This is a genomic window from Suttonella sp., assembly GCF_056855035.1.
In genome coordinates, this window is record NZ_JBXGGR010000038.1 from 1 (window position 1) to 41,676 (window position 41,676).

Below are 41,676 nucleotides of genomic sequence, written 5' to 3' on the forward strand. Positions count from 1 at the left end.
TGTTAAATGCCGGTGAGAAATGGACAAGACCTATCAACAATTGGGGACAAACTATGATGCAGTTGTCTATCCATTTCCCCGGGCGCTTAGATAAGGTGATGAGCCTTTGATTGAACTGACACAGATTTCTGAACGCCCTCGCACATAATGCCATTTTTCTTAAAAACCCCAAAACAACCTAAATGCTTTGGGGTTTTGCAAAGATTTCAGTCTGTATGGATTAGTCTTTTGGGGATAATGCGGTAGATTAAGTTGCTTTTATTTTTGGAGGTTTTTCATTTTTGGGCTAGGATATGCTTTATTTGAAAGCGGGTTTTCTGCTTAAATTTCGGACGTTTTTTCATTTTCTCGGGGAACATTGGAGATCATCATGGCGGCAATTACTGTCAATATTCGCACGGGCTCATCAGTAGTCAATTCATTATCTATCACAATAAAAGTGGCTGCAGCTTCTGTGGTTCAGGCACAAAAAGGTATGCAATATGAATTGTTGGATCAAACGACAGGTTTGGCGCCAAAACATATCGTAACCATGCGTTCGGGTAATGATTTGCTGATTACATTTGAAGGTAGCGATGTGTCTCAGCCTGATTTGATTATCCGTGATTATTACGACCCTGCCGTATATTCATCGGAGAGCGCTATCATCGGACGCTTAGAAGACGGCAATTTTTATCCGTTTACGCCGGAAAGCGGACAGGTTAATGATTCTGTAAACTTATTAGCAGAACAAGTGGCAAAAACCCAGCAATTGACAACTATACAAAATCCTATGGTCGCTGCGAGTTTTAATCCTGCTTGGATTGCCGCGCCACTATTGGCTGGCGGCATTGCTCTTACCGTGAAAGATAAAAATGACAATGATAATGCAGTGTCAGATAGTCTACAAACACAAATTGCCACCGCTAAGGCGGCGGTTCAAGCTGCGCAAGCGGCACAAAATACGGCAGAAAAAGTGCTTTTAGATGCTCAGGCAGACGGATTAATCACAATGGCGGAAAGACAAGCCATTGAAAATGCAAATAAGGCACTTGTCGATGCAAGGCAAATAGCGGCAGATGCGGTGCGTAAATTGCCAAATGATGCAATAAACGGTGCGGACAGCAAAGACAGTTTGAGCGCACAAATTAATAAAATTGCTCCTGTCGCTTTGCCTGCGGTCAATGACGCTAACGATAATGGCATTAAGGATGCGGACGAAAGCGAAGCGGAAAAAATCCAAACAGCGCAAGAAGCGGTATTAGCCGTCGAACAAGCAGCAAAAGAAGCACAAGCAAAACTGACTGAAGTCAGTGCCGACAATCTGATTAATCCAAATGAAAAAGCGGCGGTAGAAGCAGCGAATGTCAAAGTTACAGAAGCCAAAGATAAAGCCCAAGCTGCGATAAATCTTCTAGCGGATAGCGCAGAGAAAACCGCCTTGCAAGAACGTGCAAATGCAGTCAAAACAGTAACTGTTCCTGCGGTCAATGACCAAGACGGCAACGGCAAAGACGACGCAGCAGAAGCGGCGGAAAAACTGCTGCAAACAGCAGAAACAGCAGTAGCTGCTGCCGAACAAGCGGCAAAAGAAGCACAAGCAAAACTGACTGAAGTCAGTACCGACAATCTGATTAATCCAAATGAAAAAGCGGCGGTAGAAGCAGCGAACGCTAAAGTTGCAACAGCTAAAGCGGAAGCACAAAAAGCAATAGATGCTCTAGCGGATAGCGCAGATAAAGCCATCTTGCAAGGACGTGCAAATGCAGTCGAAGCGGTAACTGTTCCTGCGGTCAATGATGCTAACAATAATGGTATTAAAGACAGTGAAGAGACCACCGCATCAACTAGAGTGGTCGGTGACAGTACTGGAGATGGGCAGGCTGATGAAGCTGGCAAACCAGTGATAGAGATTCTAGACAGCAAAGATGGAAGAATTCATAAAGAACATTTAGTGTCAGGGACTGAAGATCAAGCGCAGGTGAAGATTAGCTTCCCTGAGAATGCAGGTTATGCCGCCGGGCAAACAATTATAGTGACACGAGATACTACGGAAATTGTCAATCGCGCTTTAACTAAAGAAGAGGTAGAGAAAGGATTTTCTATTCCTTTCGAGCTGAGAGGTAAAGCTGAGGAAGGCATGATTAATAAGATTACTGTAAAAGTAATTGATGCCGATGGTAATGAATCACTGAAAAGCGAAGCCAAGACGACCGTGGATATTCATGTGCCGGGCGATAGCACAGGAGACGGTCAGCCTGATGAAGTCGGTAAGCCGAAAATTGAAATTCTGGATGGCGGTGATGGCTTAATTGAAAAATCAGATGTTACAAATGGAAAAGTGACTATTAGAATTAGATTGCCGAAAAATGCCGGTTATTCAGTCAGTGATAAGATTAAATTGACTGATGAAAATGGCAATCCATGGAAGGGAAAAGATGAATATGGCAGAAATAGACCTGTTCTTAATAAAAGCTTAACTTCTGAGGATTTAAAGAAAGATGTTATTGAAGTGCAATATGAAGCCTCAAAGGCTGATACAAAATATGTTTTTAAAGTAGAAGTTACTGATAGAGAAGGTAATAGTACCTATGCTCAAAGTGAGTCCGTGCGTTACACGCAAACATTAGATCCGAAGAATAGCGGTTTGCCTATTGTCGTTATTCAAGATGATATAGGCGAAACGAATAAAACGAGTATGGAAGGTAAGATTAGATCAACAGATCTGGAGAACGGCAAAGCTATTGCTAAGATCAGTTTCTCGCATATTGAAAAGTTGACAGACTATGATTATAAGGTGGGAGATAAAATAGTTGTCAAACATCATGGTGGTGCTGTTTTACTTGAAAAACAACTAAGCGAAGAAGATTTCAGAGACGGGCTTAAAGTTGAATTTACTCCGCATGAGAAAGGAGAAATCAATACGATAATTGCTGAAGTGACTGTTGATGATATTTCAGGCATGGGGTCATATGTCAGAATTGGGGTTGATAAATCCATGACTGATTATGGCCCTTCTAGCTTAAGCGACCCCGGTATGGGAAATCGTTTATCTGGGAAAGCCGTTTATCTGTCATATAGCGCCGATAAAAATAATGCTCTAGAAGATGATGCGCTAAGTATCGGCGAAAATTTTGATAATGCTGCTATTGATATGGGCAATAAACAGCATATGACCAGTTTTGAAGGCAATATCCTTGGCGGCTCACCGATTGACTCTAATTCAAAAAATCACAACGCAATGAGCTTAAATACATACGACAAGGCTGTTGATACTATTTTGCTTGGTGCAAAAGCGTTAAACGGCGAAACCCTTATAGGTAATGAAACTTCATTTAGCCGTTTGACCTCAGATAAAGCCTTAGCAGCTAATTCGGTTAATATAGATAAAGCAAAAATGATTGATTTGGCAGAGATGAGCGATAAGGATTTATCAGCTGAAGCAGATGATATGAATGCCATATCTTATACGGCATTGTTGAATAAAGGCAATGATGCGTTTGCTTTAGCTGAGTTTAAAGATAATTCCGGAGAAAATATCGCAAATTACCATGCTTACTCAAATAATGCAGATGGTAATATTTTGGATATTCAAACAGGTATTAATATTATATAAATCTATTAAAAGCTTAAAAAATAATCCGCCTCTAAGTAGGCGGATTTTTATAGGCGAGATAATCATGTATTTGCTTATGATATAGTCCAAGAGTTCAAAAAGAATCACAGTTTTGATTCACTTTACCGTACTCTCTATAGTCGAAGAATTGAAAAAGTATGACGGACTTGGCTCGTTTTGCAGTACGCTTTGTATTGTCTGCGGCTCGCCGTCTTGTATTATTGTCAATTCATGACAAAATTGCACGCCTAAAAATATCAAGCTTTACTATTGTGTGGATTATAGTCAAGGAATCCAAAAAAGGTTACACTAAAACTTATGGCATACTCAAAAGATTACAGACAAATGATATTAGATAAGCTGGCATCAGGTCATAGCTACAGAAAGCTTGTTGAAGAATATCGACTCAGCGCAACAAGCATTCAACGTTGGAAAAAAAGCATAGAACGCAAGAAGTACGAACGCAAACCGGCAAAAACCGATAATGAAGCTTTAATGGCTGACGTCCAAGCTTATCCTGATGACTATTGCTATGAACGGGCAAGACGCTTTAACTGTAGCGACAGAGCTATTGCCATAGCATTAAAACGTGTCGGCATTACTCGAAAAAAAAGACCTTAATTCTATCGTACCTCAACGTCAGAATGAGATTCTTCCTGTGTAGCGACGGTTTGACAGACGGTATTTCGGCAGCAGATTTGCCGCTTCTCTGGCAGGAGCATGAGACGCTGTTGGATAAACTGGAGGCATTGCGTCTAGCGGTAAGAAACAGCAGATTGAATCCGCATTTTGACGATTGTTCGGTGGTCTGCGTGATGCTGTCTTAGATTGTCGCACGGCGGCATAAGGCGGTAGAATGGCGGCTCATTTCAAATAGGAGGACAGCGATGAAAAAATGTGTTTTAACAGGTGCATTATTGGCGGGATTGGCGGCGCAGGCGGAAAGCGTCATGCCTACTGCCATGCTGCGCGAAGATATTATCGTGCCGATGGCTTTATTGGACGTGGAAAACGGCAATAAGATCGTCGGCGAAGTGCGCATCAGCTACAACAGTTACGGCGCACTTTTCCATGCCGAGATTGAAGGGCTGCCGCAGGGGATTTACGGTTTCCATGTGCATGAAAATCCTAGTTGCGAAGCGGCGGAGAAAGACGGCAAGATGGTGGCGGGTTTGGCTGCCGGCGGCCATTGGGACCCCCAAAATACCGGCGCGCATTTAGGCCCTTGGAATAATGGCGGACATTTGGGCGATTTGCCGGCTTTGGCGGTGGATGCCGAGGGCAAGGCGCAGCCTGTGCTTGCGCCGCGCATTGAGGATATTGCGGATTTATACGGACATTCTTTGATGATTTATGCCGGCGGCGATAATTACAGCGATCATCCTGAGCCTTTAGGCGGCGGCGGTGCACGCAAATATTGCGGCGTGATTGCAGAGCCGACAGATAAGTCTGAATAAAACTCAGCAATTAAGAGGGCATAAAAAAACGGGCGTATTGCCCGTTTTTTGTTTGACCAGAATTTTCCGATTACAGCGGAAGTGCCTGTCCATTAAGCATGGCTTTGCCGTTTTTGAGGCTAAAGTCCAGCACATAATGTCCGTCTTCTTTTTTCACGAAGTCTCCGACTTGTGCTTCCATCATTGCTGCCATGCCGGTGGCTTGCGGAATGGTTTCAGGCACGCGTACAAGGGCTTCGATGTCGAAATGTTGCAAAAATGCTTCGTCGCTCATGCTGCTGCGGTTTTTATGACCACCGTTATCGGCGGCAGCGGCAACGGCTTTGATGTCGATTTTCACGGTTGCTGTGCCGGCTTCCGTCTCCACGGCGGCATTGAGGTGCAGTTCGGTTTTGTTTTGCGCGGCATTGTCTATCAGGCTTTGCAGGAAGGCTTCGTTAATGATGCTGTCGTCATAGCCGGCGGCTTGCAGTTTCTCTAAGGCATCGGCGCTGATGTTGTTGAAGTCCATCGTCAGGGTGCTTTTATTGATTTTCACGCCTGAGATACCGGCGAGGTCTTTCAGGAAATCGGTAATCGGTTCAATGCCGGTGCGGATTTGCACATTGTACAAATCGCTGTTTTTCACGGTATTGGTGCCGAGATAAGCCTGTTTGAATTCAAAAGTGTGCGTCTCGTCGGAGGTGATTTTGATGTCGTTCAAACGATAGTCGATTTTGCCGAGATATTGGGAGAATTGCGGGTCGAAGCTGAGTTTTTCGCCGAGTATTTCCGTATTGCCGATGTGCAGCGTGACGCCGTCAGGTGCCGTAAAATGAATGGCGCCGCTTTTGAAGTTCATATCGCCGTTGGCGCTGATGTTGCCGCTGCCGCTAATCGGCTCCAGTTTAATCTGCTCGACGCCGTTTTCTACAAAGCGCAATACGCCGGATTGCAGTTGGATGTCCGCAGGGTAAACAGGATTGTCTTTCAAATCTTCCTGCAGGAAGGTGATGGTGTAGTTCAGACCTTCATAATGGAATTCTTTGCCGTCTTTCACAAGCTCAACCGGCTTGATGCCGATTTTTTGTTCGACTTTATTGTCGGCAAATAAAACGGTATCGAGTTCCAGATAGTCTAGGATTTTTGCTATACGTGCACTTTCTTCATCGCCGAGTTCGAGGCGGGCTTTTAAGGCGTCATCCACAATGAATGTGCTGGTGATTTTCGCCACAATGCCTTGCTCGGCGAGCGCATCCGAGTGGTCGATGCTGTTTTTAGCGCTAATTGTTATCGGCGTGCTCAGGCTTTCTTCTTCCGCAATGATGGCATCGCCGAATTCAATCGTGATGCTTGAGTCGGCGCTGGAGCTTTGTTCGCCGCGTTGGTAGTTGAGAAATTCGCTTTTCAAGCTTTTGAAGACAGGGTTGGCTTTACCGAGGTTGGTTGCCAGTATTTGATTAGTGCGGGCATTGAGGTCTTTGAAGCGGCTTTCTGCGGCTTCGGCTTGGGCGGCGCCGGTTAAGGCTTTAACGGCGGCTTTTTGTTCTTGCTGTACGGCAGGCGTGTTGCTGCCGCTGTTGTTACTGTCGTTTTTGCTGCTGTTGTCGCAGGCGCTGAGGGCGGCGATGAGCGCGGCGCAAAGTAGGGTTTTTTTCATTGGTTTTCCTTAATAAAAAATGCCGCAAGCGGCGAAAATGTTTCTCAATGTCTGTGCTCTTGAGAAAAACAATAACTCGCGCTTAGCTTAGCAGATTGTTTTGCTAAGGCAAGCGGATTTGATTGCTGTTTGCCAAATATTCACGCAGGAGGTAGAGCAGTTCGTGGGCGGCTTTGGGGCTGAGGTTGTCGGGGTTGGTGGCTTGCAGTTTGTCGATGACGCATTGTACGGCTTCGGGGATTTCGGCAGGTTCGGGCGTTTCAGGGCTGCTAAAGAGTTGTCCCTGCATTAAGCTGCGCTTGGCGCGTTCGCGCTCGCCTTCCAATTGTCTGAGTTTGCTGCGCGCTTGGTGCAAAACGCTGCTGGGTACGCCCGCCAGCCGTGCCACTTGTATGCCGTAGCTTTTGCTTGCCGCGCCGTTTTGCACTTGATGTAAAAAGGCGATGTTGTCTTGTTCTTCAATCGCGCTGAGGTGGATGTTGTGGATGTTGCGGTGTTCTTCGGCTAATGCGGTGAGCTCGAAATAGTGGGTGGCAAAGAGGCAGAGGGCGTGATTGTGGCAGGCAAGATGCAGGGCGCTTGCCCATGCCAGCGAGAGTCCGTCGAATGTGCCGGTGCCGCGCCCGATTTCGTCCATGATGACGAGACTGTAGGCATCGGCATTGTTGAGGATATTGGCGGTTTCGCTCATTTCGACCATGAAGGTGGAACGTCCGCCGGCCAAATCGTCGCTGGCGCCGATGCGGCTGAAGATGCGTTCGATGCGTCCGATGACGGCGGATTGCGCCGGAACGAATGCACCTGCGCAGGCAAGCAGCGTAATCAGTGCGGTTTGGCGCATGTAGGTGCTTTTACCGCCCATGTTAGGACCGGTCAGCATGAGTAATTGGCGGCGTGCGTTGAGCGCGGTGTCATTGGCGATAAAGGGCGCGTCGCTGAGGATTTCCACCACGGGATGTCGTCCTGCTTTAATCGTTAGGGCGGCTTCTTCGACAAATTCCGGACGGCAATAGTGTTGTTCGGCGGCAATTTCGGCAAAGCCGCCGAGGCAGTCGATTTCGGCTAGGGCTTGGGCGAGGCGGTAGTGCGCTTCACGTTGTCGGTCGAGTTCGGCAAGCAGGGCGGCGTATAGGGTTTTTTCCAATTGCAGGGCTTGTTCGCGGGCGTTTAAGACGCGGTCTTCCAAGGTTTTGAGTTCGTCTGTGATGTAGCGTTCGCTGTTTTTCAGGGTTTGGCGGCGAATCCAGTGGGCGGGAGCAAGGGCGGCTTGGCTGCGCGGAATGTCGATGTAAAAGCCGTGGACGCGGTTAAAACCGAGTTTGAGCGTGTTGATGCCGCTTTTTTCCCGTTCGGCGATTTCCATGTCCGCCAAAATGCTTTCGCTGTGGGTGGTGAGATGATTGAGTTCGTCTAATTCGGCACTGAAGCCGGGGGCGAAGATGCCGCCGTCTTTAAGCGTCAGCGGCGGTGTTTCGACCAATGCCTGTTGCAGTTTTGCGGCGCTGTCTGCGTGTTGCAGCAGTTGCTGATGATGGGCTTGCAATAGGGCGCTGCTGCTTAGGGCAGGCTGGATGTGCTCGGCGATGGCAGGCAGTTGCAGGAGGGTGTCGCGCAGATGGGCGAGTTCGCGCGGTCTTGCACTGCCCATGGCGATACGCGTGGTGATGCGTTCGATGTCGGCGCTGTGTTTGAGTTGTTTGCGCAGGTTTTCGCGTGATTGCTGCATCAGGGCTTCGACGGCGTCGTGGCGGGCGATAAGCGGTGCGCGTTCGGTTAAGGGCTGATTCAGCCAGCGTTTGAAGGTGCGGATGCCGGCGGCGCTTTGGCAGCGGTTGAGTACGCCGATAAGGCTGCGTTTGCTGTCGCCGCTTAAGGTGTATTCGATTTCCAGATTGCGTCTGGTGGTGGCATCAATCAGGATATGGCGGCGGTCTTGCTGTTTTTGTGGCGGATTGAGCGGCGGCAGGCTTTGTTTGTGGGTGTCGTGCAAATATTGCAGCAGACAACCGGCGGCAGGCAGGGCGGGGTCGCTCGCCTGTAAACCGAAGCCGTCCAGATTTTGCAGCTGATAATGCGCGAGCATAAGACGCAGGGCGCTGTCGGCGTCAAAATACCAGTCGGGCTGGCGTTGCAGGCGCGCCAAATGCGCCTGCTGCGGCAGGCGGCTGCGTTCTTCAATCAGGATTTCCGCAGGGCGCAGACGTTCCAGTTCGCTCAACAGCGCGGCTTCGTCCAGTGTGTCGCTGAGGTAAAAATCGCCGCGCGTAATATCGGCGGCGGCATAGTAATAAGCACCGCTTTTAGGCTCTTGAACGATGGCAAGCAGGGTATTGTCGCGACTGTCGTCCAACAGAGCTTCGTCGGTTAAAGTGCCGGGGGTAATGATGCGGGTTACGGCGCGTTCTACCGGCCCATTGCTCTGCGCAGGGTCGCCGATTTGCTCGCAAATCACCGCCGATACGCCGAGTTTGACCAATTTGGCGAGATAGTTTTCCAAGGCATGCACCGGCACGCCCGCCATGGGAATCGGTTCGCCGCCGCTTTTGCCGCGTGCGGTCAGCGTGATGCCGAGCAGGCGGCTGGCTTCTTTGGCGTCTTCGTAAAACAGTTCGTAAAAATCGCCCATGCGATAAAGCAGCAGGGTATGCGGAAAGTCTTTTTTAATGCCAAGATATTGCTGCATCATCGGGGTGTGGTCGCTCATGACAGTCCTTAAAAACGCTGAAGGGATAAGCGCGGCATTGTATAAGAATGCCGGCGTATGAGGCAAAGGCGCTTTTTAGCGCGGCTTGAGATGTTCGGGCAGAGAGAGAATGCGGATGTGCCCGCCGATCCAGCTGTTACTGCGGGTTTCTAATACATACAGCGCTTTGCCGAAAGAGGGATAGGTGGGACAGGGCTGATGCAGGCAGGGTTGGGCATGGGGATAGCGGACGAGCAAGACGCCTTGAGCATCGTAAAAGCGGATGTCGAGCGCGGTAATGGTGTTTTTCATCCAAAATGAGGTGTCATTAGGTCGCGGAAACAGAAAGAGCATACCTTGCCAAGGCGCCAGCCAAGGGCGGTGCATCAGACCGCGGTTGCGGGAGGGGGTGTCGGCGGCAATGGCGACCTGCCATATACGCTCGGCTTCATCAATGATGAGTGCTTGAGGCGGTTGCGCAATCAGGCTTCGGAAACAGCCGAGCAGTATCGTCAGCAGTATGACGGCGCCTCGGTATGGTAGGAAAGTTGGCATAAATGAACCTGTCAAATGTGGGGACGGCATTATAGTGCAATGCCTGCGGATTAGTTGTGCTGCATGATGTGGCGGGCGGTGTGTTCGTCGCTGACCAGTCGGTTGGCGTAGCCGTATTTGAGGGTGGTGTGTATGGCGGCGGCTTTGTGGCTGCCGCCGGCAATGAGCAGGCGTTCTTCTTTGTGGCGTAGGTCGGGCAGTCGGATGCCGATGGTGCGGTTATTGAGGTCGGGGAGACAGATTTGTCCTTCGCGATTGACAAAGCGGGCGCAGATGCTGCCGACGGCATGTTGCATCAGGTGGGCGATTTCCGTATCGCTGAAGAGTCCCGAGCTGAAGAGGGGACTGTCGGCTTCGGCGGCGCCGACGGTAAAGACGGCGATGCGGCATTGTTTGCCGCTTTCCAGCACACGGCGGATCGGGTTTTCTTTTTCCATCAGGTTTTTGGTGTGCAATTGGTCGAATACGCAGGGCAGATTGAGGGTTTCGCCTTCGGCTTGAAAGGCTTGGCAGATGTGGTGGATGCTTTGGGCTTCGTTGAGGTTTTGCTGCATTTGGGTGTCGCTGCCGCGCAGTTGCACGACTTTGACCTGTTTGCGGTTTTGTCTGACGAGGGCTTTTGCCATGGCTTGTATGGTGTTGCTCCATTCAATGCCGATGCAGTCGCCGTCGCGCACCAGTTTTTCCAGCATGCGGGCGGCGGCTTTGCCGAGTTCTTGGCGCAGGCGGTCGAGGTCGTGTTCCGGCGGGCTGGGAATTAGGCAGACTTCGTCTAATCGGTAGCGTTCTTGAAGGCGTTCGGCGAGTTCGTCCGTGTGTTCGCGCGGGTCGCAGATGCGGATTTGCACGAAGCCGAGGTCTTGCGCATGTTGCAGGAGTTTGGCGATGGTGGGGCGCGACAGCCCCATAATGGCGGCAATCTCCTGCTGCGATTTGCCGCTTTGGTAGTAGAGTTTGGCGACATCCAAGGATTGGATGTCGCGTTTGCTGAGAGAATGCTCTTTAGCCATGCTCAGACGATGGTGGCTAATGCGGGATAGTCGGCAACAAAGGCGGCGCGCTCGTGGTAGGAGCTTTGCGTGCCTAGGCGGGTGACGGAGTCCGCAGCATAGTGGTTGGCGGCTTCGATGGCTTGCGCAATATCGCCCGTTTTCACATAAACATGGGAAAAGCAGCCGATAAAGGCGTCGCCTGCGCCGGTGCTGTCCTGCGCTTTGACCGTGACGGCGGCAAAGCGCCGTTCTTGACCTTGTTCATTCAACCATAAAGCGCCTTTTGAACCTAAGGTAACAATGACGTTTTTCACCCCTGCCTGTTGCAAGGCATGAGCGGCGTTTTTAATGTCGTCTTCATTATCGACTGGCATGCCTGTGAGCAAAGAAAGTTCGGTTTCATTCGGCACAATAAATTCGCAGCTTTTCACTTTTTCTAGCACCAAATCGGGTTGTGCAGGCGCAGGATTAAGCAGCACAGGAATATTATGCTGTTTGCCGAATTCAATGGCGTAATACACCGTTTCTGTGGGGATTTCTAATTGCAAAACAATCAGTTTGCATTTGAGAATGTCTTGTTTCGCCGCTTCAATATCGGCAGGGCTTAATAAATTATTCGCCCCTTTGACGATAATGATGGAATTATGCGATTCAGGGTCGACAAAAATAGGTGCCACACCGCTGGAGGCTTCGCTTTTTAAGATATAGCGGCTGTCGATGCCGTGTTTGCGAAAATTTTCAATGGTATTGTCGGCAAAAACGTCATTGCCGACGCGGGTCAGCATCAAGACTTTCGCGCCTAATTTGGCGGCGGCAATAGCCTGATTGGCGCCTTTCCCACCGCAGCCCATTTTAAAATCAGGGGCTTCAATGGTTTCCCCTTCCGCTGGCATACGGGTGATGTAGGAAATCAAATCCACCATATTTGAACCAATAACAGCAATATCCATTCTTTTACTCCTTAATTCCAGTATTGACGGTGAAGCGGCGGCTTTCGCCTGCGGCTAACCATTGCAAGGTGCCTGCCGCTTCAGCGGCTTTGTAGCCTTCAGGTCGTGCCGTTGCAGGTAGCACAAATGCCGCGACTTTTTGGTCAGGATTGTGCAAAATCCAGCGTGTGGCGTGTGGGAATTCCCGGCTGGAAAAGCGCGTGCTAAAGGCAGCGCCATTGTCGGGATGCTGCAATTCAAATTCCATCATCTCGCCGTATTGCGGCAGATTGTCGGCGAAATAGACGATTTCCGGATCGTAGCATTGCGTTTTGTCCAGCACATTGGCATCAATGCCGCCTTGCAAAATGGCTTCGTTGAAGGCTTGCCATTCAGGGGTCGGATGCACGTGCGCCGGAATGCTGCGGCGCAATTGCAGGGCGGTGTCGGGAATGTTTTGTCGCATGACGGCCTTATCGATATAGGCGTAGTTCATATGGCACATATAAATCAGAGGCATTTTTTGATAGGCAGAGAGGTTTTCTACCTGCATATTGATGTCAAAGCGCGCGCAGTCGGCGGCAAGACTGACGGAGGGACTGGCGCGATAGTGGTGTCCGAAACCGCGTACATATTCATATTCGCTGACAAGCTCGATGCGCTCGCCGTCGATACATAAATAGGCGCAGTCCATTGTCGCGCAAGGAAATTCTCCATGCAGCGGATGGCTGTCTTCGGGGGCAGGGCAGCCGCCGCTTAACAAGCCGGAATGGAAGGCGAAACAGCCGTAAGTATCGACGATTTCCTGAGCGTGCTGCGGTTTATCAAACATATTGCCCATGCGCAGAGAATGTCCGTCAAAGACCGCATCCCAAATCATTTGTCCCATAAAGGGCAGGATTTCGATGTGGCCGCGTGAATTGCGAATGGTTAAGCTGGCAATGTCTTGCGGGTAACGTTTTGTGCTGACAGAAAATTTTTCCGATTGCACAATGATTTGTTCTTGTGTTTTGAAGAGTTCCGGATACAGGTGCAAACGATACATGATTCACTCCTTTTAATTCAAAGCAGAACGGCTGAGGCGGTATTCTTGGTAAAAATATAGCCCTACCGCGATAAAACACAGCAAAGATACGGCAAATGCCAATTGCATTGAGCCTAAGCTGTCGGAAACAAAACCTTGAACCACCGGCACGACCGCACCGCCGATAATCGACATCACGATAACCGCGCCGCCGGTTTCCGTATGGCGTTTGTCGCTGATGGCATCCAAAGAGCGGGCGTAAATGGTTGCCCAGCAAGGTCCGAACATAGCGGAGACAAAAATCGCTGCCCATACGGCGCTCATATTAGGCACGCAAATCACATAGAGCAAAGCCAAAGAACCTAAGAGAGAATAGCTCATTAAGACTTTGTCTTCGTTGAATTTGGTCATCAGAATATTGGCGAGGAATTTGCCGAGGAAAAAGCCGACAAAAGCCCACACCATATAATTGGACGCCACACGTTCATTCAGGCTGCTGTCGATTTGCAATGCCAATCGAATGGTAAAGGACCATACCGCCGTCTGCATGCCCACATAAAGGAATTGCGTCAGAATGCCGCGTTTAAAGCGGCGGTTGCCGGCGAGATAGCTTAAGGTTTCGCTGATGCTGGCTTTGGATTCATGCGCTTCATGATCCAAGGGTTTGCAACGCGGAAACTGCGTAATCGCCACCACCACCAACAACAGCAGCAAGACCATGATGATAAATTGATAAGGCTGCAAAGTGCGTTGCAACATCTCGGCGGCAAATTGGCGCTGCGCCTCGCCTTCTAAAGCCTCCATTTGTTTGTGCAGGGCATCGCCGTCAGTGAAGATCAGATATTTGCCGAGCAAAATGCCGCAGATAGAGCCGATGGGATAGAAGGTTTGCGAGATATTGAGGCGCAAAGTGGCTTTTTCTTTGGGGCCGATCATGGAAGAGTAGGTGTTGCAAGAGGTTTCCAAGAAAGACAAGCCCACCGCGATGGCAAATAAAGCCGCTAAGAAAACGGAATAAGTCGCCATATGCGAGGCGGGGAAAAAGAGCATGCAACCGCCGATATAGCAACTTAAGCCGATTAAAATGCTGAGTTTATAGCTCCATTTGCGAATTACCCGACTGGCGGGAATGGCGAGCAAGAAATATCCGCCGTAAAAAGCGCTTTGCACAAAAGCGGAAGCAAAATCCGATAGGGTAAAAATCGATTTGAACTGCGTAATCAAAATATCGTTCAAACTCGCGGCAATACCCCACATCGGAAAACAAATTGATAATAAAATATATTGAAACAATGGGGTGCGATTGAGATAGCCGTCCGGCAATTGCTCAACATTAGCTCTAATAATCATGACCTGTTCCTCCTTCTCCGCCTAATAATGCGACGCCGGCAGATGCGCCGATGCGGTTTGCGCCCGCTGCAACCATTGCCGCGAAATCTTCTGCGCTGCGAATGCCGCCGGAGGCTTTAACGCCGATGTCCGCGCCCACGCATTCACGCATCAATTTCACTGCTTCGACAGTGGCGCCGCCGCTGGAAAAGCCTGTGGAGGTTTTGACGAAATCGACTTTCGCCGCCACTGCCGCTTGGCAGGCGAGACGGATTTCTTCTTCGCTGAGCAGGCAGGTTTCTAAAATGACTTTTACCAATGCGCCTTTGGCGGCTTGCACGACGGCTTTCATATCCGCTTCTACGCCCGCCCAATCGCCGGCTTTTGCCAAGCCGATATTCATGACCATATCGACTTCGTCCGCGCCGTTTTTGACGGCTTCTTCCGTTTCAAAGGCTTTGAGGCTGCTGGTGTTCGCGCCCAAAGGAAAGCCGATGACCGTGCAGACTTTCACATCGCTGCCTTGCAGGCATTGTTTGGCAAAGCTGACCCAAAAGGGATTGACGCAGACGGAACAAAAATCATGTTGCAGGGCTTCTTGGCATAATTGCTCGATTTGGGCTTGAGTGGCTTTGGCTGCCAGCAGGGTGTGGTCGATAAATTTGCTTTTGCTCATAATTTTCTCCAGATAAAACGTGTGCTTAGGGTTGATTTTTACATATGTAAAAGAGTAGTCTTAAACATATGTAAAAAATATAAACCGCCGCAGGATTTTTCGCAAGCGCTTTGATAAAAATTTGTGCGTTTCAGAATAGAAATTGCCGCGCGATAAACCCTGCTTTATTGCGGCGAATGCGCTAAGATGCCCTTTTCCACCATCCATGGAGAGCCAATGAAAACCTTAGCAGAACTACGGGCGCAGATTGATGCGCTAGACCAAGAGATTCTTGCCAAATTATCGCAACGCGCCCAATGCGCGCAGGCGGTGGGCGAGGTAAAAAAAGCCGAAGAGGGCGATAATATTGTCTTTTACCGCCCCGAGCGCGAGCGGCAGGTGCTCAATCGTTTGCAAGCTTTGAATCAGGGGCCTTTGCCCGATGCGGAGGTGGCGCGCCTGTTCCGCGAGATTATGTCGGCGTGTTTGGCTTTGGAATTGCCGCTAAATATTGCCTATCTTGGGCCGGAAGGCACTTTCACCCAAGCGGCGGCTTTAAAACAATTCGGGCATTCCGTGACGACCAATGCCAAGCGCAGCATTGAGGAAGTGTTTAAGGCGGTGGAGACGGGCGATTGCCAATACGGCGTGGTGCCGGTGGAAAATTCTACCGAAGGCATGGTAACCCATACCTTAGACACGCTGGCGCTTTCGCCGCTCAATATCTGTGGGGAGGTGCTGCTGCGCATCGAGCAGAATCTGCTCACGCATGAGGAGCATTTGGAGGCGGTGAAAGTGGTGTATTCCCACAGCCAATCTTTGGCGCAATGCCGCGTATGGCTGGCGGAGAATCTGCCGAATGTGGAAACCGTGATGGTGGGCAGCAATGCGGAGGCGGCGAAACGTGCGGCAAAAGAGCGCCATAGCGCGGCGATTGCAGGAAAAATGGCGGCGGAATTGTATGAATTGCCTGTCCGCTATACCCATATTGAAGACAATAGCAGCAATACCACGCGCTTTTTGGTCATCGGGCGGCAATTTATCGAGAGCAGCGGCAATGATAAAACCTCAATTTTGGTTTCTTCGCATAACCGCCCCGGTCTGCTGTATAAACTGCTCGAGCCGATTGGGCGGCACAATGTCAATATGACGCGCATCGAATCCCGCCCTAGCAAGCAGGGCATGTGGGAATATGTGTTTTTCATCGATTTGGAAGGGCATCAGAATGCGCCCGAGATGCAGGCATTGTTTGCCGAAATCCGCGATCAGGCGAGTCTGTTTCGGATTTTGGGCAGTTATCCGAAGGCGGGGTAAATGGACAGACAAAAGAAATTGGCGGTATTGATTGATGCGGATAATGCTTCGGCGGCGGTAGCGGCGGAGATGTTCGCGGAAATTGCCAAATACGGCATTGCAAGTGTGAAACGCATTTACGGCGACTGGAGTAGTCAAAGTTTATCAGCGTGGCAGAAAATTTTATTGAAATATGCGCTTGTCCCCATTCAGCAATTTGCTTATACCAAAGGTAAAGATGCGACTGATATGGGTTTAATTATTGATGCAATGGATTTGCTTTATAGCGGCACTTTTGATGGTTTTTGTCTGATTTCCAGCGACAGCGATTTTACGCCTTTGGCTTCTCGTATTCGTGCTTCCGGTTTAACGGTTTACGGCTTTGGCAAAAAAAATACGCCTGAGGCTTTCCGTAGTGCCTGCGATAAATTTATTTACGTAGAAAATTTGGAATTGCTTGATGAAGCTTTGCAATCAACAGAAACAGAGAAAAATTCTAGGAATAATGAAGCTCAAGTAAAATCAACAATGCCTATGCATCGCCAAAATATTTCTGGAGCACTGGAAAATTTATTACGTAAAGCTGTCAAAGATAATATTGATGAGGAAACGGGTTGGGCATTTGTTGGACAAATCGGCAGTTATTTAAGCCAAACCAATCCTGATTTTGATCCGCGCAGTTATGGTTATTCAAAGCTATCTAGTATGCTTAAAGCGTTAGGCGGATTGGAATTTCGGCTCGATGGAAATAGTCGTATGTTTTGCCGCAAAATACCGTGGTCAGAAATTGTTCTTAAAGTTAATGAAGCACATCAAAAATTCAAAGATAAAAATGGTAGTGCAAGTATTAAAGTCATGGAAAAATATCTTCAGCCGCGTCTGGATATTGCCGCCTACGGCTTTGCGGATTTAAACGAATTGCTTGAAAAAATGCATCGCGCCAAAGTAGAAAACGGCAGAGTCAGTATATCGTCAGAAGAGAAAAAAGATGAGCAATAATGGTAATTTAGGCACGGTCGCCTTTATCGGTATCGGCTTAATCGGCGGTTCATTGGCTTTGGCATTGCGTCAGGCGCAGGCGGCGGAGCGGATTATCGCTCTGGATAATGATGCGCGAGCCTTGGTGGCGGCGCAGAATTTGGGCGTGATTGATGCGCCGGCGCAGTGGACGGATTTGGCGGCGGCGGATGTGATTGTCTTGGCAACGCCGGTCGATGCTTTATTTGCCGTCTGTAAGCAATTGGCGGCATTGCCGCTGAAAGAAACCGTCGTGATGACCGATGTGGGCAGCACCAAGGCTTCTGTCTTGAGCGCGGTGGAACAGGCATTCGGCACTGTGCCGCCCTTTTTCGTGCCGGCACACCCGATTGCCGGACGGGAAAAAAGCGGCGTTGCGGCGGCAAGCGGCGATTTGTTTCTGCGCCGCAAAGTGATTTTAACGACCTTGGCGCAGACGGACGACCGCGCTTTGGGCGTGGTCAGCCGTTTATGGCATAGCGCAGGGGCTTTGATTAGCCAAATGTCGGTGGCGGAACATGATGCGATTTTGGGCGCGACCAGCCATTTGCCGCATGTTCTGGCGTATCTGTTGGTCGATATGCTCGATCAGGATTTGCAGCATGAGGCGATTTTTTCCTATGCGGCGGGCGGTTTTCGCGATTTTACCCGCATCGCTTCCAGCAGTCCCGTGATGTGGCGCGATATCTGCCTGCACAATCTGCAGGAAATCGCCGCCTTATTGCAGCAATACCGCCAACGCTTGCAGCAATTCGAGCAACTCTTGGCGGCAGGCGATGGCGAGGCAATCGAGCGGATATTCAGCCGCGCCAAAGCCGCGCGCGATGCGCATTATTTGTCGGAAATATAAGAAAATGTTTTTGGCAATAATGCTTTTCGGCAAAGCGCTTTGCTGTGGTGGATGTTGCCAAATTGCTGAACAGCAAAGCGCAACATGAAACAAAATGATGGAGAAAAAAGTACAAAAATTGATGTTTGAAGTGCGGCAGACACGGCTTTTACGCTTGCGGCGGCAGTAAAGAATTGGCTGCAAGCACATCTTTACCTGCGGTACCACGCCGCGTTATATTTTCATCCCGTTCGATAAAGAATTTATCTACTTGCTGCTCTACATGCTAAGCAATCACCTATCGAATTTTACGGTAGAACAGCAGAGTAGAATTAGGCTGAATACCGACTATACCAGCGGCTGCATGAGCTGGTACTTCTAATACAAAAATTGCCGTCATTTTTTCTGTGTGGCGTTACCTAATTTGCAATGACTTATCTGCATTTTTTTTGAGTGTAAACTGATTGATGATCGGCGTCAGATTCTATAGTCAATTCATGGCAGAGTTGCACACCTAAAAATATCAAGCTTTACTATTGTGCGGACTAACATATAAAAACTGTGTCTTTATTTGAGCTGAATTGACTATAAATCATTCTGCTGGTTTAGTGCCTTTAATCATACCGGCCACTTCATCAAGCTTGAGACCTTTGTAAAACCCATAAAATTTAACGTTTTAACATTTTACTTATTTGAATTTTAATAATTTTTTCTTAAAAAGTTCAAAAAATGGGATTTTGCAAAGGTTTCAGCTTGCAATATGCCACAAACATCATAATGTTTGTGGCATGATAGCGCATGATGTTAATAATTTAAGGTATAACTTATCCCGTAACTTCTCCCCTGTGCAGGTAAGCTGGATAATTCACCATAAGTTGCTTTGGCAGCTTGACTAAATACACTTTTATATTTTTTATTTGTCAAGTTATAAATCCCAAAGTTTAACTGACCTTTAGGTAGTTTGATCTCACCCAATAAATCCGCCACGACATAGCCTGAAATTCTAGCCTCCGGGGTTTTGCGGACATTTTGATTGGTTTTGGCAATCAGGCTGTCCTTGTAAGCTCTTTGTGTACCATCAATGGCAAGTAGTTGTAAGCGTAACTTATGTTCGTTTGGCGTAGTATATTGAGCAAAAGCGGTGGCTTTGGTAGGGCTGATACGAAACGCCCCAAGTTCTCGATATTGACCGCTTGCATCTTTGTATTGCCCCCGTGTATAGGCAATGCTACCACCGACAGCCCAGTTATCATTAATCTTGTGATTTAATTCAAACTCCGCTCCATAGATACGTTCGTCAGTATCGGCAACAACCACGCTATAATCTTTTAAAAACTGAGTGACTTTGTCTGATGTATTATAAAATGCTGTCAGTTTAGCATGACTATCGCCAAATGTTCCCACCCAACCCACATCATAACTATTGACTGAAATTGGCTCAACATTATCAGAATTAACCGCAAAACCCGTCCCAACATCTCTTAGCACCCTTTGTAAATCAGGCAAACTATATCCTTGCCCAAAATTGGCAAAAATACTGTGATTTGGCGTTAATTGATAATTTGCTCCAAGATTAAATAAGGTTTTGTGATGCTTCACTTTGCCAGAATTGACAGTTCCTGCTTGATACGGCACTTTATTCTGGTTTAATAAATCGGCTAATAGCGACTCACTGGGTGGCACAAAACCATCTGTTTTACTGTCTATAATTTGATGCCGTACACCTGCCGATATTTTTAAATCATCTGTCAAAGCAACATTAGCATTGGCAAATATGCCGTAGGTTTTTAAGGTGGTGTCAGGTCCATAAGTGTAACGGTTGCCAGTGTCTTTAAATGCCAAGCCGTTGCTTTGCATAAAGGTAGTCAAATCATAGCCTGTCGCCCCTTGGCGGTTTTTTTCTTGTTCGTAGTCAATGCCATAACTAAGCAGTACAGGTTTTTGAGCAAGGTCAAATTTTCTTTGTAAAGCCAATCTCGCTCCTAATACATCTGCCTTGGATTCGGATTGTAGCACGCCATAGGCACGAGATTGCAGAGCTTTGGTATAAGCATCAAAAGTGGCGGGTGGCAAGCCCATGCTCTGTAAAACAGGCAATGCTTTATCAACCGAAAATGGAGCAACAAAGGGATAAAATCGCCCTTCTTCTTTACGATAATAAGCATTCGCATTGATGGAATTGCCCCACAAATCATCATGATGATAGTTGATATTAAAGGTGCTTTTAGTGGTTTTAGGCTGTTCTGATAAAGACAGTCCCTCAACTGCATTTAAAGATGGTGCTGCCCCAAATAGTACAGAAAGACCATTGCCATAATCGGGAGCATATTTGGTATCTTGCTTATCCGAATAATGTGTCAATGCTAAATTGATGTTTTGTTTATCATCGATTTGCCAATCAACATTTGCATTAACACTTAGGCTTTTGCTGTCTTGTTTGTCAGTTTGGGCAGGCTCAGGAGCGATGCGTTTACCACTAGTATCAAATGCCCCTCCTGTGGTGCGATAGTCGACATCAAGTCGTGTAAGAACATTGCCGTTTTCGCTGACACCTGCCACACTCTGACCTACCTGATAACCGATGCCTTCACTGGATAATTTACTACCATGTACACCGATGCGGGTTTCAAATTGACCCTCTTCCAAATCCGACTTAGTAACGATATTAATCAAACCGCCTGTTGCCCCAGACCCATAAATACTGGTTGCTCCTGATAAAACTTCAATTCTAGCCACTTGACCGGGGTTGATACTATTAAGCTGTCGAGAGATGTCTCGCGAACCCGTCAAAGGCACACCATTTAACAAAAATTGCACTTGACGACCGTGCATGGTTTGCCCAAAGTTACTGGTGGTGCCACTGCTTACCCCCAAACTTGGAATGAGCTGTGTCATCACGTCGGCAAGTTGGCGAGAGCCTGTTGCTTGCTCTTGAATTTGCTCTTCATCTATAATTTTAGTGGTATGAGGCATTTGCGTGATACGATTGGCAAGTGCCATACCGCTTTTGTCAATGGTAACAACCACAGGCTCTAATTCAATCGTTGGTAATGACTCACTGGTTTGAGCATGCAACTGCTGAGTTACTGCCAAACTCAACAAAGGTAAAGATAGCCAGTGGAAATGGTGAAAATAGCACATAAATTGCTCCTTTAGAAAAAATAACACTCTTTAAGAGTCTGCCATAGAAAGTTTTTTTATCAATGCCGGCAAAACAAGCATTGACACCCCAGAGCCAATCGCAAGCCATAAAAATAGCTTGTCATAGCCAAACTGATGTACTAAAAATCCACTCATCGCCCCGCCGATAAAATACACAAGCAACTCCACGCACACAAACAAAGTAAAGTCCGTGCCAGCTTGGTCGGGATTGGCGACATGCATAAACAGAGCATATAAGGCAGTCATTGTTAAATAGCGAACAGCTAAAATTAGCAAAACACTAATTGCTATCAAACTCATAAACCCTGTTTTTAATAAACCTACCGCAGGTAAAAAATCACCCAATAAAGGATGTAGCAATCCTAGACACAACAAAGCATAAACTGCCGTTCTTAGCCATCCGAATAATATAAGACAACGTACCGTGCCGATATGTTTGGTTAATATCCCTGCCAAAAGTGCCGAACCAATCCCAACAATCGCTCCAAATACCGAAAACAAAAGCCCAATCTGAGACAGTGAAAAACCAAAATCCACAAGCATTGGATTTAGCATTGCCATCATCGGAGCTTCCACAAAGCGAAACACCACAATCAAAGCCAGCAACCATTTCGTTTGCGGGCGTTTGATAAGCCTAATAAGACTTGCTTTGGAAAGATTGGTAGCATGTTTGGGATTGTTTTGGTCTTTTAAGAACCATAGTGAACACGAAATAAGCACAACAGTCGTTGCCAAACTTATTGTCGCCATTTGCCAACCAAATCTCTGATATAGCCACAGCGTGCCAGCACCGCCTACCATACTACCAAACGCCACCCCAAAACTTTGCATGGCACTTGCCAGTCCAAAGGATGACTTATCAAATTGTTCCACTGTATAGCCATCAATGGCGATGTCTTGAGTGGCACTTGCTAAAGACACCAAAAAACTTATGCTAAGAAATAATACAATCTCAGAAAACTGTAAAAAGCCAAGCCCAAATAGCCCGACCACCACAATAATTTGAGTAAAAAATAGCCAAGTCTTGCGTTTGCCGATTTTGGCACAATAATAATTGTCCACATAGCTTGCCCACAGAAATTTAAACGCCCACGGCAAATATAAGAGTGAAAGCATACCAATCACCCTAATATCAACGCCTTGATGTCTTAAAATGGCAGGCAATGCCACATTAAAAAAATACAAAGGCAAGGCATGGGCAATATACAACAGTGCCACCATCATCAAAAGATGGCGATTTTTTTGTTGTGAGACAATCATCAGACCGCCCCTATCTTAGTGTTTATCCATGCTTTGGCTTCAGTCAGTGATAATACCACCGCATAAGGCACTCGCCATGCTTTATGAAAAGCAGGACTATCTAAGGCTCGTCTTTGAGTCTCATTATCGACAATTCTGACTAATCCTTTGCAATATTTAAAGAACGATTCTTTGTGCGTCTTGTACCAAACCGCTTCAGCTCGACGGTAGTTATCAGGTAGTACAAGTCCTGTCTGACTATGGTAAATCAAGGCAAAACTCTGCTCATTGGCTAACAAACCACTCATAGCAATCAGCCAATCATCAAATGCATCTTGACTAATCTCGCCTGAAAAATCGAGTAAAAATATGGGTAAGGAGCTATTTGGGTTCTGAATAGTATTTAGAAAAATAGGCATAACATCACTCTTTAATGCTGGTATTTAAATAATGGGCAAACTTACAATAAAACCCTTCTTTGTCACAAAAATATAACATTGCAGTTTTTTCAGGCATTACAATTTGATATTGGGGCATATAGTTTAATTCCTGAGCGACTACCTCATAGGGTTTTACACTTGCATCAGGTTCGCCCACAATTTTTTTAGCAGGCGAATATTCGAAAATAAAAAGCTTATTAGGCTCATTATAGCACATAAATACCCTTTACCAAAAAGCTATATTTCTGCTGACAACAGAAAATGCCAGCTCAATAATATTTAATATCATTGATTTAAGATTGTAGATATAATGATAATCATTGTCAATATATTTTATATGGCTCTAGGCTGGCAGAATCGCTCCCTTAGAATAGAAAAATGAGATGCGACAGTAAATTAAGCACACGTTCGCTCAAAAAATGAGTTGACACTTTTATGCCGATGCTCAAGTTTTAAAAACAGCTTTGCCGGCGGGTTTGAATCGCCATACCATCAATTATCAGACTGTCTTTCTTGTTGAAAAAAGCAGAATGATTAAACCAAACGGCATAGGTTAGCTTGGCGGCAATCCGCAAATTTTGCAGCGCTTGCATTCGCAGTTGCCGACAGCATAAGATGCCGCTTCTATTTCCCACAGGAGCACATATGAACCCTTCGACTATTCTGCAATACATCAAAAAAGAACTCTGCGACGGCTGGAAACCCTTTGAACTGTTTTGGTTAGCCGCCTTTCTCATCGCGCAAATTGTCGCCTTTATCCTGCAGCCCGACTCATGGCTTGCCATGATTTCAGGCATTGCCGGCATATTGTGCGTCGTATTTGTGAGTAAAGGAAAAATCAGCAATTACTTCTTTGGGCTTATCTTTGCCTACACCTATTTCTATGTGGCGTGGAAAGCCAACTATTTGGGCGAAATGAACACTGTGCTTTATGTTTATATCCCCTCGCAATTTATCGGCTATTTTGTCTGGAAAGCCAATATGCAGAAAGACGGCACGGGCGAAGCGGTTATCGCCAAAAAACTTGATGTCAAAGGCTGGCTTATCCTGATTGCTGCTCTTGCCGTCAGCACCTTCTTATTCGTGCTGGCGCTGCGTGCGGCGGGCGGCAGCTCCACAGGACTGGACGGCATGACTACCATGATTACCGTCGCCGCCCAGCTGCTGATGATACTGCGCTACCGCGAACAATGGATTTTATGGATTACGCTCAATATTTTATCCATCATTCTCTGGGCGGAAAATCCGGCTATGTATTTAATGTACATCGCCTATCTGCTGAACTCCGCCTACGGCTACTATAATTGGACGAAACTGCAAAAAGCCTAAATCAACAAGCGGAATTTCTACGGTGTAAACCGTATTAAGAAGAAATCCCTGCTAAAACGGCTTAAGCCGATGCTGCATTCAGATTGCCTGAACAGCCGCGATAAATGCGGCATCGGCGGCGCAATTTTTTTCGTGATGCGTTATGCTGCACTTTTTTCAGCAATAGAGGTAGGAAGAAATGGCTTTAACATGGAAAAGTTCGCCGGTGGCGGCGCTTGAGGGTGCTTTGCGTGTGCCGGGGGATAAATCGATTTCGCATCGCGCGATTATGCTCGGCGCTTTGGCGGAGGGGCGTACGGAGGTCAGCGGTTTTTTGGAGGGCGAGGATTGTTTGGCAACGATGCGCGCTTTTCAAGCGATGGGCGTACCGATTGTGCATCATGGTCAGGGGCGCGTGAGTATTGACGGACAGGGTTTGCATGGTTTGAAAGCGCCGGCTCAGGTCTTGGATGTGGGCAATAGCGGCACGAGTATGCGTTTAATGGCGGGCGTTTTGGCGGGACAGGCTTTTGACAGCGTTTTGGTCGGCGACAGCTCTTTGATGAAGCGTCCGATGCGCCGCGTGACCGAGCCTTTGGCTTTGATGGGGGCGTCGATTGAAACGACGGAGAGCGGTACGGCGCCTTTGCGGATTCAAGGTCGTCCTTTGCAGGGTATTGATTACACTTTGCCTGTGGCAAGTGCGCAATTGAAATCTTGTCTGTTGCTCGCCGGTTTGTATGCGGAGGGCGAAACGCGGATTACGGAAATCGGTATCAGCCGCGATCATAGCGAGCGGATGTTGGGCGGTTTTGGTGTGCAGATTGCCCAATCGGGCGCAACCTTGAGTATTCGCGGCGGGCAGACTTTGCGCGGCTGCGAGGTGGTGGTACCGGGCGATGTGTCTTCGGCGGCGTTTTTTATTGTTGCTGCTTTGATTGCCGAGCGCGGCGAGGTCTTAATTGAAAATGTGGGCATGAATCCGACGCGTTCAGCGGTTGTAGAGATTCTGCAAATGATGGGCGGTAAGATTTTGATTGAAAATGCACGCGAGGCAGGCGGCGAGCCGGTGGCGGATTTGCGGGTCTGTACTTCTGCTTTGCAAGGCATTGAGATTCCTAAGCATCTCGTGCCGATTGCGATTGATGAGTTTCCGATTTTATTTGTCGCTGCCGCTTGTGCGGAGGGTGAAACCTTTGCCGGCGATTTGGCGGAATTGCGCGTGAAAGAGAGCGATCGTTTGACGGCGATGGAGACAGGGCTGAAAATTTTGGGTGTGGATTGTCAAGCAGGACAAGACAGTATGCGCATTCGCGGCAAAGGGGGCACGGCGTTTTCAGGCGGCGTGATTGACAGTTTGGGCGATCACCGCATTGCCATGAGCTTTGCTGTGGCGGCTTTGCGCAGCGCGGCGGCGATAGAAATTCAGGATTGCGATAATGTGGCGACTTCTTTTCCGAATTTCTGCGATTTGGCGCAGGGTATCGGTATGCAGATTGAGGTAAGCGATGCGTAAGATTGTAACGATTGACGGTCCGAGCGGAGTCGGCAAAGGCACGATTTGCCAGCGTTTGGCGCAAACTCATGATTTGGCGTATTTGGATAGCGGCGCTTTGTATCGTCTAAGCGCTTTGTTTGTGCAAGCGGCGGGTTTGAGCGCGGCAGGCGAAGCGGAGCAAGCGGCTTTGCTGGCGCAGATGAAGGTGCATTTTGAAGTGCAGGCTGACGGCGTGGCAGCTTTTTTAGACGGGCAAGCTGTGGGGAGTGAATTGCGTTTGGAAAGCACGGGGCAATTGGCTTCGCAATTGGCGGCAAAACCGGCGATTCGCGCCGCTTTGCTGGGTTTTCAGCGCCAATTTGCCGCCGATAAAGATTTGGTGGCGGACGGTCGCGATATGGGTACGGTCGTCTTTCCACAGGCGGCTTTGAAGATTGTTTTGGAGGCGAGCGCGGAAGCGCGTGCAAATCGTCGTTATAAGCAGTTGATAGCGAAAGGAGAAAGTGTTACTCTAGCCGCCCTCAAAAATGAGATTGCCGAGCGCGATGCGCGCGATCGCAATCGTGAGGTGGCGCCGTATGTGCCAGCTGCTGATGCGGTGCTGATTGATACTACTGATTTATCAGTAGATGCGGTGTTTGAACAGGTCAATGCCCTGTTTCAGGCGCGTTTTTTTTAATTTAACATTGATACACAGGTCCAGATTACATGGCAGAATCATTTGCAGAACTTTTTGAAAAAAGTATTGAAACAACCGAGCTCAAGCCCGGTGCGATTATTAAGGCGGAAGTCATCGAAATCGGTAAAGAATTCGTGGTACTGAATGCCGGTTTGAAATCGGAAGGTTTCATTCCCGTCGCGCAATTCACAAACGACAAAGGGGAAATCACCATCAATATCGGTGATGAAGTCGAAGTCGCTTTAGAGGCATTGGAAAATGGCCACGGCGAAACCCAAATTTCTCACGAAAAAGCGCAACGTATCCGTACTTGGGAAATCCTTGAGCAGAAATTCCGCGATGAAGAAACCATTACTGGCGTGGTATCCAGCCGCGTGAAAGGCGGCTTTACCGTTGATGTGGAAAGCGTTAAAGCCTTCCTGCCGGGGTCATTAGTCGATGTACGTCCGGTCAAAGACCCCGGCATCATCGAAGGCAAGGAAATTGAGTTCAAGATCATCAAACTGGATCAAAAACGCAACAATATCGTGATTTCTCGCCGCGCAGTACTGGAAAAAGAGTACAAAGAAGAGCGCGAAGAAGTCTTGAAAAATCTGCAAGAAGGCGATGTGGTCAAAGCAGTGGTTAAAAACCTCACTGACTACGGTGCATTCTTGGATTTGGGCGGCGTTGACGGCTTGCTGCATATCACGGATATGGCATGGAAACGTGTGAAATATCCTTCCGAAGTGGTAGAAATCGGTCAAGAAGTGGAAGTTAAAGTCCTGAAATTTGACCGTGAGCGCGGTCGCGTTTCTTTAGGTATGAAGCAATTGGGCGATGATCCTTGGGCAGATATTGCACAGCGTTACCCGGCCAACTTTACTTTGAGCGGCAAAATTACCAATATTGCCGATTACGGTGCTTTCGTTGAAATCGAAGACGGCGTAGAAGGCTTGGTACACGTTTCTGAAATGGATTGGACGAACAAAAACGTTAACCCGCGTAAATTCGTTTCTGTTGGTCAGGAAGTGGAAGTGATGATTTTAGAAATCGACGGCGAACGCCGCCGCATCTCTTTAGGCATGAAACAATGCCAGCCGAACCCATGGGAAGAATTCGGCAAGCATCATAACCAAGGCGAGCATGTCAAAGGTCAGATTAAATCGATTACCGATTTCGGTATCTTTATCGGCTTAGACGGCGGCATTGACGGTTTGGTGCATTTGTCTGATTTGTCATGGGACGAAAGCGGCGAAGAAGCCGTGCGTGCTTACCAAAAAGGTCAGGAAGTCGAAGCGATTATTCTCGGCATCGATGCTGAGCGCGAGCGCATTTCTTTAGGCGTTAAGCAATTGAAACAAGACACTTTCTCTCAATTTACTTCAGCCAATGGTCGCGGTGCGATTGTCAAAGGCAAAGTTATTGAAGTCGATGAGCGTCAAGCGGTAATCGAATTGGCAGAAGGCATTAACGGCATTCTCAAAGCATCTGAAGCCTCGATTGAGCGTGTAGAAGATTTAAGCAAGCTCTTAAGCGTTGGCGATGAAGTAGAAGCCAAAGTGCTGAATGTCGATCGCAAACATAAAAACTTGAGCCTCTCTGTGCGTGCGAAAGACGTTGCAGAAGAAAAAGCCGTTATTCAAGACTATACGCGCAAAGAAAGCCAAGCCGGCACTTCTTTGGGCGATATCTTCAAAGAATTGGAAGGCTCCGACAATTAATCTTATCGCGGCAAAGCATCTTGGCGATGCTTTGCCCGCAATAATAAAGGAAATAGAATGACCAAATCCGAGTTGATTGAACGCTTGAGTCTGAAACGTCCGCATCTGAAAGCGCAAGACGTGGAAGAAACCGTCAAGCTGATTATTGAAAAAGTGTCTCAAAGCCTTGAAAAGGGCGACCGTGTAGAAATCCGCGGTTTCGGGAGCTTTTCTTTGCATTATCGTGAAGCACGTACTGGTCGTAACCCAAAAACGGGCGATTCAGTAAAAGTGCCTGCAAAATCCATTCCTTACTTCCGCGCAGGCAAAGAACTGCGTGAGCGTGTGGATGAGCACTAAACAGCTGCTTAATGAAGCCTGTTTCTTTATGGCAACGCCTTTTTAAGGCGTTGTTTTTATTTTGGCGGCGGCAAAATCGGCAAGCCGCCAAACAAGGTGGCAATCTGCCGATTTTCCTCATCAGCGGCGCAGGGATATTACTGATTCATCTCTTCTTTCCTGCCGCAAAATCCTATGATCAAGCCTTTGATGCGTCGCCGCAGAGTATCCACTGCCGCTTAGAACGGGTACTGGATGGCGATACTATTACTGCCTATTGTGAAAACCGCTATTTATCTATCCGTTTGCTTGGTATTGATGCGCCTGAAAGCGGGCAAGAGCCTTGGGGCGAGCGTTCGCGGCAAGCCTTGCAAAAGCTGATGGCAAGAGAATTTAGCCTTTTGCCGCAGGGAAAAGACATTTATGAACGCCAGTTAGGCATTATTGTTGTGCAGGGGCAAGAGATTAATTTAGCGATGCTGGCGCAGGGGCAGGCGGTTCTTTATCGCAGCAAAGAGGCTCCAGCAGCTTATGCGGCGGCGGAAAAATCCGCGCGAGCGCAGAAAATCGGCGTATGGGCGCAAAAAGGCGCGCAGCAAAATCCTAGCCGTTGGCGGAGAGAACATCAGTAGCATAGGTTTTAAGCGTTTTTGTATATTGACTATACTTTTTCACTTCTCCGCTTTTCCGACCATATCGTCTAGCCATACGGCAAGACGGGCGTAAACCGGCGCCGTATCGCTCTCATGAAAAATCTCATGATAATAGCCCTCAAAGCAATGCGCCTGTACCAGCGGAGGACTCTTGCGGGCAAATTCCGCACTGCCTTTGGCATCGACCAAGAAATCCGCGCCGGCATAAAGTAGCAAAGTCGGCACTTGCCAATTTTGAGCATGCGCTCTTGCCGCCTCGCCGGCAGCCAAAATAAAACCCGACAGACTGCCGCTGATTTTTTTATGGCACAAAGGATCATTTTTCAATTGAGCATTGATCTCGTCGCGATGGCTGACCTTCATCGACAAATGATGCGTAATCACCAAATGCGGCGCCAGCGCCTGCAAAGCGCGGCTACTCAGCTTCGACAACACCGTCATATGCGTTTTTAAAGCCGGCGAGGATAAGACGGCATAATCTGGCGCCTCTTCGCCGCCCTGATATTGCACCAGATAATCCGCCACCACCGCACCGCCCATACTGTGTCCGAACAAAATCAGCGGCAAATCGGGTGCTAAGCGGCGCAGCTCTTGCCGCATACTGCGCAAATCTTCCACCAGCCGTTGAGGACTGTCGAGATCGCCGCGCCTGCCCTCGCTTCTGCCATGCCCGTATTGGTCATAAGCAAAAACATTCAGCCCCATGCGCAGAAAATGCGGAATAATATCCTCATACCGCCCGCTATGCTCGCCGATACCGTGCACCAGCAAAAGCTGCGCGCGCGGCTGCGCCGCCTGAAACCGCCGCCAATACAGACGATGCCCCGCCGCTTGCGGCAAATAGCCGCTATCTGAATCATGATTCATAAACTATCCTTGCAATCTCACGACAAACGCCGCACTATAAGCCCAGACAATTATTGTATAGGAGAAATCATGGCGGATTTGCGCATTTTGCTTAATCTATTATGGGTTATTTTGGGTGGCTTAATTATGGCGCTCGGCTGGGCATTCGCAGGCGTATTGATGGCAATCACCATCATCGGGCTGCCTTGGGCGCCCGCCTGCTTTCGCATCGCACGCTTCACACTCTGGCCTTTCGGCTATCAAGCCGTAGCGCGCGAACAGCATATTGCGGCGGAAGCCGTAGGCTGCTTGGGCAATATCATCTGGCTGATATTGGCAGGCTGGTGGCTGGCATTAGGACATCTGACACTGGCAATCGGCTATTTCATCAGCATCATCGGCATACCCTTCGGCTGGCAGCACGTCAAAATGCTGCGCATCTCCCTCGCCCCCATCGGTATGAAAATCGAAGCCATACCCGAGCAAAATTAGGAAAACAGCATAATGCGACAGCTCTTGTTCGACACAGAGACTAATTAAAAATTCTCTCAATATGAGTTGAAAACAACCATAACACCAAAACAAAACCATTTAAATGATTGTTTTTACTACAAAAAAAGGATGGTGCGAGGCAAAAAAACTAATACCCTAAATCATCTTGAATTTCGGTTGGTAAATGCGCTAAAATAAATCTCCTTTTGATTTAGACTCTGATAATCAAGATAAGCAAATCAAAATACAGTATCATGAATCATCTTTTCCTTATAATTAATGATGGAAGGGGGTTCATAAAAAAATAAAGATTTATATTAGAGAGTGCTTTTTTATTATAGTCTTTGTACATAGCATAAAACTTAGATTTAGGTAAATGGATGCATAATCTACAATAAAAATGCTATATTTAAGCATTTTCAGCTTATATGCATAAGCTGAAAATAAAAATATAATCATCATAAATTAAACCAAGTTAATTTTATTTACCTTTGATAGAAATGACAAAAGTTTTTTATTTCTATATTAGTAACGATTATCGCGGTTCATTGATGTAGTTTATGACAAATAGCACTGCACTAAATCATAAATTTTTATGGGGTATTTTATAACACATATCCTATTGTCTTTTAAAAAATATTAACTGTATTTATGACACAAACTTATCTTCTTTATTCCTTTAAATTGAAATATCTTTTTAATAGTAATTTAGGAACCATTCATGCACAAAAATGCCTTAACTTTTCTAATGTTAATATTAGTAGGTTGTTCGCCCGAATCAGAAAGCAATGTTGAACCTTCTAAACAAACTCAAATAAATCATAATATTGTACCGACAGATAATGCTAATTGGACTTTAAAAAATGCAGATATTGTTTTTTCCAGCACAAAAATAGATGGCAAAGGAAATCACATTGAAGAAATGGGGAATTTTACTGAATACTCTGCTTTTTTTAATAAAAAAGGGCAATTTAAATTAGAAATTGATTTAGCAAGTGTTAATACAAATATTATTATCCGTGACCAAAGAATTAGAGACTGGTTATTTGAAACAGAAACTTTCACAACAGCCTCTATTACATCCAATTTAGATGCGGAACAGATAAATCAATTAAAACTTAACGAGTCAATTCAAATTACACAGCCAATTACATTAGATTTACATGGTATACAATCTAATTTAGATGCAGATCTAATAATCACTAGAATTGAACCATCAATATTATCAGTAAAAACGAACCAACCTGTTATACTAAGCGTAGCAAATTTTGGCATGAAAAATGGTCTACAAAAAATGACAGAAGTTATGAATTTATCTGAAATACTTCCCGACATTCCCATTACATTTAAGGGTGAATTTTTTCGTCCATTATGATTAATTATCAATCTAATTATTCTACGCAAGGTTAAATTTTATGAAAAAAATTATTTTTATATTTCTAATTGCTTTAGTGTTTAGTTCTTGTAAAGATAAAAACATAGAGAAGAATGCTACTATCCCAGAAAGAGAAAACTTATCTACGCAGGAGATAATTAAAGTTGGGTTTATTTCATCTGCAACAGATAATGCACCGTTAAATTATGTTGATGAGCATGGTAAGATTCAAGGATTTGAATATGATATTTTACAGGAAATTGCAAAAAGAAACAGTTATAAGTTTGAATATAGGTATCAACCAAGAAGTCATTTATTTGATAGCTTAAGAAATAAGCAATATGATATTTTATCAGGGAATATCGGCATTACTGAAGAAAGAAAAAATCAATATGCAATGACTATTCCTTATTTAGATGCATATCCAATTACAATTATTAGCAAGGATAGAAAAATTAAATCACTTAAAGACTTAAAAGACAAATCTGTTAGTATAAAAAACAGCCCTATGGATGGTTTTTATAATATATTACACACCTACAAAGAAAGTGAAAAATTAGACATCCACTATACAGGTAGTGATTGGCTTGCTATTAAAAATGTAATCAAAGATGAAACAATTGCAGCAATTAGCAACTCTTTTGTAATACCTTATTTTGTTGAGAAATATTCTGATAAAAACACTCCTTTGTATTTTTCAATTGATTATAATTACCCACAGGAATATTATGGGTTTTTATTGAATAAAGAAAATTCTCAATTAGTAGAAAATATAAACAAAGCCTTGACAGATATGAAAGCTGATGGAACTTATCAAACTATTTTTAAAAAATGGTTTTGATTTTAAAAAATGGTTTTGAGCATTCTGACCCCATATATTATTTATAATTAATCATATAGTCGGAGAAGTGAAAAAGTAGCACAATACAGCGGTACTGCAGACAGTACAAGAGCGTACAGCAAAGTGAGCCAACGCCGTAATACTTTTTCAATTCTTCGACTATACACGCACAAACAGGCGGCAACAGGCACATAAAAACACTTTGCCGCTTGAATTCAAACAAAGAAACTCCTAAAATAGCCACCGTTTTATTCATTCCGACCACGCGCTAAACGACTGAAAACGCTAAAGCATGAAAAACTCCTTTTTTTGCAGAACAATTTTAGCTAAAGCCCTTTTTAACAGATTGAAAAACAGGATGAAAAATAGGGTGGTCGTCGGGACAACTGCCCCACACATCGGGGATTAAGACTTAAGTGCTATCATCAGACTCTGTGATGACGTCGGAACAACTGCTCCACACATCGGGGATTAGCGGTAGGTCGGATTCTTGAATCCGATAAATCTGCGCCAAATAATGTCGGATACAAGTATCCGACTTACTGCTAGCTTGCAAACGATCTATTGACTTCCCCAAAGCACAAGTTATGATGCCTACTTCGGCAAACAGAAACACGGTGAATCTCCCCGCCGTAGGCTTGATGCACATCATGACCGCGTGAGGAAGGGCAGTATGCGCTAAGCATCAAAAAGTCTTATGACGAACTGCACGGGAGCTCCTCCTGTTTGCTGCTATTTTTTCAATAGCCGCGCTTTTTCCTTAGCGTAGCTTCTTCTATCAAAAAATCTGATAAAACCGTACCTTAAACAATATCGGATATGTCTGTCCGATTCGTGATGATAGGCAAAAAAATCTCCTCATGTGTTGAGGAGATTTTTTTGCGCCTGTTTTTAGCTCGTCCACAGCAGGACGGCGATAAGCTGCGGCAGCATGATGCGCAAAAACATGGTCAGCGGATAGACGGTAGCATAGGCGAGCGCGGCGGCGCCGTTGTTTTCGTCAATGGCATTGGCAAAGGCAAGCGCGGGGGGATCGGTCATCGAGCCGGCAAGCAGTCCGCAGAGGCTGAGGTAGTTGAGTTTGGCGTACAGTCGCGCGATGATGCCGGCGATGAGCAGCGGCAGCAGGGTAATCAATGCGCCGTATAAAATCCATGCGATGCCTTCTTTGCTGAGCAGGGTGGAAAAGAAATCGCCGCCGGCTTTTAGCCCTACGACGGCTAAAAACAGCACGATGCCGATTTCCCGCAAGGCGAGGTTGGCGCTGGGCGGCATGAACCAGTAGAGTTTGCCGATGCTGCCGATGCGCGCCAAGATTAAAGACACGACCAAGGGTCCGCCCGCCAGTCCCAGTTTTAATGCGACGGGAATGCCCGGTATGTGCAGCGGTATCGAGCCGAGCAATACGCCCAAGCCGATGCCGATAAAGACGGGCAGCATTTGTACTTGCTGCAATTTCTGCTGGGCATTGCCGATGAGTGCCAAGACGGTGTTGAGGTTGTCTTGGCGCCCTACCAGATGCAGCACGTCGCCGAATTGCAGGCTTATTTCGCCTGTGGGAATCAGCTCCACGCCGGCGCGGTTGATGCGCGAGATGACGACGTCATAATGTCCCTGAATTTGCAGATGTCCGATTTTTTTGCCGAATACTTGTTCGTTGGTAACGACTGCGCGGATGTTTTTCAGCGGCGAATCGCCTGCCGTGATGGGGTCGGCGCCGCTGACTTCTTCGCCTAGAATCAGGCGCATTTTTTGCAGGGCTTTTTGCTCGCCCACCAAATGCAGCACGTCTTGATTGTAAATAAGGGTATTGGGGTTGGGCGTGATGATTTCCTCGCCGCGTTTGAGTCGTGAATACACGACTTCATGCAGGGCGAAATCGGGCATATCGCGCAGGGCGATGTTGTGAATATTGGGGTTGCTGACGCGGATATTGATTCCGCTCAAACCTTCTTTATGGTGCTGGCTGCGTTCAAAGGCTTTCGCTTCTTGGGCGATATTGACTTTGAAGGCGTAGCGGATAATGCCCATTGCCAGCAGGATGCCGATGATGCCGAAAGGATAGGCGATGGCATAGCCCATGCCCATCAGTTCGGTGGTATTGCTGCCGCCGAGTTCCGCCAAGATTTGCTGCCCTGCGCCTAAGGAGGGGGTGTTGGTTACCGCGCCGGAAAAGATGCCTAAAATAATCGGCAGCGGTACGGAAAAAATCTTATGCAGGGCGATGGTGCAGAGTCCGCCTAATGCCACTATCAGGATGGCAAAGGCGTTTAAGCGCAGACCGGAGGCACGCAAGCTGGCGAAAAAGCCTGGACCGACTTGAATGCCGATGGTGTAAACAAACAAAATCAAGCCGAATTCCTGAATGAAATGCAGGGTGTGCGCGTCCAGCACCAATTGCTGCTGTTTCATAAAGTGCGCCACGATGATGCCGCCGAATAATACGCCGCCGATGCCTAAGCCGACGCCGCGTATTTTCAAATTGCCCAGCCACAGCCCTAGGCTGGCAACAAGAGATAACACGCTGATAGTAATTGCAATATCGCTCATGATTATCTAATCCTTTATTATTATGCCGAGTGTTTGGGATAGGGATAAAAACTGCGGCGTATTTTATCAAATTAGCGGTTTTTTTGATATGAACTGAATGGAAAAATCCGCAAAAAACGCTTTAATGATTTATTTTTCAGATGATTCAGACGTAAAAAAATCCCACGGCATGTGGGATTTTTGCTTGGACGGCGCCTTAGCGCGTGGCTAATTGGAAAATCATGGCTTCCGCTTGGCAGGCAAAGGCGAAACCGGCTTTCAATCGGTAGCCTTCCTCTGTGGCTTGAATCTCGCTGCTGATTTGGCAGGGCTCGCTTTCGGCGGCTCTGGCTTTTTGGGTGAGAAAATCGAGCGCAGCTTGCGCCTGCGCCTGTTCGGCAAAATGCTGATCGATTTCTACTAGACATTCGCTGCCGTCAATGATGCTGCCGATTTCCACGCAGCAGCAGTTAATCACTTCTTCCGGATTGCTGGTTTCGCTCATTGTATGCTCCATGATGTAAAAAATGTGCTCCGAGGACTGACTATACTACTTTTCAGCACCGATTGCGGTGAATATTTTATGAAAAATGGGACTATTTTCATAATGATTGATAAATCATTGTTATTGATTAAAGATTTCAAGACAAGGATTTTGCGCGCAAAAAATTTTTTGTCTGATGTTTGACAAGGCTTTTTTTAGCCATGATAATTGAAATACGATAAATATTTTACTTTATGGTTTTCGGCATGATGCCGATTTTTTTTCTAAGGAGTATGCGATGGCTGATTCAGCTGCTGAAAATAGCGTTGCCGATGCGTCCAGTGCAAAAAGCGAGTGGAAGAAATTTCTGCTGCTGGCTTTTGTCGCTTTGCCGATTGTGGCGCTGTTGGCAATTTGCGCTTATGGCTTTGTGGTGTGGTTCGGGCAAATCTTATGGTGGGGCCCGCCGAAGTAAGCATTTGATAAATTTCAATCCAGTTCAGTACATAAAAAGAGAATAAAGAGATGAAGACAGGTTTTCGAGGCATTGTCGGCGGGATTTACTCGCTATTTACCAAACCCGCAAGCAAGATTGGCTTGGGTGTGTTGGTAACGGGCGGCTTCCTTGCGGGAGCCTTATTTTGGGGTGGCTTTAATTACGGCATGGAAAAAACGAATGAGGAAGAGTTCTGTCTTTCCTGCCATACGATGAAGGACAATCTTTTGCCAGAATTGCAAAAAACGGTGCATTGGCAGAACCGTACAGGGGTGCGCGCGCGTTGTCCCGATTGCCATGTGCCGCATAATTTTACGGATAAAATTGCGCGCAAAATGCAGGCTTCGCGTGAGGTGTTAGGGCAAGTCATCGGCACGATTGATACCAGAGAGAAGTTTTTGGATCACCGCCTGACTTTGGCGCAGCGCGAATGGACGCGTTTAAAAGCCAATGATTCGAAAGAGTGCCGCAATTGCCATGATTACGACAGTATGGATTTCTCAAAAATGCGGGTAACTTCGCAGATGGTGATGCGCCGCGCGGCGGAAAACAATACCAGCTGTATCGATTGCCATAAGGGTATCGCGCATCAATTGCCCGATATGAAAGGGGCACATAATCCTTTGTTTGATACTTTGGTGTCTGCCGCGCACGGTTTGACGCTTGAAAATCAGCAGGAATATTACAGCGTCTCGCCGCAGGATTTGTTTGCCGACGAGGCTTTAGGCAAGAATATCGGCGCTTTGGAAATTGCCACGCCGGTGAAGGTTTTGCAATCCAAAGGCGATGCGGTGCAAATCGAGCTGGATTTGTGGCGTAAAAACAAAGGTTTCGGACGCGTGTTGTACAGCAATTTCGGCTTGAATATTACCGCGGCGATTTTGGATAAGGATTTCGCCACCGCCGACGGCAATATCCGCATCAATGAGAGCAAACAAGATGAGCTGACCGGTTTGGAATGGCAGCAAGTCACGGTGCAGGCGTGGATAGAGAAAGGGCATTTGGTGAGAAGTCCCGAGCAGATTTGGGATGTCGCCAGAGCGAGCTATACGCAAAGTTGCAGCGTCTGCCACCGTCCGCCAGCGGAAGCCGGACATGATGCCAACCAATGGCCGGGCTTGTTTGCCGGTATGGTCGGGTTTACCAATATGGACGCGGATACCTCGAAATTGGTATTGAAATATTTGCAAATGCATTCGTCTGACTTCGTTCAGGGCGATAAAACGGCGCATTAGGAGGATTTATGACTGAGTTAAAAAGACGCCAATTTTTACGCGGATTCGCTGCTTTGGGCGCTTCTGCCGTGCTTCCTTCGAGTTGGTTGTTGGCACCGAAGATTGTGCAGGCGGCGGAAATAGATTTGCAGCCGGATGCCAAAGATATGCAGGGCTGGAAGATTTCCGGCGCGCATTGGGGGGCTTTCCGCGCCAAGGTGGAAGCCGACCGCGTGGTAGAAATCCGTCCCTTTGAATTTGACAAACACCCGACCCCGATTTTAGACGGCACTTTGGATGTGATTTACAGCGCTTCGCGTGTGCGCTATCCAATGGCGCGTTTGGATTGGTACAAGCACCGCAAAGACAGCAAACGCGAAGAACGCGGCGATAACCGCTTTATCCGCATTTCTTGGGACGAGGCTTTGGATTTGCTCTATGCGGAGCTGGAGCGCGTGCAAAAGGACTACGGACCTTGGGCTTTACATACCGCAAACGTGGGCTGGCGTTCGGTCGGGCAGGTACACAGCTGCGGCAACCATATGTTGCGTGCGGTAGCGATGCACGGTCGCAGCGTTGGTACGGCAGGCGACTATTCCACCGGTGCAGGGCAAGTCATTCTGCCCTATGTCTTGGGTTCAACAGAAGTGTATTCGCAAGGCACATCTTGGGAATATATTTTGCAGGAATCGAAAGTCATTATTTTATGGGCGAACGATTTAGTGAAAAATCTGCAAGTGGGCTGGAATACGGAAACCCATGAAGCCTACGCTTATTTGGAACAGCTCAAGCAGAAAGTTGCCGATAAATCCATCCGCGTCATCAGCATCGACCCTGTGAAAAGCAAAACGCAGAACTATCTGAATTGCGAACAGATTTACGTCAATCCGATGACGGACGTGGCGATGATGCTCGCCATCGCCCATACCTTGTGGAAAGAAGAGCTATACGATAAAGAATTCCTAAAAATCTACACCTTAGGCTTTGAAGAATTCCTGCCCTATCTCAAAGGCGAAAGCGAAGATATGGTAGAGAAAACCCCCGAATGGGCGGAAGCGATTTGCGGCGTGCCGGCGGAAGAAATCCGCGCATTAGCGCGTCTGATGGCGGAAAACCGCACGCAAATCATGGTCGGCTGGGCGATTCAACGCCAAGAACACGGCGAGCAACCCTATTGGATGGCAGCGATTATTGCCGCCATGCTGGGACAAATCGGTCTGCCGGGCGGCGGCATCAGCTACTCGCACCATTACAGCTCGGTGGGTGTATCCTCAAGCGGCGCATCTATGCCGGGAGCATTCCCGCTCGGCTTGGATACCGGACGCAAACCGCGCCACGACAATAGCAATTACCAAGGTTACAGCGCCACCATTCCTGTGGCGCGCGTGATTGATGCCCTGCTTGAACCGGGCAAAGAAATCCGTTTCAATGGACATGCCGTCAAACTGCCGCCATATAAAATGGCAATCTTTTCCGGTTGTAACCAATGGCATCGCCATCAAGACCGCAACCGCATGAAAAAAGCCTATTTGGAATTGGAAACCGTCGTCGCGGTGGACTACAACTGGACGGCAACCTGCCGCTTTGCGGATTTGGTTCTGCCTGCCTGTACGCCCTACGAGCGCAACGACATCGACGCCTACGGCTCTTATAGCAACCGCGGCATCATCGCCATGCAAAAACTGGTCGATCCGCTCTACCACTCGCGCTCCGACTTCGACATCTGGCGCGAATTCTGCAAACGCATGGGGCGCGATGAAGAATACAGCCGCGCCATGAACGAAATGCAATGGGTCGAGCATCTTTACGAAGAATGCCGCGCCGACAACGGACGCAAAGACTTCCACATCCCGCCCTTTGAGGAATTCTGGCAAAAAGGCTACGTCCTCTTTCCCGAAGGCAAACCTTGGGTGCGCCATGCCGACTTCCGCGAAGACCCTGAAGTCAATGCCTTGGGCACACCCTCGGGATTTATCGAAATCTACAGCCGCAAACTCGCCTCATTCGGCATGAGCGACTGCAAAGGACACCCCATTTGGATGGAAAAAACCGAACGCTCGATGGGCGGACGTCAATCCGACAAATACCCGCTGTGGCTGCAATCCGCGCACCCCGACACCCGCCTGCACTCACAAACCTGCGAATCGGAAACACGCCGCGCCGTCTATACCGTGCAAGGACGCGAACCCATCTACATCTCGCCTGAAGACGCCGCAAAACGCGGCATTCAAAACGGCGATTTGGTACGCGTCTTCAACGACCGCGGACAATTGCTTGCCGGCGCAGTCGTCTCGGACGACTTCCCCGCCAATGTCGTGCGGATTCAAGAAGGCGCTTGGTACGGGCCGACGGGTGCGGAAATCGGCGCCTTAGACACCTACGGCGACCCCAATACCCTGACCATCGACATCGCCGCCTCCGAACTCTCGCAAGGACCGAGCGCCAACACCTGCCTCGTGGAAATTGAAAAATACACAGGCGAAGCGCCGGCGGTAAGCGCATTCGGCGGACCGACGTATGTGAATTTACAAGGCGAGGTTGTAGAGCCGCATTAATCGCAACATAACAGCGGGCATCTGCCCGCTTTTTTCTGTCAAAATCCAATTCACTCACATGAACGACAATAAACCGCACACAACATTTGAAGACAGCTTTTCCCTCATTGCCGCACAACGCGCCCTCATCTACCAATGGTTTGCCGACTGGCTAGCCGTCGAACGCAGCGAAGCGGACTTAGACCGCTACCAAAGCTCCGATGCCGCCCAACTCTGGGAACATTTCGCAGCCTGCGGACTGGAGCAAGAAAGCCGATACATGCAGCAAGCGCTTAATGAAGCCCTCAGTTTACCGGACAGCCGCTTGGAAATCGCGGCGGATTTTGCCGCCGCCTTCCTACTCGCCGCCGACTACTGCGCCACGCCTTATGCTTCTTGGTACGTGGAAGCCGATAAAAAACTCTACGGCGATGCGGAAAAGCGCATGCGCGCATTTCTGCAAGAACAGCAACTGCAAATCCATAGCGACTTTAAAGAACCTGCCGACCATTTGGCGGTCTTTCTGGCGGTCTTCGCTCATTCGCTGCAAACAGAACGGCAAGCGCCGACAAACGCCGCCGCAGAACAAGCCCGCTTTCTCGAAGAAGCCCTGCTTAATTGGCTGCCGCTGTGGGAAGCGCGCTGCCGCCAACTGCGCTTAAAAACCAAAGTCTACCCCGCCCTTGCCGCGCTTCTACTCGCCTTTGTACAAGCCGATAAAGCCTATTTGCGCGGAGAATAAGGGCCATTTCGGAGAGTTATAGTCAATTCATGGCAAAATTAATCATTTTTCAATCGGGTAGGTCGGATACTTGTATCCGACATTACTTAAAATATAAATTTGTCGGATTCAAGAATCCGACCTACTTCTTTATAAATTATTAGCTTAGATATTTATACCAATACAATTTGTTATGAAGTGTCAGTCCGGCATAAATGCCTAAGCGAAGGTTAAAAATATAATGTTCGTCTTTGTCATGAATCGACTATAAAACTACTGAGCATGGTCTTGTTTTGTATGTTTTTTCGGCTTCTCTGAGGATGGTTTGTGCAAACATGAAAAATGCTGCGCTTAAGCTTTCTCTGATATGAGATATGCTTAAGCGCAGCAGTAATTAAGTTTTTGAGCTAGAGAGAGTCGAAGAATCGAAACAGTATGATGGACTTGGCTCGCCTTGCCGTACGCTCTTGTGCTGTCTGCGGCTCGCCTCCCTGTACTATTTTTTCACTTCTCCGACGAGAGCTTGCTTCTTATTTCTGCAGGGCAGATACTTTTATCTCTATAGTCAAAGATTTCAAAAAGAGTTACAGTTTTAATTCATTTTGCTGTACTCTCTATAACGCTCGCAGCTTGATATTTTGTGTCACTTTTTCAGTTCTTCGACTATACCTTCCACTCGGGTTTGGCAATGAGGGCTTGCACGCAGGCACGCGCAGGTGCGTTGTTTGAATCCACCCAGGCATCCCAAGCAGTATTCATTTCATCATAATCTGCCATATCCGTTAAAAAAATAGTGGCTTCCAGCAGATGGCTTTTATCCGAACCGCATTTTTCAAGCCATTGATCAATTTGGGCTAAGACTTCTTCTGCCTGGGTTTTAACGCTTGCATCCAGACTGAAACCTTTGCAAAACCCCAAAAAATCCTCTAAATTCTCCCCAACCCAGAATTGAGAGGATTTTTCCATGAGCAGCTTCTTCTACCACTCCGCCCAAACCCTACTCAATCAATACGCTGACCGTTTCCCCTTGCTTAAAATCACCCAACTGCTCGATTGGCAAGCTATTGAACACACTCTTGCTAGTAAAAAAGTGGCTGATTTGCGCGACCACGGCGGTCGTCCTGCTTATCCGTTGTTGCCGATGTTT

The 41,676-nt window shown here is 47.5% G+C and carries 34 protein-coding genes and 4 pseudogenes; 21 read left to right on the forward strand and 17 right to left on the reverse strand.

The annotated features are described in order from the left end of the window. The first annotated feature begins 370 nt into the window (after positions 1-370). The 4 genes from ACJHVI_RS03430 to ACJHVI_RS03445 all read left to right on the forward strand — a co-directional run bounded on the left by ACJHVI_RS03430 (position 371) and on the right by ACJHVI_RS03445 (position 5,052). Positions 371-3,595, forward strand: coding sequence for a GA-like domain-containing protein (locus tag ACJHVI_RS03430; RefSeq protein ID WP_483183223.1), 3,225 nt, complete (start codon positions 371-373; stop codon positions 3,593-3,595). Between the two features lie 318 nt (positions 3,596-3,913). After that, the gene (locus ACJHVI_RS03435; protein ID WP_483183224.1) at positions 3,914-4,216 is read left to right on the forward strand and encodes an IS630 transposase-related protein; all 303 of its coding nucleotides are present in this window, start codon (positions 3,914-3,916) and stop codon (positions 4,214-4,216) included. 23 nt (positions 4,217-4,239) lie between these two features. Further along, complete coding sequence (locus ACJHVI_RS03440) at positions 4,240-4,422, forward strand: hypothetical protein (RefSeq protein WP_483183225.1); 183 nt, start codon at positions 4,240-4,242, stop codon at positions 4,420-4,422. A 60-nt stretch (positions 4,423-4,482) separates the two neighbouring features. Beyond that, the gene (locus tag ACJHVI_RS03445) at positions 4,483-5,052 is read left to right on the forward strand and encodes a superoxide dismutase family protein (RefSeq protein ID WP_483183226.1); all 570 of its coding nucleotides are present in this window, start codon (positions 4,483-4,485) and stop codon (positions 5,050-5,052) included. 70 nt (positions 5,053-5,122) lie between these two features. Here the strand turns inward: ACJHVI_RS03445 and ACJHVI_RS03450 are convergent, their stop codons facing one another. The 8 genes from ACJHVI_RS03450 to deoC all read right to left on the reverse strand — a co-directional run bounded on the left by ACJHVI_RS03450 (position 5,123) and on the right by deoC (position 14,879). Continuing rightward, positions 5,123-6,691, reverse strand: a complete 1,569-nt coding sequence (locus ACJHVI_RS03450) for a DUF945 family protein (RefSeq protein ID WP_483183227.1) — start codon at positions 6,689-6,691, stop codon at positions 5,123-5,125. A gap of 103 nt (positions 6,692-6,794) precedes the next feature. Beyond that, positions 6,795-9,395, reverse strand: a complete 2,601-nt coding sequence (gene mutS / locus ACJHVI_RS03455; RefSeq protein WP_483183228.1) for a DNA mismatch repair protein MutS — start codon at positions 9,393-9,395, stop codon at positions 6,795-6,797. A 75-nt stretch (positions 9,396-9,470) separates the two neighbouring features. Then, on the reverse strand, positions 9,471-9,929 hold the full coding sequence (locus ACJHVI_RS03460; protein WP_483183229.1) for a DUF192 domain-containing protein: 459 nt from the start codon (positions 9,927-9,929) through the stop codon (positions 9,471-9,473). A gap of 50 nt (positions 9,930-9,979) precedes the next feature. Then, entirely contained in the window at positions 9,980-10,939 is a 960-nt protein-coding gene (locus tag ACJHVI_RS03465; RefSeq protein ID WP_483183230.1) for a sugar-binding transcriptional regulator, read from the reverse strand. A 2-nt stretch (positions 10,940-10,941) separates the two neighbouring features. Beyond that, positions 10,942-11,871: a ribokinase gene (rbsK, locus tag ACJHVI_RS03470; RefSeq protein WP_483183231.1), complete on the reverse strand. Its 930-nt coding sequence runs from the start codon at positions 11,869-11,871 to the stop codon at positions 10,942-10,944. A 4-nt stretch (positions 11,872-11,875) separates the two neighbouring features. Continuing rightward, on the reverse strand, positions 11,876-12,895 hold the full coding sequence (locus tag ACJHVI_RS03475; protein ID WP_483183232.1) for an aldose 1-epimerase family protein: 1,020 nt from the start codon (positions 12,893-12,895) through the stop codon (positions 11,876-11,878). 12 nt (positions 12,896-12,907) lie between these two features. Continuing rightward, positions 12,908-14,224 (reverse strand): L-fucose:H+ symporter permease, encoded by a 1,317-nt coding sequence (gene fucP / locus ACJHVI_RS03480; RefSeq protein WP_483183233.1) that lies wholly within the window; start codon positions 14,222-14,224, stop codon positions 12,908-12,910. Then, positions 14,214-14,879, reverse strand: coding sequence for a deoxyribose-phosphate aldolase (gene deoC, locus ACJHVI_RS03485; protein WP_483183234.1), 666 nt, complete (start codon positions 14,877-14,879; stop codon positions 14,214-14,216). The genes fucP and deoC overlap by 11 nt, the downstream gene beginning before the upstream one ends. 216 nt (positions 14,880-15,095) lie before the next feature. Here deoC and pheA point away from each other — a divergent pair, with 216 nt between their 5' ends. The 3 genes from pheA to ACJHVI_RS03500 are packed head-to-tail and all read left to right on the forward strand — an operon-like array spanning position 15,096 to position 18,018. Continuing rightward, on the forward strand, positions 15,096-16,172 hold the full coding sequence (gene pheA / locus ACJHVI_RS03490) for a prephenate dehydratase (RefSeq protein ID WP_115217907.1): 1,077 nt from the start codon (positions 15,096-15,098) through the stop codon (positions 16,170-16,172). Next, on the forward strand, positions 16,173-17,150 hold the full coding sequence (locus tag ACJHVI_RS03495; protein ID WP_483183235.1) for an NYN domain-containing protein: 978 nt from the start codon (positions 16,173-16,175) through the stop codon (positions 17,148-17,150). Beyond that, entirely contained in the window at positions 17,140-18,018 is an 879-nt protein-coding gene (locus ACJHVI_RS03500) for a prephenate dehydrogenase (RefSeq protein WP_483183236.1), read from the forward strand. The genes ACJHVI_RS03495 and ACJHVI_RS03500 overlap by 11 nt, the downstream gene beginning before the upstream one ends. Positions 18,019-18,298: 280 nt before the next feature. Here the strand turns inward: ACJHVI_RS03500 and ACJHVI_RS03505 are convergent. From ACJHVI_RS03505 to ACJHVI_RS03525, 5 genes and pseudogenes are all read right to left on the reverse strand, one after another. Further along, a pseudogene (locus ACJHVI_RS03505) lies at positions 18,299-18,441 on the reverse strand (IS1595 family transposase); the annotation flags it as partial. A gap of 360 nt (positions 18,442-18,801) precedes the next feature. After that, positions 18,802-21,138, reverse strand: a complete 2,337-nt coding sequence (locus ACJHVI_RS03510; RefSeq protein WP_483183237.1) for a TonB-dependent receptor — start codon at positions 21,136-21,138, stop codon at positions 18,802-18,804. Between the two features lie 30 nt (positions 21,139-21,168). After that, positions 21,169-22,419 (reverse strand): MFS transporter, encoded by a 1,251-nt coding sequence (locus tag ACJHVI_RS03515; protein WP_483183239.1) that lies wholly within the window; start codon positions 22,417-22,419, stop codon positions 21,169-21,171. Continuing rightward, complete coding sequence (locus tag ACJHVI_RS03520) at positions 22,419-22,817, reverse strand: hypothetical protein (protein ID WP_483183240.1); 399 nt, start codon at positions 22,815-22,817, stop codon at positions 22,419-22,421. The genes ACJHVI_RS03515 and ACJHVI_RS03520 overlap by 1 nt, the downstream gene beginning before the upstream one ends. A 4-nt stretch (positions 22,818-22,821) precedes the next feature. Further along, a pseudogene (locus tag ACJHVI_RS03525) lies at positions 22,822-23,075 on the reverse strand (GNAT family N-acetyltransferase); the annotation flags it as partial. A gap of 408 nt (positions 23,076-23,483) precedes the next feature. Here ACJHVI_RS03525 and pnuC point away from each other — a divergent pair. The 6 genes and pseudogenes from pnuC to ACJHVI_RS03555 all read left to right on the forward strand — a co-directional run bounded on the left by pnuC (position 23,484) and on the right by ACJHVI_RS03555 (position 28,976). Next, positions 23,484-24,167 carry a nicotinamide riboside transporter PnuC gene (pnuC, locus tag ACJHVI_RS03530; RefSeq protein WP_483183241.1) on the forward strand — a complete coding sequence of 228 codons (684 nt, stop codon included), beginning with the start codon at positions 23,484-23,486 and terminating at the stop codon, positions 24,165-24,167. Positions 24,168-24,345: 178 nt separating this feature from the next. Continuing rightward, a complete protein-coding gene (gene aroA, locus ACJHVI_RS03535; protein ID WP_483183242.1) occupies positions 24,346-25,662 on the forward strand; it encodes a 3-phosphoshikimate 1-carboxyvinyltransferase in 1,317 nt (438 codons plus the stop codon). Continuing rightward, complete coding sequence (gene cmk / locus ACJHVI_RS03540) at positions 25,655-26,323, forward strand: (d)CMP kinase (protein WP_483183243.1); 669 nt, start codon at positions 25,655-25,657, stop codon at positions 26,321-26,323. The genes aroA and cmk overlap by 8 nt, the downstream gene beginning before the upstream one ends. Positions 26,324-26,352: 29 nt before the next feature. Beyond that, positions 26,353-28,026: a 30S ribosomal protein S1 gene (gene rpsA, locus ACJHVI_RS03545; RefSeq protein ID WP_483183244.1), complete on the forward strand. Its 1,674-nt coding sequence runs from the start codon at positions 26,353-26,355 to the stop codon at positions 28,024-28,026. Between the two features lie 36 nt (positions 28,027-28,062). Continuing rightward, positions 28,063-28,365: pseudogene (locus tag ACJHVI_RS03550) on the forward strand (integration host factor subunit beta); the annotation flags it as partial. Between the two features lie 50 nt (positions 28,366-28,415). Then, positions 28,416-28,976 carry a thermonuclease family protein gene (locus ACJHVI_RS03555; protein ID WP_483183245.1) on the forward strand — a complete coding sequence of 187 codons (561 nt, stop codon included), beginning with the start codon at positions 28,416-28,418 and terminating at the stop codon, positions 28,974-28,976. A 39-nt stretch (positions 28,977-29,015) separates the two neighbouring features. Here the strand turns inward: ACJHVI_RS03555 and ACJHVI_RS03560 are convergent, their stop codons facing one another. Next, positions 29,016-29,864, reverse strand: a complete 849-nt coding sequence (locus ACJHVI_RS03560; protein ID WP_483183246.1) for a lysophospholipase — start codon at positions 29,862-29,864, stop codon at positions 29,016-29,018. A 69-nt stretch (positions 29,865-29,933) separates the two neighbouring features. On the opposite strand from ACJHVI_RS03560, the gene ACJHVI_RS03565 reads away from it, so the two are divergent. The 3 genes from ACJHVI_RS03565 (at position 29,934) to ACJHVI_RS03575 (ending at position 32,551) form a co-directional block, all read left to right on the forward strand. Next, complete coding sequence (locus tag ACJHVI_RS03565) at positions 29,934-30,335, forward strand: YccF domain-containing protein (protein WP_483183247.1); 402 nt, start codon at positions 29,934-29,936, stop codon at positions 30,333-30,335. A gap of 721 nt (positions 30,336-31,056) precedes the next feature. Further along, positions 31,057-31,710 (forward strand): YceI family protein, encoded by a 654-nt coding sequence (locus ACJHVI_RS03570; RefSeq protein ID WP_483183249.1) that lies wholly within the window; start codon positions 31,057-31,059, stop codon positions 31,708-31,710. A gap of 40 nt (positions 31,711-31,750) precedes the next feature. Further along, the gene (locus ACJHVI_RS03575) at positions 31,751-32,551 is read left to right on the forward strand and encodes a substrate-binding periplasmic protein (RefSeq protein WP_483183250.1); all 801 of its coding nucleotides are present in this window, start codon (positions 31,751-31,753) and stop codon (positions 32,549-32,551) included. 891 nt (positions 32,552-33,442) lie between these two features. Here ACJHVI_RS03575 and ACJHVI_RS03580 read toward each other — a convergent pair. Both ACJHVI_RS03580 and ACJHVI_RS03585 read right to left on the reverse strand, forming a co-directional pair. Beyond that, positions 33,443-35,101 (reverse strand): putative transporter, encoded by a 1,659-nt coding sequence (locus tag ACJHVI_RS03580; protein WP_483183251.1) that lies wholly within the window; start codon positions 35,099-35,101, stop codon positions 33,443-33,445. A 196-nt stretch (positions 35,102-35,297) separates the two neighbouring features. Further along, positions 35,298-35,585, reverse strand: coding sequence for a YfcZ/YiiS family protein (locus tag ACJHVI_RS03585; protein ID WP_483183252.1), 288 nt, complete (start codon positions 35,583-35,585; stop codon positions 35,298-35,300). Positions 35,586-35,862: 277 nt separating this feature from the next. Here ACJHVI_RS03585 and ACJHVI_RS03590 point away from each other — a divergent pair, with 277 nt between their 5' ends. From ACJHVI_RS03590 to torD, 4 genes are read left to right on the forward strand one after another with little or no spacing between them, the layout of a single operon-like run. Then, positions 35,863-36,039, forward strand: coding sequence for a periplasmic nitrate reductase, NapE protein (locus ACJHVI_RS03590; protein ID WP_483183254.1), 177 nt, complete (start codon positions 35,863-35,865; stop codon positions 36,037-36,039). 50 nt (positions 36,040-36,089) lie between these two features. Further along, a complete protein-coding gene (torC, locus tag ACJHVI_RS03595; RefSeq protein WP_483183256.1) occupies positions 36,090-37,295 on the forward strand; it encodes a pentaheme c-type cytochrome TorC in 1,206 nt (401 codons plus the stop codon). A gap of 8 nt (positions 37,296-37,303) precedes the next feature. Continuing rightward, positions 37,304-39,829 carry a trimethylamine-N-oxide reductase TorA gene (gene torA, locus ACJHVI_RS03600; RefSeq protein WP_483183257.1) on the forward strand — a complete coding sequence of 842 codons (2,526 nt, stop codon included), beginning with the start codon at positions 37,304-37,306 and terminating at the stop codon, positions 39,827-39,829. Positions 39,830-39,887: 58 nt separating this feature from the next. After that, the gene (torD, locus tag ACJHVI_RS03605) at positions 39,888-40,550 is read left to right on the forward strand and encodes a molecular chaperone TorD (protein ID WP_483183258.1); all 663 of its coding nucleotides are present in this window, start codon (positions 39,888-39,890) and stop codon (positions 40,548-40,550) included. Positions 40,551-41,192: 642 nt separating this feature from the next. On the opposite strand, the gene ACJHVI_RS03610 is transcribed toward torD, so the two are convergent. Beyond that, the gene (locus ACJHVI_RS03610; RefSeq protein ID WP_483183259.1) at positions 41,193-41,495 is read right to left on the reverse strand and encodes a RidA family protein; all 303 of its coding nucleotides are present in this window, start codon (positions 41,493-41,495) and stop codon (positions 41,193-41,195) included. Between ACJHVI_RS03610 and ACJHVI_RS03615 the strand changes: the two are divergent. Further along, positions 41,494-41,676: pseudogene (locus ACJHVI_RS03615) on the forward strand (IS5 family transposase); the annotation flags it as partial. The gene ACJHVI_RS03610 and the pseudogene ACJHVI_RS03615 sit on opposite strands and share 2 nt — an antisense overlap.

Excerpts from the sequence above, each read along its gene's own strand:
- ACJHVI_RS03430 (WP_483183223.1), top strand. The coding sequence starts at position 371 with ATGGCGGCAATTACTGTCAATATTCGCACGGGCTCATCAGTAGTCAAT.
- ACJHVI_RS03435 (WP_483183224.1), top strand. The coding sequence starts at position 3,914 with ATGGCATACTCAAAAGATTACAGACAAATGATATTAGATAAGCTGGCA.
- ACJHVI_RS03440 (WP_483183225.1), top strand. The coding sequence starts at position 4,240 with ATGAGATTCTTCCTGTGTAGCGACGGTTTGACAGACGGTATTTCGGCA.
- ACJHVI_RS03445 (WP_483183226.1), top strand. The coding sequence starts at position 4,483 with ATGAAAAAATGTGTTTTAACAGGTGCATTATTGGCGGGATTGGCGGCG.
- ACJHVI_RS03450 (WP_483183227.1), bottom strand. The coding sequence starts at position 6,691 with ATGAAAAAAACCCTACTTTGCGCCGCGCTCATCGCCGCCCTCAGCGCC.
- mutS (WP_483183228.1), bottom strand. The coding sequence starts at position 9,395 with ATGAGCGACCACACCCCGATGATGCAGCAATATCTTGGCATTAAAAAA.
- ACJHVI_RS03460 (WP_483183229.1), bottom strand. The coding sequence starts at position 9,929 with ATGCCAACTTTCCTACCATACCGAGGCGCCGTCATACTGCTGACGATA.
- ACJHVI_RS03465 (WP_483183230.1), bottom strand. The coding sequence starts at position 10,939 with ATGGCTAAAGAGCATTCTCTCAGCAAACGCGACATCCAATCCTTGGAT.
- rbsK (WP_483183231.1), bottom strand. The coding sequence starts at position 11,871 with ATGGATATTGCTGTTATTGGTTCAAATATGGTGGATTTGATTTCCTAC.
- ACJHVI_RS03475 (WP_483183232.1), bottom strand. The coding sequence starts at position 12,895 with ATGTATCGTTTGCACCTGTATCCGGAACTCTTCAAAACACAAGAACAA.
- fucP (WP_483183233.1), bottom strand. The coding sequence starts at position 14,224 with ATGATTATTAGAGCTAATGTTGAGCAATTGCCGGACGGCTATCTCAAT.
- deoC (WP_483183234.1), bottom strand. The coding sequence starts at position 14,879 with ATGAGCAAAAGCAAATTTATCGACCACACCCTGCTGGCAGCCAAAGCC.
- pheA (WP_115217907.1), top strand. The coding sequence starts at position 15,096 with ATGAAAACCTTAGCAGAACTACGGGCGCAGATTGATGCGCTAGACCAA.
- ACJHVI_RS03495 (WP_483183235.1), top strand. The coding sequence starts at position 16,173 with ATGGACAGACAAAAGAAATTGGCGGTATTGATTGATGCGGATAATGCT.
- ACJHVI_RS03500 (WP_483183236.1), top strand. The coding sequence starts at position 17,140 with ATGAGCAATAATGGTAATTTAGGCACGGTCGCCTTTATCGGTATCGGC.
- ACJHVI_RS03510 (WP_483183237.1), bottom strand. The coding sequence starts at position 21,138 with ATGTGCTATTTTCACCATTTCCACTGGCTATCTTTACCTTTGTTGAGT.
- ACJHVI_RS03515 (WP_483183239.1), bottom strand. The coding sequence starts at position 22,419 with ATGATTGTCTCACAACAAAAAAATCGCCATCTTTTGATGATGGTGGCA.
- ACJHVI_RS03520 (WP_483183240.1), bottom strand. The coding sequence starts at position 22,817 with ATGCCTATTTTTCTAAATACTATTCAGAACCCAAATAGCTCCTTACCC.
- pnuC (WP_483183241.1), top strand. The coding sequence starts at position 23,484 with ATGAACCCTTCGACTATTCTGCAATACATCAAAAAAGAACTCTGCGAC.
- aroA (WP_483183242.1), top strand. The coding sequence starts at position 24,346 with ATGGCTTTAACATGGAAAAGTTCGCCGGTGGCGGCGCTTGAGGGTGCT.
- cmk (WP_483183243.1), top strand. The coding sequence starts at position 25,655 with ATGCGTAAGATTGTAACGATTGACGGTCCGAGCGGAGTCGGCAAAGGC.
- rpsA (WP_483183244.1), top strand. The coding sequence starts at position 26,353 with ATGGCAGAATCATTTGCAGAACTTTTTGAAAAAAGTATTGAAACAACC.
- ACJHVI_RS03560 (WP_483183246.1), bottom strand. The coding sequence starts at position 29,864 with ATGAATCATGATTCAGATAGCGGCTATTTGCCGCAAGCGGCGGGGCAT.
- ACJHVI_RS03565 (WP_483183247.1), top strand. The coding sequence starts at position 29,934 with ATGGCGGATTTGCGCATTTTGCTTAATCTATTATGGGTTATTTTGGGT.
- ACJHVI_RS03570 (WP_483183249.1), top strand. The coding sequence starts at position 31,057 with ATGCACAAAAATGCCTTAACTTTTCTAATGTTAATATTAGTAGGTTGT.
- ACJHVI_RS03575 (WP_483183250.1), top strand. The coding sequence starts at position 31,751 with ATGAAAAAAATTATTTTTATATTTCTAATTGCTTTAGTGTTTAGTTCT.
- ACJHVI_RS03580 (WP_483183251.1), bottom strand. The coding sequence starts at position 35,101 with ATGAGCGATATTGCAATTACTATCAGCGTGTTATCTCTTGTTGCCAGC.
- ACJHVI_RS03585 (WP_483183252.1), bottom strand. The coding sequence starts at position 35,585 with ATGAGCGAAACCAGCAATCCGGAAGAAGTGATTAACTGCTGCTGCGTG.
- ACJHVI_RS03590 (WP_483183254.1), top strand. The coding sequence starts at position 35,863 with ATGGCTGATTCAGCTGCTGAAAATAGCGTTGCCGATGCGTCCAGTGCA.
- torC (WP_483183256.1), top strand. The coding sequence starts at position 36,090 with ATGAAGACAGGTTTTCGAGGCATTGTCGGCGGGATTTACTCGCTATTT.
- torA (WP_483183257.1), top strand. The coding sequence starts at position 37,304 with ATGACTGAGTTAAAAAGACGCCAATTTTTACGCGGATTCGCTGCTTTG.
- torD (WP_483183258.1), top strand. The coding sequence starts at position 39,888 with ATGAACGACAATAAACCGCACACAACATTTGAAGACAGCTTTTCCCTC.
- ACJHVI_RS03610 (WP_483183259.1), bottom strand. The coding sequence starts at position 41,495 with ATGGAAAAATCCTCTCAATTCTGGGTTGGGGAGAATTTAGAGGATTTT.